We start from the raw sequence: 42,032 nt of genomic DNA, 5'->3' as shown, positions 1-42,032 counted from the left end.
ATCGTGTTTCGAACTATGCTTTTTCATGGTCTCGCCCTCGCTGCCGTTGGCTTCTTCGAACACCACCGTGGCACTGTGATGCCTCGGCGGGGGCGAGTCCATCGATTACACAGATTGGTGGTGGACACACATCGGTGGTTGGACACAGGCCGCCGTTTATCCGCGAAAGGGCCGGGCCTGCTGGCCAATTTTCACCCGCCGTTCACTGTTGCCGCCGCTACCGTATTCGCGGGTAAACCCGCTCCTACGCAGATTGGTGGTGGACACACATCGGTGGTTGGACACAGGCCGCCGTGTAGGAGCGGGTTCACCCGCGAAGAGGCCGGTGCAGCCTGCAAAGAATCAGGCCATGGACCGCAGTGCCCCCCCCTTCAAACTCTGTGCTTCCTCCCTAGCTGTGAGCATTCGGCAGCTGCTCGTCAAACGCCTGCCAGCCTCCACCCAGCGCCTTGTACAGCCCCACCAGCGCCTGCGACACCGCCGCCGAGCTGTCGATCCATTGCTCCTCGCTGGCCAGCAGCGCGCCTTGCACCGTCAGTACATTGAGAAAGTCCACCGCCCCTTCCACATACTGGCGCTGGGCGGTTTCCAGGGCGATACGGTTTTGCCGCACGGCCTCGGCAAGGTGATCACGGCGCAACTGACTGGCGTTGTACAGGCGTAGCACATCGTCAATTTCATGCCAGGCCCCCAGCACCACCTTGCGATAGTTCAGCGCGGCTTCCTGCTGTTGCGCCTCGCGCAGTTCCAGGGTGCCCTTGAGCCGGCCGCCTTCGAAGATTGGCAGCGACAACTGCGGACCGAAGGCAAACCGGCGCGAATCCCAGCCACCGAAATCCGACAGCTGCATGGCCTGGAAGCCGACACTGCCCGACAGGCGGATGCTCGGGTAGAAATCCGCCTTGGCCACGCCAATGCTGGCGGTGGCGGCATGCAGGCGGGCCTCGGCCTGGCGGATGTCCGGGCGGCGCTCGGCCAGTTCGGACGGCAAGCCGATGGCAAATTTCTGCTGCGGCACGGGCAACTCGCCGCCTTGCAGCAATTCGGCCTGGAGGCTGCGCGGCCGCTCGGCAGCGAGCAGGCTGAGGGCATTGATCAAGTCATCACGCCGCGCTTCCAGGCTCGGCAGGCGCGACTCGATAGACGCGACCTGGGCGCTGGCCTGGGCCACATCCAGGCGCGTGGCAACACCTTCGGCCTGGCGGTCCTGGGACAGCTTCAGGCTGTGCCGGGCGACCCTGAGGTTATCCTGCGTCACATCGAGGGTGTGCTGCACGGCACGCAGCTGGATGTAATTGCCGGCGGTTTCCGAAAGCAGCGCCAGCAGCACGCTGCGGCGGTCATTCTCGGCCACTTCAACCGTGGCATCGGCAGCCTCGACCTGACGCCGCACACGGCCCCACAGGTCCAATTCCCAACCGGCCACCAGGTCACCCTGCCAGAGGTTGAAGGCTTCTTTCCCGGCCTTGCCGGACGGATCGCTCAAGCCATCGGCGCTGTTGCGCGCGCGGCTGTAACCGGCGTTCACGTCCACCGACGGTACTTCATCGGCAGCCAAGGTGCTGCGCAGGGCACGGCTTTGCAGCAGCCGCGCGCTGGCCATCTGCAAGTTGAGGTTGCGCTCGGCAACGCGTTGGATCAAGGCACTAAGCTTTGCATCGTGGAAGGTTTCCCACCAGCGCAGTTCCAGCGGTTCGGCCTGCGGCTGGCTGGCTGCCGCCTCGCCTTGCAGCGGCGCCCACTGCTGCGGGGACTGGCTATCTGGACGCATGAAATCCGGGCCCTGGGTGCAGCCGGCCAGCAGCACGGCCAGCAGCAACGGGCTCAAGCGCAATCCCGTTTTCATCGCGCACTTACCTCTTTGCCGTCCAGCTTGTCGCCACGGGTGTCGATGGTGGCTTCTACCGACATGCCCACACGCAGGCGGGTGAGCAGTGGCTGGCCATCATCGAAAACGATCTTTACCGGAATGCGTTGCACCACCTTGGTGAAGTTGCCGGTGGCGTTGTCTGGCTTGACCGCGGCGAAGGTTACGCCGGTAGCCGGGGCAATGCTTTGCACATGGCCTTGCAGGGTTTCGCCGGAGAAGGTGTCGACGCTGATGCGCACCGGCTGGCCCGGCTGTACGTGGGTCAGCTGGGTTTCCTGGAAGTTGCCGACCACATAAGCCTGCTGCAACGGCACCACCGACAGCAGGCGGGCACCCGGGTTGACGTAGGCCCCCACGCGCAGGGCGCGTTCGCCGACCATCCCGTCCACCGGCGCTGTGATGCGGGTGTAAGACAGATCGAGCCGGGCCTTTTCCAGGCCTGCTTCGGCGCGCTTGAGCTGGCCATCGGCGCTGGCCACTTGAGCCGTGAGGATGTCCACCTGCTTGCGCGCCGCCACCCGCGCCGCTTGAGCGTTGGCCAGGCGAGCACGGGCTTGATCGACCGCGCTGCGCGCCTGCTGGGCGTTCTGCACGGTACCTGCGCCCTGCTCGGCAAGGCGGCTGTAGCGGTTGACTTCATGGTCGGCGAACGCCACCTCAGCCTGGGCCGCCTTCACTGCCGCTTCGGCCTGGGCAATCAGCGCATCCTGGCGTTCAAGCGTGGCGCGGGCATCGGCGCTCTGTGCCTGGGCTACCAGCAACTGCGCCTGCGCAGCATCCAGCGCGGCCTGGTAGTCACGCGCATCGATGGTCGCCAGCAACTGGCCAGCCGTGACCTGCTGATTGTCTTCCACCAGCACTTGCTTGATGAAGCCGGCGACTTTGGGCGCGACCACGGTGTAGTCAGCGGTCACATAGGCGTCATTGGTACTCTGGCGGTGGTCGCTGCCTAAGATCCAAGGGCCGACGATGCCGGCCAGGACGGCCACGGCCAGCACCGAGCCGATGAGAAGGGTTTTGCGGTTGTTGGTCATTTCAATAGTTCTCGACATCGTCCAGGGTTCAAGCCACCGCACGCGGCGGATAGACCCGGGTAGGCACGAAAGGAATCAGGCAGATCAGGGCCACGGCGATACAGGCCAGCACCAGATAGAGGTCAGCCGAGGTCAATACCTGCGCCTGGTCGTGAATGCGCTTGGCCAGGCCGGCGGCGTTGCCGTCGACCAGCGGGGCGTTACCCAAGCTGTCCACCAGGTGATTGGAATGGAAATGCCGGCGCAGGGTGCCAAGCACATCCAGCAGGCCACCGGCGATGACGGCGGCCAGGCCCTTGACGGTGTTGAACCAGCTGGAGGCGAACGGGCCTTCCTGCGGGGTCATGCCATTGGTTGACAGCATCAGCAACGGCAGCACGGCCATCGGCTGGCCGAACACCTGCAGCAGGTAGAACGGGTAGAAGTCGCCACGGATCCACTCGCTGGTCAGCAGGCTGCTGCCAACACAGGACGCCGCAAGCATCGCCAGGCCAATGCCCAGCACCCAGCGGCAGTCCACTGCGCGGATGTTGCACAGTGCCGCTGTCAGCGGCAGGGCGATCAGTTGCGGCATGGCCACCAGCATCATCAACGGGCTGGTCTGCGCTGGGCGATAGCCCTGGATCTGCGCAAGGTAGGCCGACGGGATGCTGCCCACACCCGAGAGCACGACCAGTACACCGGCCAGGGTCACCAGGGCGAAACTCAGGTTGCGCCGCTGCAACAAGCGCAACTGGAAGAACGGCAACGGCTCGGACCACTCGTTGTACATGAACAACACCAGCAACAGCAGGCCACCGCCCAGCAGCCAGCAGATCAACGGCGAGTCGAACCAACCCCAGCGGTCGCCCAGCGACAGGCCAAGTACGGTACAACTGATTGCAGGCAGCCCCAGCAGTACGCCTCGCCAGTCGAACTGTTTGAAACGCTCCAGGCGCAGCGGGTCCTGCGGCAGCCCCCAGCCTACGCAGAAAATGGCCAGCAGCGAGGGCAGGATGATCTGCCAGAACGCCCATTGCCAACCGACGTATTCGGTCCACAGCCCCGCCAGCGGCGTGCCGAGGTTGGGGCCAAAGGTGGCGGTCAGGGCGTAGCAGGCCAGGCCATAGACCTTGATACCTGGCGGCAGAAAGCGCAGGGCCACGCTCATCAGCATCGGCGGCAAGGCGCCAGCGGCAAAGCCCTGCAGTACGCGCAGCAACATCAAACTGTGCAGATTGGGGGCGAACGGTTGCAGCAGGCCAAGCACGGCGAACAGACCAATTGCGCTCATGGTGAAGCGCCGCAGCGAGAAGGTCGTGGCCAGCCACGGCGCAAAGGCCATGGCTGAGACCGAAGCGGCGCTGTATACCGCCAGCAACCAGGCCCCTTCGTCGGCACCAATGCCCATGGCGCCGCGGATATCGGCCAGGGAAATCTTGGTTACCGACTCGTTGAGGCCGGCGCACAGCACAGCCAGCAACACACCGAACAGCCCGACCACCACCTGCAGGCCAAACGCCGTCTGCGCAGGCGCGGCCGGCGCGGGGGCGGCGGCCAGCGCCGCAGAGGGCGCCGTCAGGGAAGTCATGAGAATACATCTCCAGCAACAATTTCAGGGCTGGGGCAAGTTTAAGAAGGTCGAATGCTGACGAAAACTGACTTGTCGGTAGTTTTATATTGCGTCAGACGCAATCCATGCCTGAATCACGGATCGATGCGGCCACACGCTTTCAACGTCTGGCGCAACCAACGGTGCGCGGGGTCGTTGTCGAAGCGCGGGTGCCACGCCTGCATCACATTGACCTTCTCCAACGGCACCGGGATCTCGAACGAGCGCAATGGCAACTTCAACCGCTGCACACTGTTGAGGATATTGGCGGGTATCGGCAGGATCAGGTCCGAATCCGGCAGCGAGAACATCGCCGAGTGGAAGCTGGTGGTGATCAGGGCCACGCGCCGCTCCACCTTGTGGTTGGCCAACGCCACATCGATCGGCCCGTTGGCACGGCCGCGTCGAGACACGCTGATCTGCGGGTAGGCGGCAAAACGCTCAGGGGTGATCGGGGCATCGAAGATAGGGTGGCCCACACGCGCCAGGCCTACAAAGTAAGTATTGAACAGGCTCTGCACCTTGATTTCCGGGCCCAGTTCAATGGCCGAGCTGATGATCAGGTCGATATGCCCGTTGCGCAGCACTGCATCATCGTCACCACTGCCCTCCGGGACAAACCGCAACACCGTACGCGGCGCCTGGGCCAGCATCATGCGCAGCAGCTGGGCGCCGTAAAGGGCAATGAACAAATCATTGGTGCGGATGTTGAAGGCACGGTCCAGGTTGACCAGGTCGACATCGTCACGGCTGCGGAACACCTGCCCGGCCTGCTCCACCAGGCCATGCACCTGCTCGCGCAGGGCCAACGCACGGGGCGTAGGCACCAGGCCACGGCCGGCGCGCACCAGGATCGGGTCACCCAAGGCATCGCGGATACGCCCCAATGTCCGGCTCATGGCCGCCGGGCTCAGGTTCATGCGCTGCGCTGCGCCCACCACGCTGCCCTCGTCGAGCAAGGCATCGAGGGCGACGAGCAGGTTCATGTCCGGGAGTTGCATGGCCGTTTTCCGTTACAGCTGCGGGAAACGCGATGGTAGCAGGTTGGTGGATTGCATCAGACGCAATGCGCTCTTGCGTGGTGGGGCATTTATTCACTGGGCGTATTCGGCCTTAAATGAAGCATTGGCAGGTCTGGCCTTTTCGCGGGCGCGCCCGCTCCCACAGGCCCCCCACAATTCCCGAATGTTGTGCGACACACCTGTGGGAGCGGGCATGCCCGCGAAAGGGCCGATCCTGCAGACCCACAAGCCAGCCTCTGCCAAGGATTCCAATGCCCAGCCCCGTCCTGATCGCCATCGACGCCTCCCCCGCCTCCAGCACCCTGCTCACCCTCGCCCGCCGCTACTGCCGCCCCGGCGAACACGAACTGCACGTGCTGCTGGCCATCGACTCCACCTTCGCCGTGCATGAGCAACCTGCGCCCTACACCGCCGAGGAACTGGAAGAATACCCCGCCGCCTGCGAGGAACAGCAGCATGCCGACCACGCCGTAGCCGAGGCCGTGCGCGAGCTGCAGCAAGCCGGCTTCACCAGCCTGGGCTGCATGGCGGCCGGCCAGCCGGTTGAAGCGATTGTGGCCAAAGCGCAGGAATTGAACTGCGAACTGATCATCATGGGCCACCGCCACCTGTCGCGGTTGGGGCGGTTGCTGGACCCGTCAATCAGCGCGAAGGTGATTGACCGGGTAGACATGCCAGTGTTGGTGGGCTCTGCCTGACCGCTCATCACCGTGGTAATGCACCTGCATTGACGAGGCAATGCAATCGCATTACCTTGGGCCGTATCGCTGTCACCCACAGGACATTACTCATGGCTGCCACCTTCGACGTCGAGTCCACGCTGACCGATCGCTATCAAACCACTGTTCCCGAAACGGTGCGGCGCGCCTTGGGCTTGAAAAAACGTGACAAGATCCATTACTCGATTCGCCCCGACGGTGGGGTGATACTCACCCGCGCAGAGGCAACCGAGGACGATCCGGTACTGGGCAAATTTCTGGATTTCCTGGCACACGATATCGCTACCAACCCTCAACGGCTGCAGGTTGTCGATGCTGGCCTCATCGCGCGCCTCGACAAGCTTGTCGGCGACGCGGAGGTCGACCTGGATCAACCTCTGTCGGCGGACGATGAATGAGTGATGCGAGCAGGAAGCCTCTGGTTATTCATGGATGGACTGTAATTGCCCACCCGCTGTTCCTGGCCAAACTGGACGCGCTAAGCGCTCAAGTCGAGGCTCAACGGGACAAAGACCCAACGGGTTATACGAAAAGAAATACCTTTAAAAGGCTGGCCGCCATCCGGCGGTTGGCGTTCGATGTAATCCCTCAAGACCCGACCAAACCCGAATACCGGCAAGGGGCAACACTTGGCGGTGACCACAAGCACTGGTTCAGAGCAAAGTTCTTCCAGCAGTACCGGTTGTTCTTCCGCTACCACACCCCCAGCAGGATCATCGTACTGGCCTGGGTCAATGACGAGTCGAGCAAGCGGGCCTATGAAAGTAGCGACGATTCTTACAAGGTCTTTCAAAAGATGTTGCATAGCGGCCACCCACCGGACGATTGGGACCAGTTGCTGCAAGAGGCTGCCGCAGATTGAGCCGACTGGCTAATACGCATGCATCAGCAGGGCTCCCACAGATGATGCGGGAGGCCGGGATGGTCGCGAAGGTCAACCTTCGCCAGGCTTGACTACCACCGTACACGTCGTCCCCGCCGCCAGCAAAAACCCTTCCGGCACTTCATCGATGTGAATACGTACCGGCACCCGCTGCGCCAGGCGCACCCAGTTGAAGGTGGGGTTCACGTCGGCGATCAGCTCGCGGCTTTGCGGGTTGTCGCGGTCGTAGATACCGCGGGCGATGCTCTCCACATGCCCTTTGATGCGCTCGCCGCTCATCATCTGCAACTCGGCCTGGTCACCCACCTTCACGTGGGGCAGCTTGGTTTCCTCGAAGAACCCGTAGACCCAGAACGAATTTTCGTCGACCACCGCCATCACCGCCTCACCCGTGCGCGCATAGTCGCCCTTGTGGATATTCAGGTTGGTCACGTAGCCGTCCACCGTGGCCACGATGTGGGTGCGCTTTAGGTTCAGCTCAGCCGCAGCCAGTTCGGCCAGGGCCTGCTGGTAGTCAGCCTGGGCGGAGTTGGCGATGTTGCTGGCGTCTTCACGGTTCTCCTTGGAGATCACCAGGTTGTCCATGTCGGCACGGCGCTTGGCATTGACCTTGCGCATTTCCCAGGTGGCCTTGCGCGAAGCGACCAGCGCCTTTGCCTGGTCGACCGCCAGTTGGTAGTGCTCGGGGTCGATCTGGATCAGCAGGTCGCCCTTCTTCACCCGCTGGTTGTCCTTGACCGGTACAGCCACCACGTAGCCGGGCACGTCGGCAGCGACGTTGATGATGTCGGCCCGCACACGGCCATCACGGGTCCAGGGCGTGGTCATGTAGTGCAGCCACAACTGGCGACCGATGGCCACGGCAGCGACCAGCACCAGCAGGGTGGCGATCAGGCTGAAGAACTTTTTCATCGAAGGATTCTCACCAGTAGACAGTCAGCGCCATGGCGCCGAACAAGCAGACGAACAGGCTCAGGCGCAGCAGCGCCGGGTGCCAGAAGAAGCGGTAGCCATCATGGCTGGCAATGAACCGGTCCAGGCCCCAGGCCAGGCCCAGGGCAAACAGGAACATCAAGGTCATGGTGGGCATGTACACACCATGGAAGGCGATTTCACGAGGCATGGTGCAGTCCTTTCGCCGGTGCCAGTGGCGACTGTGGGTCCAGCAGGGAAGAACGGATGAAGTGCAGGTAGCTTTGCACGCGGCGCAGCACAGAGGTATCGAAGTGCCGGGCGAACGGCTCGTCGGTGGCCTGCACGCGGGCGATGGCGTGGTCCACTGCCACCAGTGCGCGTTCATGGTTGCTGGCGCTAGGCTGCAGGAACAGCCGGGCCAGAGCGCGGCCCATGACACGGATTGCCTGGCGCCACGGCTGCGACTCGGCATAGGCCGGGTGCACCGGCGCGCGGGCTTGCTCCTTACGCAGCTCAATGACGGCGTGGCCGATCTCCAGCACGGTGAACATCCAGCCCATCAGTTGGCTCTGCACCTGCGGCTTGCCGGCCGCCAGGCCATAGGCCTGGTGCAGCAGGTCGCGGGTGCGGCTTTCGAAGGCCGAGCCCAGGCCGCGCAGGCGGCCGCTGATGGCGAACAGCACCTGCTCGCGCAACGCCTGCTCCAGGCGGCTCCACAGCCAGCGGCTGTTGGGCGGCAGGATGATCGCCCCGGCGGCGGCACAGACGAACATGCCGATCACCATACCGATGTAGTCGTTGATGAAGGTGTACGGGTCATAAACGGTGAGGTTGTTCGGCACCGAGCCAATCGCGAAGAACACCAGCAGGCCGATGCCATAACCGGCGTAGGCAGGGCGCGACGAAAGAAACGCGCCCAGCATGAACACAGGCGCCAGCACCATGCACAGCAGCGGAAAACCGTCGATCCAGGGGAACACGAAGAAGGTTTCGAAGAAGCCGACAAAAGCGCCGATGGCCGTGCCGCACGCCATCTGGAACGACATGCGCTTGGGGTTGGGTGACGCCGCCGAAAGGCATACGGTGACCGTGGCGATCAGGGTCATCATGGCGCCGCTGGGCCAATCGCTGAGCAGCCAGTAACTGCCCAGCAGCAACAGCACTGCCGAGGCCCGCACACCCGCCGCCAGCGATACCAGCCAGCTGGTCTGCGCCACGTAGGGCTCGTCCCACTGCTCGCGCTCGTGCTTGTGCGCGGCCAGTGAGGCATGGGTTTCGGCGTAGCTCAACATTTCGTCGACGAAGCGGTACAGCAGCTCGAACGCGGTATGAAAATCGAGCAGGTCGGACTCGCTGGGGTCCGTTGCCAGGTACTCAGCCCGCAGCCCTCGCACCTGGGCCTGCAGGCCTTCCTTGTAGGCGGCCAGCTCCAGGGTCAGGCGCAGCGCATCGGCGTCAGTCAACGCCCGGCCCACATAGGGCTGCAGCAACTCCATCAGGGTGTTCAGGCCAGGTTCGATGGCACTGACGATCTGCAGCGGGCCACGGGCGCGCAGGCGCTCCAGCAAGCGGTGCAAGGCATTGAAACGCGTGGTGACGGCCATGAACTCGCTGTTCATGCGCACCAGCCGACCACTGCGACGGCGCATGTGCGGGTCTTCGAAAGCGGTGACGTTGCGCAGGCTCTCAAGGCCCACTGCCTCTGCCACGAAGCGCACGTTGCTGCTCTCGAAGCGGTCCTTTTGGCTATCGCCATGCAGGGCCTCGACCACCACCCCGGCAAACACGCCAAAGCGCTGGTACAGGGCGTTGCGCATCGCGGCACTGGCCGACTGCGGCAGGATCGCGGCACTGACGAAGGTCGACACCAGAATACCCAGGGCAATTTCCAGCGCCCGCCATACCGCTGCCATGAACGCCTGGTCGGGGTGTTGCAGCACCGGCAGGCCGATCATCGCTGCGGTGTAGCCGGCCAGCACGAAACCATAGGCGCGGAAGGTGCGGTAGCGCATGGCACCGGCCGAGCACAGGCCCACCCACAGGGCCAGGCTGGGCAGAAACAGCTCGGTGTTCTGCGGAAAGATGGCGATCAGCGCCACCATCATCGCCGAACCCGCCAAAGTACCGAGCACCCGGTAGAAGCTTTTCGCGAACACATGCCCGCTTTGCGGCTGCATGACGATGAAAACAGTGATCATCGCTGTACGCGGTTGCGGCAGCTCCAGGCGCATGGCCAGCCACAAGGTGATGAACGCAGCGGCCAGCACCTTGAAGATGTACACCCAGGTCACGCCGTCGGTGCGCGCCCAGGCAAAGAAGCCCCGATGCCATTCCAGGCTTTGCAGCCAGCGCACGGGCAAACTGGAAGTGCTCATTCGGCGTTATCCGGCTTCTTGTCGAAAATGGCCAAGGTGGCCGGGGTTTTCGGTGCAGCCTGGCGTTCCTCTTTCGGCGCATCCTGACCGGCCTGCAGGCCACCACCCAGGGCGGTGACCAGCTCGGCATGGGCAATCAGGCGGGCGGCTTGTACCTGCTGCTGCACCTGCTGCTGGCGGAACAGCAAGGTCTGCGCGTTGAGCACGTTCAGGTAGTCGGTGAGGCCGCGCTGGAACGCGACCATGGCGATGTCGTAGGTTTTCTGCGCAGCGGCGACCGACTCTGCCGCGAAGTGCGACTGCTCTTTCATCGACTCGCGGCGGATCAACTGGTCGGAGATGTTCTTCAGTGCACCGACCACCGTCTGGTTGTAGCGCGCCACGGCTACGTCGTAGCCGGCAGAGGCCACCCCCAACTGCGAGCGCAGGCGGCCACCATCGAAGATCGGCAGGCTGATGGCCGGGCCGACGTTGTAGTTGAACTTGCGCCCGGTGAGAAACTCCAGCGGGCCACCACCGGTCGCCATGAAGCCCAGGCTGCCGACCAGGTCGACATTGGGGAAGAAGCCGGCGTGGGCAACGTCGATGCCGCGCGCCTGCGCGGCCACTTGCCAGCGGCTGGCGACCACGTCAGGGCGCTGGCCGACCAGTTCGGCGGGCAGGTTCGAGGGCAGTTTCAATGGCGCGGCCAAGACCAGGGCCGGGCGCTGCAACTGCGCGCCGTCCCCCGGGCCCTTGCCGGCCAGCGCCGCCAGTTGGTTGCGGGTCAGGGCAATTTCTTCGTCGAGGCTGTCGAGCTGGCGGTGGGTTTCCGGCAGCGGCGCTTCGGCCTGGCTGACTTCGAAATGGGTGCCGATACCAGCATCCAGGCGACGCTTGGCCAGGGCCAGGATCTGCTCCTGCTGTTCCAGTTCGGCCTTGACGATATCGCGCTGGGCAAAATGCAGGCTCAGCTGGATGTAGGCACGCACCACATTGTTCTGCAACTCCAGCTGCGCCTGGCGGGCTTCGGCCACGCTCATGTGCGCCTGGTCCACGGCCTGCTCGCTGGCATTGCGTTCACGGCCCCACAAGTCGAGGGCGTAGCTAAAGCCGATGGCAGCGTTGTTGTCCCAGGTGTTGGCACCGGACAGCGCGCCAGGGCCATAGAACTGGTCTTCCGGCCAGTTGTGGCGCTTGAGCGTAGCCTGGCCGTTGGCCTGGAGCTTTTCCGCCGACTCGACCACACCGGCCATGGCCTTGGCTTCGCGCACTCGCGCTGCGGCCATGGCCAGGCTCGGGCTACCGGCCACGGCCAGGGCAACCCAGCGGTCCAGCTGCGGGTCGCCATAGGCGCGCCACCACTGCTGGTTGGGCCAGTGAGCGTCGGTCGCGGCTTCGCGAATGGCCGCGTCGGTGGTCAAGGTATTGGCTTGCAGCGTCTTGCTTTGCGGGGCGATGCCCCAGGTTCCGATACAACCACTCAAGGCGAGGGCAAGGGCACAGGCACTGAACGCCTTGAGCGTTCTGATGATGCGACGCGGCACAGCTGCGATTTCCCGAGGAAGAAGTGAAGAGGCCGAGCAATTCTAGGGGGCGGCAGCACTGGCGATAAGCGCAGATTCCTGCGAATCTTTGTTACCAAAACAGCGATAATCCGCCTTTGGTCGAAGGCAACTTTTTCTCTTTTCTAGGTTACTTCGTGACACAATTTTGTCCTCTACCTCGAGAGTGACCCATGGACACCCTGCAAAACATGCGTGCTTTCAGTTGCGTAGCCCAATTAGGCAGCTTTACTGCCGCGGCGGCGCAACTGGATACGACCACCGCGAACGTGTCGCGGGCGGTCTCCAACCTGGAAGCCCATCTGCAAACAAGGCTGCTCAACCGAACCACCCGCCGCATTGCGCTGACCGAAGCCGGCAAGCGCTACCTGATGCGTTGCGAACAGATTCTTACCTACGTCGAAGAAGCCGAGGCCGAAGCCAGCGACGCCCATGCGCGCCCGGCCGGGCAGTTGAAGGTGCATTCGATGACCGGGGTCGGCCAGCACTTCGTGGTCGATGCCATCGCCCGCTACCGCGAAACGCACCCGGACGTGACCTTCGATTTGACCATGGCCAACCGCGTGCCTGACCTGCTCGACGAGGGTTATGACGTCTCCATCGTGCTGGCCACCGAACTGCCCGACTCGGGGTTCGTTTCACAGCGCCTGGGCATCACCTACAGCATCGTCTGTGCCTCGCCCGCCTACATCGCCAAGCATGGTGTAGCGCACAAGCCTGCCGACCTGCTCAGGCACGCCTGCCTGCGCATGGTCAGCCCGGTCATACCGCTGGAGAAATGGCTGTTCGATGGCCCGGAAGGCCAAGAGATGGTCAACATCACCAGTTCGCCGTTCATGGTGAATACCGCCGATGCCATGAAGACTGCGATCCGCAGCGGCATGGGCGTCGGCGTGTTGCCGATCTATTCGGCTATCGAGGGCCTGCGGGACGGTAGCCTGGTACGGGTGCTGCCCGAGTATCGCCTGCAGGAGCTGAACCTGTATGCCATCTATCCATCGCGGCAGTATCTGGATGCCAAGATCAAGACCTGGGTCGAGTACCTGCGCAACTCGCTGCCAGAGATTCTTGCCGCACATGAGGCAGACCTGAAAACCCATCAGGTGCTGATCGCCAACTAAAAAGCTGCTGCATTGCGGGGGCGGACAATGGTAGGTTGCTAACCATTGATTTCGCCTGTTCCGGCCCTTCGCGGGCAAGCCCGTTCCTACAAGGCACCGCGCCTCTGTAGGAGCGGGCTTGCCCGCGAAAAGGCCAGCACAGCCCCACCCCGCCTTGCAGAGAAGTTGCCCGATGAAAAAGACCGTCCTGGCCTTCAGCCGAATCACCCCGGCCATGGCCGAACGCCTGCAGCAAGACTTCAACGTGATCCTGCCCAACCCCAAGCTCGGCGACATCAGCGCCCAGTTCAACGAAGCCCTGCCAGAAGCCCATGGCCTGATCGGCGTTGGCCGCAAGCTCGGCCGCGTCCAGCTTGAGGGTGCGGCCAGGCTGGAGGTGGTGTCCAGCGTGTCGGTCGGCTATGACAACTACGACCTCGACTACTTCAACGAGCGCGGCATCGCACTGACCAACACCCCTGACGTGCTGACCGAAAGCACCGCCGACCTGGGCTTCTCACTGATCATGGGCTGCGCCCGCCGCACTGCCGAACTGGATGCCTGGACCAAAGCCGGCAACTGGCAGGCCACCGTGGGCCCGGCCCACTTCGGCAGCGATGTGCATGGCAAGACCCTGGGTATCGTCGGCATGGGCAACATTGGTGCAGCAGTGGCGCGCCGTGGCCGCTTCGGCTTCAACATGCCGATCCTGTACAGCGGCAACAGCCGCAAGACCGCGCTGGAGCAGGAACTGGGCGCGCAGTTCCGCAGCCTGGACCAGTTGCTGGCCGAGGCCGACTTCGTGGTGATCGTGGTGCCATTGTCCGATGCCACCCGCAAGCTGATCAGCAGCCGCGAGCTGAAGCTGATGAAGCCGAGTGCGTTCCTGATCAACATTGCCCGTGGGCCGGTGGTGGATGAAGCGGCGTTGATCGAGGCGCTGCAGAACGGCACCATCCGCGGCGCAGGCCTGGACGTGTACGAGAAAGAACCGCTGAGCGATTCGCCGCTGTTCAAGCTGCCCAATGCGCTGACCTTGCCGCACATTGGCTCGGCCACAGCCGAAACCCGCGAGGCCATGGCCAACCGGGCGATCGACAACCTGCGTGCGGCGCTGCTGGGCGAGCGGCCGCGGGACCTGGTGAACCCGCAGGTGTGGAAGGGCTGACCGTTTTGGAGTGCCTGTGCTGGCCTCTTCGCGGGTAAACCCGCTCCTACAATTTGGAGTGCCTGTGCTGGCCCCTTCGCGGGTAAACCCGCTCCTACAATTTGGAGTGCCTGTGCTGGCCCCTTCGCGGGTAAACCCGCTCCTACAATTTGGAGTGCCTGTGCTGGACTCTTCGCGGGTAAACCCCCTCCTACAACGGGTGTGCACTGCCCTGTAGGAGCGGGTTTACCCGCGAAAGGGCCGGCCCAGGCAACCATCATCTATTTGGCGACCACAACACCCTCAGCCCCCCTGGCCCGGGGCTTGCGAAACACCAGCACATTCCCCGCCATCACTGCCACCAAACCGAGCAAGGCCGGCGCCGTCCACTGATAACCCTCGGCCACCGCCGACACATTCAACGCCACCAACGGGAACAGCACCGTGCAGTAAGCTGCCCGCTCCGGCCCCATGCGCCCGACCAAGGTCAGGTAGGCAGTGAAGGCAATCACCGACCCCGGCACCACCAGGTACAGCAGCGAACCGATGTAGCGCGCATTCCACTCCATGCTGAACGGTACGCCGCTGACCACACAGAACACCGCCAGCATCACCGCCCCATAGACCATGCCCCAGGCATTGGTCGTCATCGGCTTGAGGCCGGCCTTCTGCTGCATGCTCGACAGCATGTTGCCGGCCGAGAAGCACAGCGTGCCCAACAGGGCCAAGCCAAGGCCGTACAGGGTTTCGCGGCTGGCTGCGTGATGCGACAGCTCCGGCCAGAACAGCAGGCCCAGGCCAAGCAGGCCCAAGGCACCACCGCCAAGCACATTGGTGGCGATCTTCTGGCCGAAGAAAATTCGGGCGTTAAGCGCGTTCCACAGTGTGGCAGTTGAGAACACCACCGCGATCAGGCCGCTGGCGATCCACTGGCTGGCGCAGAGGAAGCAGATGAAGTTGACGCAGAACAGGCACAGGCCCTGGGCCAGGCAGATCTGGTGGCCACGGCGGTTCATGGGTTGCAACTGGCGGGTAATCAACAGGAAAGCAAACAGGATCAGGCCGGCCAGGGCGAAGCGGTAGACGATCGACACCGGGATCGCGACCACGCCTAGCTGGAGTTTCAGGGCGATCCAGGTGGTGCCCCAGATCAGGACGGTGAGCAGATAGAGTGACAGGTTCATGGCGGCAGTTCCTTGGGCCTTTGGAAATCGGTGCCCGGCGCTTGGCGGGTAAACCCGCCCCCACAGGGATGACCAGTGTTCTTTCGATCGGCCTCTGTCAGCTTGCATAAACTTGCGCTTTTCTTGCGCCGGTAGATGTCACTCGATCCAGTGCACAGTAGGATGGCTGGCAAGAGGACCCGCCAATGACGCCACTCAACCAGTTGCAAGTGTTCAACGCCATGCATGCCTCGCCCCACGCAAGGCTGGAGCTGAGCGCGCACCTGGGCGACGGCCTGGCGGCGGCGTTGTGGAGCAACCGTGACGATGCCCGCGACTACCAGGCACCCAGCCATCACACCCTGTCGTGCTACATCGCCGACGGCACCGGCACTTTCCGCCGCCAGCGCCCGGCCGACAAAGGTGCACCCGACAAGCTGTGCGTGATGCCGGCCGGGCAGGAATCGAACTGGGTCGTCAATGGCGCGATCCGCCTGGCGCACCTGTATGTCAGCGAGGCGCAGTTCGCCTTGGGCTGTGTGCGTCTGCTCGACCGGGAACCGCGCGAGCTGCAACTGCAGGAAGCAACCTTTCTGGACGACCCGCAGCAGGCTGCACGCTTTCGTCAATTGATCCAGTTGGACTGGGACGAGCCTAGTGAGCGCCTGCTGGCCAGCAGCCTCGCGCACGAGATCGTTGACCATGCGCTGCTCAGCCAGGTCGGGTTGCGCCAAGGCCTGCGCCTGAAAGGCGGGCTGGCGCCAAACCTGCGCCGACAACTGGCAGACTACATCGAGGCACACCTGGACCAGCCCATCACCCTGGGCGAGCTGGCGCTGCGCTGCAACCTGTCCGAATACCACTTTGCGCGCATGTTCCGCGCCAGTTTCGGGCTCCCGCCGCACCAGTATCTGCTGGCCCGGCGGCTGCACCGGGCGTGCCAGCTGTTGCGCCTGGGCGTGTTACCGCTGGGGGAGATTGCCTTGTTGTGCGGGTTTGCCAGTGCCAGCCATTTCAGCAACCGATTTCGACAGGCCCTGGGTGCCACACCTGGCGAATACCGCAGCGCCTTTGTCATCTGAAACCGGGGCCGCTCTGCAGCCCCCGATGACCTAGAACTCGAAGGTGCTCGACAAACTTACCTGCCGCGCATCGCCTACCGCCACAAAGTACTGGTTCACCGCCGAGCTGTAATAAACCTTGTCGAACAGGTTCTTCACGTTCAGCTGCAGGCGCACGTTGTGTTCGTCGAGTTTGGTTTCATAAGTGGCAAACGCATCGGCAACGGTATAGCTCGGCAGGTCGAAGGTGTTGGTCGAGTTACCAGAACGTTCGCCTACATAACGGGCGCCGGCACCGAAGCGCAGCCGGTCCCCCCCGAACAGGCTGCCAAAGTCATACACCGCCGACAGCGAGCCGCTGTGCCGGGCCACGTTCTGCAGGCGGTTGCCCTGAAGATCAGGGTCCTTGGTTACCTTGGCATCGGTCAGTGCATAACTGCCGATCAGGCTCCAGCGCTCGCTGAGCTGGCCGGTCACATCGAGCTCCACACCGCGTGAACTGACCTCACCCGCATTGCTGTAGACCGTCTCGCGTGTGATGGCGTCAATGTTCGAGACCAGTACATTGCGTTTGGTGATATCGAACAACGCCAGGGTGCCCGTGATGCGGCCCGGCATGTCGAGCTTGGCGCCCAGCTCCCACGACTTGCCCTCCTCAGGTGCCACCGAGGCGTCGAGCACAACATTGCCGGTCAGCGGCGCGATGGTCGAGTTGGGCTTGAACGACTCGCTGTAGCTGCCATAGAACGAGAGCTGGTCGTCCACTTTGTAGACGATACCGGCGTGGGGGACCCAGGCCTGGCCACTGATGTCGGTATTGGCCTTGAACGGGCGACCGCGGCCAGCGTACTGGTCGTACTGCTGAAAACGCGCACCAGCTACAAGGATCCAGTGCTCATCGAGGTGCAGCGCATCCTGCACGAACAGCGCATCGGTGCGCAGCTTGTCGGTCTGGTCGCTGTCGCTGGCGCGTACGTTGGTGCCCTCCACTTCCTGTCCGTAGACCGGGTCCAGATAACTGAACGTGGACTGCGGTGTCTGGCGGATCAGGTCACCGCGAAAGATCTTGCGGTCTTCATGGTCGATGCCAAACAGCAGGTCATGCTGCATCCCCGCCAGCTCGACATTGCCATTGAGGCTCAGGGTCACGAACTGGTCACGACTCATGGCATTGTGAGTGCCGTCGATGCTGCGTGTCAGCGTGCCTTGGGTTTCATTGACGCCGGTCACGCGAACCTGGCTGGCATCGTAGGTCTCACGATTGAAGCTGTAGCCAACGTGCAGCTTCCAGTCATCAGCCAGCTGATGATCGACTTCCAGGCGATACAGGTCGGAACGCCCTTCCATGTCGTTGAACGGCTCATCCAGGCGGCGCGTGGCGGGGATGTTCAGCGGGTGGCCGTTGTTGCCGAACGCGGTGCCACGGTCGAAGGGGTAGAGAAACTCACGGTGCTCGTAGGCCAGCACCACCTGGGTGTCTTCGCCCAGCCAGGCCAGCGACGGCGCCACCAGCGATTCGCGGTGCACGCCATAATTGCGCCAGTAGTCCTCGTCTTCGTGGTCGACGATCAGGCGGTAGGCGAAGTTGCTGTCACCCAGTGCGCCCGTGCTGTCGAGCCCGCCACCGCTGCCGTTCTTGCCGCTGCCATAGGTCGAGCCGCGCACAGTCAGGGCGTTGTACTGCTGCAACTGCGGACGCTTGCTGACCACGTTGATGACCCCACCCGGGTCCTGGATACCGTACAGCAACGAGGCAGGCCCCTTGAGCACTTCGACCCGTTCGGTGCTGGCGTTGAGGTTGCGACCCTGCACCACGGGCATGCCATCGCGCATGATCGAGCCGTCGCGGTTGTCGCCGAAGCCACGCTTCATCACCGTATCGGACGTGCCGCCGAAGTTGTTGCCCTGGGTAATGCCGCTGACGTTGGTCAGGGCGTCATCGAGGTTGCGCGGGGCCTGGTCGCGGATGACCTGTGCCGGTACCACGTTGATTGCCTGGGGGATGTCCTGGTTCGGCCCCTGCCCGCGCATGATCGAAGCGCTGGCCGGGGGCTGGTAACTGTAGTCGTCCAGCTGCGAGGTCACGGTGGTGGCCTGTAGGTTGAGGGCGGCGGAAGTGTCTACAGGTTCGAGGGTCAGGGTACGTGCGTCGACGCGGCGCCAGGCCAGCCCAACGTTGCCCAGCAGTTGTTGCAGCGCCTGCTCGGCGCTGAACCGACCATTCAGCGCTGGCGCTTGCACGCCCGGCAGTTCGAGGGTGTAGACCACGCTCTGGCCGGTGGTGCGGCTGAAGGCATTCAGGGCCTGGGCCAAGGGTTGGGCCGGCTGGGCGAAGGTATAGGCCTGCAGTTGCTCGGCCGCGCTCACCAGGGGGGCGACAGCGAAGGCCGGGAGCGCAACAAGGCCGAACCAGAGAGGGACGCAACGCGGGGAGAACTTCATGGACGCTGACCTGTGGAAGGGTGATTACTGCGAATCAATCGCACTTTCACTCATTACACGGATGCCACGTGCTGTTACCTCACCTGTGCCTGGAAATATTTTTGCTGTGCCGGCCTCTTCGCGGGTGAACCCGCTCCTACAGGGGGGGACGCTGTAGGAGCGGGTTCACCCGCGAAGAGGCCGGCACAGGCAACTACCGAATCAGGGTCAAACGCCCCAACACGGTCTGCCGTGAAAAACCCATCACCTTGCCCAGCGAATCCAGCGCCAGCAGCGGCTCGGCCACCGGGAAGCTGCCGCTGACCTTGCGCTGCCCCAGGTCACCATCGAGCAACAGGATGCGCCCTGGGTAATAACGCCCAAGGTCTTCGATCACCTGCGCCAACGGAACCTGATAATAGTTCAGCCAACCTTGGCGCCAGGCCAGGCGGTTGTCACTGTCCACCGCCAGGGTGTCGCTTACCCTGCCCGCGCTGTAGGTAGCCTGCTGGTTGGCAGTCAGTTCTCGCGCCAAAGTGCCCTGCGCGGGGCTGACGCCCACACGCCCGCTGCGTACCGTCACCTGGGCACCCTCGCCTTGCTCACGCACCTCGAACTGGGTGCCGAGCACCCGCACTTCGCCGCCGGCAGCTTCCACCAGGAACGGCTCACCGGTATGGGTAACCTCGAAGAACGCCGCGCCATGCAGCAACCGCACACGGCGCTCACCCTGGGCGAAATCGACCGCAATGGCGCTACCGGCATCAAGCGTCACCTGCGACTGGTCGGCCAAGGTCACCTGGCGAATCTGCCCGGCACTGCTGTAGTCCGCCTGCAGGTCCTGCAACCAGTACCCCGGGTGCCAACCACCAGCGACGCCCACGGCCAGCACCAGGCAGGCTGCCAACGCCAACCCTGCCACCCGCCGCCAGCCGCCACGCGCCGGTGGTCTGGCCATGGCATCGAGGTAGCGCTGCAGGGCGTCCTGCTCTTCGTCCGCCAGCCGCGCCGCCGGGGCGGCGCTTTTCTGCCACAGCACCTGGGCCTGTTCGTAGGCTGCGCGGTGCGCGGGGTCGGCCAGCAACCAGCGCTTGAATGCCGCCCCTTCGGCTTGCCCGGGTTGCCCGTTGATCCGGTTGAACCATTGCAGGGCAGCCTGAAACTGCGCCTCGGTGATCGGCGGTAAACGGCTCATCGACGGGCGCTCCCTGGCCGGCGTGGGGTGGACGCGGGCTCGGCAACACTCGCCTTGCACGCTTCAAGGGCGCGCATCATATGCTTTTCCACGGCGCTCTGTGACAGCTGCATGGCTTTGGCGATCTCGCTGTACTTGCAGCCGTGAATGCGGTTGAGCAGGAAGATCTGCCGGGTGCGCTCGGGCAAGGCACGCAAGGTGGCCTCGATACGCTGCAAGTCATGGTCGACCTCCACGGCCTGCTCAGGGGCCTGGGCCAGGCTCGCCTCGTTCACCGGCACAGCGGCTTCGGCCACGCGTTCGCGGCTACTTTCGCTGCGCAGGTGGTCTATGGCCAGGTTGCCCGCACAACGCAACAGGTAAGTGTCCAGCGCCTCGACCTTGACCTCGGGGCGACGCCAGAAACGCAGGAACAACTCCTGGACCAGGTCCGAAGCGGTGGCGCGGCAGCCGACCCGACGGCTTACCAGCGCCTCCATACGCGCACGCTGGGCCTGGAACACCTGAACGAAACGTGCACGTGCGCCTGCGCTGTCAGCGTGAGGCTCGATGATATCCCCTGGCTCGCTCACGGGGGTCACACGGCAAACACGGCGAGCATCGGGCCCAGCACCACGCTGACGGCAGCCAGGCCCAGCAGCAGACGAGGCTGGTACGGCAGGCCGAACACCCACAGTGTTACCCCGGCCATCATCACCGCGGTCCACTCCACCAGGCCGAGGGCCCAGCCACGCTGGTGCACGCTGAGCACCAGCGACAGTATCAGCAGCAGCCAACCTGCGACACGCAACAGGTGCAAGTGGCGCGGGCGCGGCTTGCGCCCGAGCAAGTCGCTGAAGTGCTTTTCCATCGCCAGGCACAGGGCAACGAAGCCTGCAAAGGCGATCAGTGCGTTACCCAGCATCAGCTCGCCCCCACCGTTTCAATGCTCGGCTTTTTTGTCGCACGCGCGGCGCGCTTGGCTACGGGCGTGGGGCTGGCCAGCATCTTGCGGGCCAGCCAGGCCAGAAACAGGCCGGTCCCCAGGGCTGTCAGATCGAAGCCGGCCATGGCCCAGTCGCCCTCCAGTACCGAATGGTTCAAGCCCCGGTCAGTCGTCAGGCCATTGAGCAACGGCAGCAGGGCGAAGGCCAGCGCACCCAGCGCCAGTTGCTCGCCCCAGGCCTTGCGCCCGCTACGCAGCACGGCGTGCACCAGCGACAAGCCCCAGACGATGAAGAAAGCATTCACTTCCCAGTCAGCCCGGCCTTCGACAGCCAAGGGCACCAGGCGGTTGGCCCAGAAGAAGCCCGCCACCGCCAGCAACAAGCCACTCATGCTGGCAATATTGAGCACCTCGACCAAACGCAGCTCACCTGGCATATGCCCGTTCCTGGCGTGCTTGAGCTGGCGCTTGCCCAGCCACATCACCAACCCGGTACCAATCACTGCAGTACCGGCCACGCCAAAGAAGAAATACAGCCAGCGCAGCCAAGGCCCGGCGAAGTTACCCATGTGCAGCCCGGCGAAACTGAAGGCGGTCATCATTACTCCGCTCTCTGGCTTGCCCTGGCTCAACAGCGCACCACTGGCCCCATCGAATGTCCAGTTGGCACTACGCCGATAGGCCACGTGGTCGGCTGCCGATTGGGTGAAGGTGACGCGGGCATTGCTGTCGCCCGGGTTCTGCACCTGGATGTTGCCGACACGCGCCCCCGGCTGCAGCTCCTGCACCTTGGCGTACAGGCTCGGCAGCGCTACCAGCGGCGTGGCCACCTGGGCCGCCTTGGGCGCATCGTTGCGGCCAAACAGGTCGTTGAAGTACTTGTCGGTGTCATTGCCGTAGCTGGCCATGATGCCCGCCGGCATCACCATGTACATGAACAGCACCAGGCTGCTGTAGCTGATCATCAGGTGGAACGGCAGCACCAGCACGCCGATGGCGTTGTGCCCGTCCAGCCAGGAACGCTGCCCCTTGCCAGGGCGGAAGGTGAAAAACTCCTTGAAGATCTTCTTGTGGGTAATGATGCCGGTGACCAACCCCAGCAGCATGATGAAAGCGCAGAACGTCGAGAGCCAACGGCCAACCGGGTAAGGCATCTGAAGCTGGAAGTGAAAGCGGTAGAAGAACTCACCACCGCGGCTGTCACGTGCTGCCACCGGCTGGCCGGTCTGGGTATCGAGGGTTTTTCTGACAAAGCCACGTGGGCCGCCGCTGGGGTCGCGGTAGCCCACACTCAAGGCGGCCTCCCGTTCGTTCGGCAGGCGAATGAACCAGGTACGCGAATGCCCTGCATTGTCCTGCAGGTAACGTTGAGCGACAGCCAGGCTATTGATCGGGTCCAAAGCATGGCTGCGTACTTCAGGCTGTGACCAATGAGTGATTTCTTCCTTGAAGTACGACAGCGTGCCGGTCAGGAAGATGGCGAACAACAGCCAGCCGAAGATCAGGCCAGTCCAGGTGTGCAGCCAGGCCATGGCCGGGCGGAAGCCTTCTTTCATGCGTTTTTCATCCAGTAGGCAACGCCGCTGATCACGCTCAGCAGCAGGCTTGGCGCCAATACGCCCAACCAGGCGCGAAAGGCGCTGCGGCAGGCAAAACACCAGATGAACGCCAGCAGGTAGAAGACGAACGACAGCAGCAGGCCGATGAGCGTGGCATCGACCTTTGGCAGTGGGGCCAGCAAGGCAATACAGACGCTCGCGAGGGACGCCAGCAGGTAGCCACCCAGCAACGCGGCAAGGCTACGGGAGGTCACGGCCAGGCGATAGCTGAGGGGAAGGCCGGCGGTTTTGCGCGTCATGGCGGGGTCCGGGCGTTTTAAAGGCTGCAATAATAATGATTTCAATTCTCATAAGCAAAGCCCAGAATCCTCTCCCCGTTTGGCCACGATAACGGCACGTCGCAGCCCGCCAATCTGCAACAAGAAATTTATTTTCCAAAAGGGCTTGAATTCGTCTCGCGCTTGCCTGACCTTAGAGTCAAGAGGCGCAGAAATTCCAAGGGTCTCAAGGACCTGAGCGCGTCTCCATGCGAGCAAGCTGAATAAGGATTGAATCATGCAAATCCAGGTCAACAGCAGCAACGATTTCGACGGTAACGCCCGGCTCGACCAGTGGGTCCGCAGCACACTGCAGAACTCGCTGGAACGTTACGAAGAAGACCTCACCCGCATTGAGGTTCACCTGCGCGACGAGAACGGCGTCAAGCCCGGACCGCATGACAAACGCTGCCAGATGGAGGCTCGCCCGAAAGGCCACCAACCGATTTCCGTGACCCACACCGCCACTTCGCTGGACCAGGCAGTCGACGGTGCCGCCACCAAGCTCAATCACGCGCTGGAACACTTCTACGGCAAGCTGCGCAGCAAGCGCGGCGTCTTGGAACTGAGTGACCCGGACGCCTGATCGCACCAATGAAAACGCCCGGCCAAGTGCCGGGCGTTTTCATTCAAGGCCTCCCTCAATTCACTATCCTCAGCTTTGGTACGGGGAACAGGTTCTCCAGTGTATTCAGCAAGCGCGCGTGATAAAGCGGCTTGCGGAAAAAATCCACCACCTGCAAGTGCAGTAATTCGCTGACGTCATCCAGCTCAGCCTGCCCGGACACGACAATCACTGGCAGGTGCTGGCGGGCCGTATGGTCGCGCATGCGCCTGATCAAACCGATACCACTTTCCTCCGGCATACGCAGGTCGGTGATGACCAGAGCAACGTCCGGATGACGGGTAAGTTGTTGCAAGGCAGCTTTTGCCGATGTCGCGGTCAAGCAAGCGAAGCCTTCGTTCTCGAGAAGTTCGGTCAGCTCCAGCAAAGCGTCCTGCTCGTCATCCACCAAGAGGATCTGCTGGCGCGGGAAAGCGTTCGAGTTCGACATGGCGTTGGCTCCTGCTCACCGGTCAAAGGGCATCTTTGATCGTGGTGAAGGTGGTGTTGACGGCCGTGGAGATGTCCCCGACGAAGGCGGCAAGCACCACTGCGACCATCGTCGCGATGACCGCATATTCGATACCGGACGCACCGTCCTTGCGATGCAGGAAGTTCATGCAGTGCAGAATGAACAGTTTCATGTCTCAGCTCCTTGCGGCACATGCCGGCGATTGCGATATCAAAGTGACACCCATTTGCCATCAAAGAATTGCCAAGCTGAGGCGGACTGCAAATGTATTAAAGGATTAATTACAAAGTATTATCTCAAGAGGATTAACACCCGCAAAATTGCTAACTGTCTGTATTGCCTCGACTTAATCACACGCCCCCCAAAAAAAACCTCTCACGCATGGCAAATGGCGATGACTGCGCTACCGTTCTATAGCGAAATGATGACTTTTTGACATCAGTCGATGCGTGCAGGGAGGCCGAGATGAGCAGTCGCTTGACCCTATGCCTGGCTGCGTTCTTCCTGCTGGCAGCACTGTTGGCAGGCTACTGGGGTGTGGTGCTGAGCCGCCCTGCGACTGCGCCCGCACCGGCTACCCCTACGGCCCAACAACCGATTGCAGCCATCGCCCCACCGCCCACCACCCCACCGGAGCCACCGCGTACTGCCGTTGTCGTACTGCGCAAGGCTTTGCCAGCCAATACGCCGGTCACTCAAGACGATGTGCTGATCGAACGCCTGCAGGTTGCCCCCGCAGGGGCCTACCAGCAAACCGCGCAGGTAATCGGGCGCACCAGCGCCAGGCCGCTTGCAGCAGGCACCTGGCTGGATGAGTTCAGCTTCCAACCCGGCGGGCCGCTGGCGCGGATGATCCGCACCAGCGAGCGGGCCGTGGCAGTCGGAGTGGACGAAGTGGTCGGCGCCGCCGGCCAACTGCGCCCGGGCGACTACGTAGACGTATTGCTGTTCCTGCGTGAAGAGCCGAACAACCCGCAATCCTCCGCCCAGGTGGTGCTGCCGGCCTTGCGCGTACTCAGTGTTGGCGAGCAGACGGGCCTGGCCAACGACGGCCGCCCGGCGCAGACCGCCGAAGAGCAAAAGGCCCGGCGCGAACAAGCCAGCCTGAGCCATGGCATGGGGACGCGCACCGTGGCGCTGGCAGTGCCCGAGGCCTTGGTCAGCCGTTTGATGCTGGCTGCCCAGGCCGGTACGTTGCGCCTGGCCGTGCGCAGTGCCGATGAACAACGCCTGGCGCGGTACTGGAACGAACCCGATGCCAAACCGCAGGTCGACGCCGCCAACCGCGAACTCTACCGTTTCAGCCAGCTATCCCAGTCGCCGGTGGCCAACGCTGCCAGCCTGGCGACCAGTAAACCCAAACCCGCCATGCACATCATCCGTGGCGCACAGGCTGACGATACGAATAAAAACCCCTGACCTGGCAAGGATGCAGCGATGCGTAGTTCCTTTTTGAGACAAGCATGTTGTACCGGGCTGCTGGCCGTGCTGTTGCCCCAGGCCCAGGCATCCGGCAAAGGCTGCGAGGCGTTCAATCAACTGCCCTCGGTCATCGAGATAGACCAGGGCCTGCAGCAGGAACTGCGCCTGCCACTGGCGATCAGCCGGGTTGCCGTAGGCGAACCCAAGGTGGCTGATGTGCAGGCCAGCGGAGAGCGCGGCGTGGTGATTACCGCGGTGGGCCAGGGCAATACCACCCTGATGCTGTGGACAGCATGCGCCCCGTCACCGCACCGGGCCATGGTGTTCGTCAAAGGCCGGGCCAGTGCCGACATGGCGCAAGACAGCTTTTTGCCGTCGCAGGATGCGCAACTGATCAGCCAGGTGCAGGCCGACATCCGTTTCGTGGAAGTACGCCGCACCAAATACAAGGAGGCCGGTGCACGGCTGTTCTTCAAGGGGTCGAACAACAGCCTGATCGGCTCGCCGGGTACCGTACCCGGCACTTCCGTCACCCCCGGTTCGGTCCCGATCGCAACCCCATCTATCCCCCTCGACGACACCGTCTTCAACATCGTCTGGGGCGGCGGCAGCAGCCGCTTCCTGGCCATGATCAACGCTCTGGAAAACAGCGGCTTCGCTTATACCCTGGCGCGCCCGAGCCTGACCGTGCTCAGCGGCCAGACAGCAAGCTTCCTGGCAGGCGGTGAAATTCCGATCCCGGTGCCCAGCGCAGGCAGCGACAACGTATCGATCGAATACAAAGAGTTCGGCGTACGTCTGGCGCTGACACCAACCATCATTAGCCCAGGCAGGATCACACTCAAGGTGGCGCCAGAGGTCAGCGAACTGGACTACAACAACGTGGTAACCATCGCCGGCACACAGGTGCCGGGTTTGACGGTAAGGCGCACCGACACCAGCATTGCCCTGGCCGATGGCGAAAGTTTCATCATCAGCGGCCTGGTCAGCAACAACACGCGTTCCGCAGTAGACCGGCTACCCGGCCTGGGCAGCCTGCCGATACTGGGTGCGTTCTTCCGCAACTCGGCCATGCGCCGCGAAGAAACCGAACTGCTGATGATCGTCACTCCACACCTGGTCCAGCCCCTGGCGGCCAACGCACGGCTGCCAGAACTGCCGGGCGAGAACCTGCGCAACTACGACCCCAGCTGGGGGCGCCTGTTTTTCCTCGAAAACGGCAACTTCGATGGCAAGGGCGGATTATCCCAATGAACGAGAGCCTGAACCCCACCTTCCTCGCCATCACCCGCAACGAAGAGGACCTCCACTGGCTACAGGGCGCACTGGCGCCGCAAGGCCAGGTAATCGGGACCAGTGCCGGCAGCCTCGACGAGTTGCTGGCACTGGTCAATGCCACCTACAGCAACCTGATGTTCATCGGCCTGGACCGCGAACAGCTGGTCAGCCAGTGCGCCTTGATCGAGGGGGTGCTGGAGGCCAGGCCGATGTTGGCAATCGTCGCCCTCGGCGATGGCATGGACAACCAACTGGTGCTGCATGCCATGCGCGCAGGCGCCCGCGACTTCGTCGCCTATGGCTCACGCGCCAGCGAGGTGGCCGGGCTGGTGCGGCGCCTGGGCAAGCGCATGCCGACGGTGGCCAGCAACCCCAGCCTTGGCGGGCTTACGGTGCTGTTCGGCATACAAGCCAATGCGGACGGGGCATTGCTCACCACCCACCTGGCCCGCGTGGTGCAGGAAAGCGGCCAGCAAACCCTGCTGCTGGACCTGGGCCTGCCGCGTGGCGACAGCCTGGCGCTACTCGGCCTGGAGGCTTCGTTCTTCTTCGGCGACGCCCTGCGCCACTTGCGCCGCCTCGACACCACACTGATCGACAGCGCATTCACGCGTGACAAGAAGGGCTTGCGCCTGCTGACCTACGCCGAGGCCGATGAACCGCTGCAACAAACCAGCGCCGCCGAGCTGTACATGCTGCTGAGCGCTTTGCGCCAGCACTTCCAGCACATTGTCGTGAACCTGACCGGGCATGCCGACAGCGAAGCCCTGCGCACGTTGGTGAGCCATTGCGACAAACTGATTGTCTACACCGACCAGAATATCCTCGACTGCCGGCGCAACCTTGAAGTGCTCGACCTGTGGCGTGACAACGGCATGAAGCTGGAACACGCCAGCTTGCTGGTCGACCGCTACCTGGGCAACGTTGCCCCCGACGCCGACACCCTGGCCAAACGTTACGGGCTGCCCTTGCTCAAGGCCATCCCTTGTAGCCCCGAAGTACGCCTGAACGTGAAAAACCAGGGCCTGAGCCTGTTCGAACTGGCCCCGCGTGAAAGCCTCACTCAAGCCCTGCGCAGCCTGGGTGAGCGCCTGGCACGGCGCTCGGAAAACCTCGCACCACCAGGCTTCACCTGGCTGCGTCGGCTTTGGGGCAACAAATGAGCAATGACCAACCCTTTGGTGGCCAGCAACACGCCTCGGGCGACCCCTACGCGCTAAAGCGTGCCCTGCACCGCTTTGCCATCGACGCCATCGAGGACAGCGGCCGCAACCTGCTGGAAGGCGCGCGGCCAGCGCTGACCCAGTTCGTGCTGGAGCAGGTGGGCGATTACGTCGCGCGCCTGCACCTGGCCATGTCGCGCTACGAAATGGAGCGCCTGGCCGAGGAGCTGGTGGATGAGCTGACCGGTTTCGGCCCGCTGGAAGTGTTGCTGCGTGACCCCACCGTCACGGAAATCCTGGTCAACGGCCCCCACCGGGTGTTCGTGGAGCGGGCGGGCCTGCTGCAACAGACCGACCTGCGCTTTATCGACGCTCACCATGTGGAACGGGTGATGCAGCGCATCCTCGCACCGCTCGGCCGACGCCTGGACGAATCCTCGCCAATGGTCGACGCGCGCATGCCCGACGGCAGCCGGGTGAATGCGATCATCCCACCTGTGGCATTGGACGGCCCGTGCCTGTCGATCCGCAAGTTCCGCCAGGACATGCTCAAGAGTGCCGACCTGCTGGCCACCCGCGCCATCGACCAGGCCATCTTCGACTTCTTCGAGCGCGCCGTGGGCAAACGTTGCAACATCCTGGTCAGTGGCGGTACCGGCACCGGCAAGACCACCCTGCTGAACATCCTCAGCCAGATGATCGCGCCCCGCGAACGCCTGGTGACCATCGAAGACGTCGCCGAACTGCAACTGCACCACCCCCATGTGGTGCGCCTGGAAACTCGCCCGCCGAATGCCGAAGGGCATGGCGAAATCAAGGCCAGCGAACTGATCCGCAACGCCCTGCGCATGCGCCCCGACCGCATCATTCTGGGCGAGATCCGCGGCAGCGAAGTGCTCGACGTGCTCACGGCGATGAACACCGGCCACGATGGTTCGATGAGCACGGTGCACGCCAACTCCGCGCAGGATGCGCTGCTGCGCCTGGAAACCCTGGTCGGCCTGAGCGGTCGGCAGATTGCCGAAAAGACCTTGCGGCAAATGGTCTGCGCGGCGCTGGATGTGGTGATCCAGCTGACCCGCCTGCCCGATGGTCGACGTTGCGTCAGCGAGGTGCTGGAAGTGATCGGCGTGCGCGATGAGGTGTACGTGACCAACACCCTGTTCCGCCTCGATCGGCGCGGCGGCGATACCTTTCTGCGCGAAGCACCTAACCCGGCGGGCAGCAAGCTGCGCGCAGAGGGCGTGCTGTGACCGGCCCCCTGCTGCTGGCGCTGTCCCCGCTGTTGATGGGCGTCGCCCTGCTGCTGTTGCGCCGCGGCCTGTACAAGCGGCAAGAAGAGCGCATCCTGCAACGCCTGGGGCGGGCGTTCAGCATCGTGCGCAATGGCACCGCACGGCGCGAATGGCTCGACGCGCTGCTGCAGCGCGCTGGCTTGGGGGCTGGCGACATCGAGCCACAGCGCTGGTTGCTGGCGTGGCTGGGCGTGGTGGTGCTGGCGCTGATCACCGCCGGCTGGGTGGCCGCCTTGATGCTGCTGGTCGGCCTGCCAACCCTTGCGTACCTGATCCTGAGCTGGCAAAGCCGCCGGCAGATGCGGCAAATCGTCGACCAGTTGCCTAGCCTGCTGGACTACAGCGTGCGCAGCCTCAAGGCCGGCCGCACGCTCAATGATGCAGTGCTGGGCGGTATCGACAGTAGCCGCGATCCCCTGCGCTCAGCCATGGCGCGTGTGCGTCGCAACGTACAGTTGGGCGTGACGCTGGAGGATGCTGTGAGCGAGCTGGCCGAACTGCACAAACAGGACGAACTGCGGCTGTTCGCCCTCGGCTTGCGCATCAACCAGCGCTACGGCGGCAATGCCAGCGAGCTGATGGAAAACCTGATCAAACTGATCCGCGAGCGGGAACAAGGGGCGCGTCAGCTCAAGGCGATGACCGGCGAAACCCGCATCACCGCAATCATTCTCGGCTCGTTGCCGCTGGCGATGGTCGGTTACTTCCTGATGGCCAACCCGCATTACCTGCTGACCATGTGGCAGGACAGCAGCGGCCAGATGATGCTGTTGCTGGCCTTTGCCCTGCAGGTGCTCGGCTGCCTGGTGCTGTGGCGAATGATGAGGAGCCTGTGACCATGGCCTTGCTGATCTGCACTTTGTGCCTGTTCATCGCTGCCTGCCTGTTTGGCCTGCAGGCTGTTCGCCAATGGCGCGCACGAGTACTGGTGGCCCGACGGCTGCAAGGGCGGCTGACCCGCGACGAGCGCCTGGGGGACTGGTTGCACTGGCTGGGCAGCAGCCCGTGGGGGCAGCGCCTACAGAGATTCGACGGCGAAAGCCAGGCCCTGCTCGAACGTATCGGCTGGCGCCGCAGCCGCCAGCGTGCTCTGTTTGCCGCTGTTCAGCTGGGCCTGCCGCTGCTGGCCGTGGCAATGACGCTGCTGCTGCAACAGGTGTTCAAGGGCAGCGCCGCAGCCGGCTGGTTGGTCTGGCCATCGTGCGCGCTGGGCGTAGGTTACCTGCTGCCCAAGCGACTGCTGGCCGTGGCTGCGGCACGTCGCCAGCAGCGCATTGCAGAAGAAGTCAGCCTGCTGATCCCCTTGCTGCGGATTTTATTCGAGACCGGCCTGGCCGTTGAACAGGCACTGCGCGTGCTGAGCCAGGAAGGCCGGACGCTGATCCCGCACACCAGCGCAGAGTTGCGCCAAGTGCTGCAGCGGGTGGACTCAGGCATGGCGCTGGGCCCGGAGCTGGAAAAGGTCGCCCAGTTGCTGGCTGTGGATGAGTTCACCGATACCTGCGTGATCCTGCGCCAGTTGCTGACACAGGGCAGTGGCGCGATGAAGTCGTTGCAGGCACTGAAGGCGCTGCTCGACGACCGTCGCCTGACCCGCCTGCAAGAACGGGTGTCGATGATGTCGGCAAAGATGTCGGCAGTGATGATGGTGTTCCTGTTCCCGGCCTTGCTCATTGTCCTTGCCGGCCCGGGTTTCTCTGCATTGGCGCGGGCGTTAAGCCCATGAGGACTGATTGATGAAGACAATCCTGTTGTGCGCAAGCCTGGTGTTGTTGACCGGATGCGCCGGGCAGCAGCCGGAAGGCCTGCGCCAGTTGTTCGCTACCGCCAGTTGCAGCAAGCCAGACGCCGACCAGCAACTGTCACTGAACCTGGCAGACGAAATGCTCAACGACGGGCGCCCGCACGCCAGCCTTGCCCACTTGCAGCAACTGCCGGACACCTTCGAACAGGTTCGCCTGCGCAAGGCCAAAGTGTCACGGCTGCTTGGCCTCGGCGAAGCCGAGCCCTTGTACCGCAGCCTGCTTGGCGGTTGCCTGGCCGCCGAAGGCGAACATGGCCTGGGCCAATTGACCTCAGCCCGGGGCGACGACGTCCAGGCCCTGCAGCACCTGCAACGCGCAGTACGGCTTGCGCCTACCGACGAACGGGTGCGCAACGACCTAGGCGTGGTCTTGATGAACATGGGGCGCTATGAGCAAGCTCGCTTCGAGTTGCTGACGGCCATTGAACTGAAGGACGACAACACGCTGCCTGCTGTCAACCTGGTGACCTTGGCGCTGGTGCAGGACAACTGGCAACAGGCCACCGACCTGGTATACCGGCTGCAGCTCAAAGCTGGGCAGTTTGCCGAAGCCCAGGCGCGGGCCAGCAAGATCAAGGCCGGCGGCCGAGGCCCGATCGCGTCGACCAGGGCCCAGGACATGATGGTCAATTGATACGCGGAGGTGATCATGATCAGGTATGTGATGGTACTGGCCTGCTGCGTTGGCAGCGCGACGTTACTGGCCGAGGAAAACCCGCACCATCCCCCTCTGGACGAGACGGCGACCGAACGGCTGCTGCGCTTGCAGTCCAGCGGTGAGCAGGCATCCAGGCACCTGCAGGTGCAAACCGCGCGGGAGCGTGACCAGTCCATGCAGCGCTGGCTGGATACCTACAAGTACGAAATCCCCGACTTCTACCGCTGGACAAAGATGGCAGAGCGAAACAACTGACTCGCTGACTTAGCGGGGGCTCTGTGGGCTGGGCAATCGCCTACAGATTCTTTGCATACCTTGAAGATGTTTAGCCAACCCAGGCCAGCGAAACGGCAAAGCCTGCCAGCAAGCAAGGCGCAAACGGCCTTTTCTCCCCTGGCTGGCGTGACCTGCGCCGTACCATTTGCCATACAACCATTGCCACACCAGCGCCAATGAACGTGCCGAGTACGTGGTCCAGGCTGGTGCCCAGGGCAAGCGCGCCGAGCAGCTTGACGTCGCCAGCCCCGAACTGGCCGAGCATGTAGCCGGGCAGCGTCAGTAGCAGGACGATGACGAAAGCAAGCGCTGCATCGCTGCCCTGAGCACCTAGCCAACTGTGCCCGGTGGCCAGCAACCAGGCCAGCGCACAGGCAGCAGCCCCCAGCGTCAGGACATTGGAAATCTGCCGCTCCCAGGCATCCTGCCCAGCGCACAACACCAGCCAGACAAGCACTGCAAGGCTATGCATAGGCAAATGGCCATCCCTGTTCGACGATCGGTTCTATGCTGTTACTCAGGATTCATGGTCAGGGTAGACGCAATCATGAAAGCAGGCCCGGCAAAACGGCAAAAAGGCGCAGCGGCCATTGAGTTCGCGGCCGTATTCATGATCTTTTTCGCGGTGTTCTACGGCCTGGTCAGCTACACCCTGCCCATGCTGATGCTGCAGTCATTCAACCAGGCCAGTGCCGAAGCCGTGCGCCGCTGCGTGGCCCTGGACCCGGACAGCGCCAGCTACAGCGCCGATGTGCAGACCCTGGCCCACCAGGTCATCAGCCAACAGTTGCAGTGGATACCCGCCGCGTTCGACTTCCAGCCCGCCAGTGATACCCAGGTGACCCTGGGCGCCGACAAATTGCTGACCGTGACCATCAACTACCCCAAAACGAAACTGAACAACGTGCTGCCTATGCTGGTACTGCCGCTGATCGGTGAGGTGCCGCGCCTGCCCGATCGCCTAAGGGCCGAAGCGAGCTTGCAGCTATGAGCGGCTTGTTCGATCGCTGGCTGGGCGACCAGGCCACCGCGCAGGTAGCGCCCACCCCGCAAGCGGTGGGGCTGCAACTCTGGCTGGATGACCTTGGGCATGTGTTGCGCCTGGCCGGTCCCCTGCGCACGGTGCTGCCTGCGAGTTCGCACAGTGCCCCCCGTGTGCATGACTACCTGCAACGGCACAGCTGGCTGGTACTTGAAGGCCCCCCTGCCGACTGGCAGGGGCAACCGCTGGACCTTGACTTCACGACCGTGCACGGCCGTCCCCTGCACACCCGCGGCTGGCTCCAGCGGCAGGCAGACGGCTGGCTGCTGCAATTGTTCGATATCGGTGATCTGCTGGGGGAACTCGAGCAACAAGACCACCGCCTGACGCAACAGGCGCTGGCAGTGGCGCTTGGCCGCGCCCTGCGTGACTGCGACGAAGAACGCCTGATACTGACGGCCTCCGAACAACTGAAGCACCTGGCCGAGCACTGGCATGCCGGCTCCCTGCGCCTGATGCTGGCGGGCGATTGCGGCTGGTACACCTACACTTGCAGCGACAACGACTGGCCCTGGGCCGATGACGAGCGCTTGCGACCCTGGCTGCAAACGCTACCGCCACGGGGTCGAGAAGTGGCTGCTGGAAACTCGCTGTTGCAGCCATCATGTGCCGGCTTGCCATTGCTGGCCGTGCCCTACCTGCACGGCCATACCGTGCAGGCCTGGTTGCTGTGCGCAGGCGCGCAACGGCCACCGGCGAGCGAAACGGTCGCAGCCCTGCTGCAAGCGCTGATCGAACCCCTGCTCAGTCGCCTGCGCCAGCACCAGTTGCGGGAACGTTCACGCCACCTGGATGAACTGCAACAGCAACTGGGGGCAGGCTGGTGGTCATGGCCTCTGCAAGGGCCGCTGCAGTTCGACCCGGCGCTGGCCTTGCGCCTGGGCATACCGACTGAGGCCACCGCCGAGCAATGGTTGGGCCGGGTGCACCCGGCCGATCGTGAAGCCGCACGCATGGCGTTGGAACAACTGCGCGCAGGCATTGCTTTGAACCTGAACCTGCGCCTGCTGCCAGCCAACAGCCTGGCAAGCCCGCGCTGGCTACAGTGGGCAGGCCAGTTGCAAGGCCATCAGGTTCAGGGGTTTGTGCTCGATATCAGCGCGTTGAAGGACCAGGAACTGCAGGCCGGAGCCGCGCGCGCCCGGCTCGAAAACCTGATCGCCAGCTCGCCCGCGGTGATTTACATCCAGCGCTATGCCGAAGGTGCACTGCACAGTGAATTTTTCAGCGCCAGCCTGATGCCATTGCTGGGCTGGCCCAGAGACAGTGACCTGGCGCGCCACCCTGCTCAGGCAGTGCATCCCGACGACCACCCGACGTGGCTCGAACGCACCCGCACCCTGCTGCGCGATGGCCAGGTGCGCAGCCGCTACCGCCTGCGCGATCACCTTGGCGCCTACCACTGGATACTGGACGAGGCCCGCCTGCTGCGTGACGACCTGGGCCAGCCTGTGGAGGCTGTGGGGCTGTGGCTGGACGTCAGCGAATTGACCGAAACGGCCGAGCGGGTGCGCCAAAGCGAAGAGCGCTACCGGGTGCTGGTAGAAGACTCGCCGGCCATGATCTGTCGCTATCGCCCAGACCTTGAGCTGCTGTTTGGCAACCACCCGCTTGCCGAACAGCTGGAATGCACGCCGCAACAATTGACGGGCATGAACCTCGGTCAGTGGCTGTCCGACAGCCAGCGTGCGGCCTTCCTCCAACGCCTCTCGATGTTGACGCCGACCCAGCCGTTGGCCAGTGCTGAAATCTGCCTGCAATTGCCCGGGCGCCGAACATCCTGGTGGGTGTGGGCCGAGCGTGGCCTGTTCGATGAGCACGGGCAGTTGCAGGAAGTGCAGGCGGTGGGACGCGACAACACAGCAGTACGCCACAGCCAGCAACAACTGCTACAAGGGGCCAAGATGGCCACGCTGGGCGAATTGGCTACGGGCTTCGTGCATGAAATCAACCAGCCGTTGACTACCATGCGCCTTGCGCTGGTCAATACCCTCAAGCGCCTGGAAAGTGGCGTGGTCGATGCCGAGTATGTGGCGGGCAAACTGCAGCGGATCGATGCCCAGGTCGATCGTATTGCGCGCTTGGTCGAGCATCTGCGCACCTATGGGCGCCGGTCCGAGGTCGAACAGCAAGTGTTCGCCGCCTGGGTGGCGGTGCAAGGTGCGCTGGGGTTGCTGGCTGAGGGGTTGGGCAGCAAAGGTGTAGCCTTGCATATCGAAGAGCCAGAACTGTGTCCGGAAGTACTGGGCCATGAGGACCAGCTCGAACAGGTCCTGATCAACCTGCTGGTCAATGCCCGTGACGCGCTGCTCGAACGGCGGGTTGCCAGGCCGCGGATCAGCGTGAGCCAGCGCGTCGAGGAAGGGCACCTGTGCCTGGTGGTGGAAGACAACGGCGGCGGCATCGAGCCACGCCTGCTCGAACGCATCTTCGAACCATTCTTTACCACCAAGGCCGCCGGAGCGGGCACCGGCTTAGGCTTGTCGGTAAGCCACAGTATCGTCGAGGCCATGGGCGGCAGGCTGGAAGCACACAACAGCAACGAAGGTGCGTGCTTCCAGGTTTGGTTGCCCGTCTACAGCGCCAACTGAGCACGGCCGCCGGAGCAACTGAGGTTGGCCCCGACCTCGGCATTGACCAGGTCTATGCCGAGGACCTTGAGTAACACATTGACCAAGGGGTCGAGCAACGGGCTGAGCAGATTTTTGATCAGGGGTTCGACGATGCCTTTGACGCCGCCAAGGACGTTGCCGACGATTACCAGTACTTCGCCGAGGCCACTGTTGGCGGTGGGCTTGTAGGCTTCCAGCTGTATTCCCAGCAGCGTGTCGGTGAGGCTGCCGACAACGTTGTTGTTGGCGGGTTGCATGCTCTGGTAAGCCGAGGGAAGGCCGATGTTCGGTGGCGTGCTGTTGGGGGCCTGGAACACCAGCGGGCGTTCGACCGCTCCGCTGCCCAGCAGCTTGCTGTTGACGCGCAGGCCTAGACCGCCTGCGGCAAAAGGTATACGAGCCAGGCAAGTGCCGATACCCAAGATCTGGCTACAACGCTTGGTACCGATATCTACCAGCGGCAGCGGTTTGACCACAGTAGTGCCACCAGTGAAGAACGCATCCACCGACTCAAAACGCCCAACCGCCACCTTGGCGGCTGAACTCTGAGTCTGTGTCGTCAAACGCTTGGGTGAGCAACTGAAGGTTTCTGGCGATAACGGGTTGAGCCTCGTCGTCGCTTCTGCCACCTCAAGACCGATGTCCAGCGACAACCTATCCGGGACCAGGATTATATCGGTGACAGTACATGGCACGCCGACCAGGCATAGCACCGATTGCAATGTACTGGCGAGGTTCAGGCTGAGCAGATTGTTAAGCACACTGGTTATCGGCCCGACGAGGTCCAACACTGCATTGAGCAACCCAAGCACCGAGTTGAGCAAAGGCAAGTCCAACGAGATCATCGCCCGCACCTGAGCGGTATGCACCCGCAACTCATCTGTACGCGGGTCTCCCACCGCAGAAATCTGCTGGGGTTCGATCACCTTCAGCCGCACCCGACCATTGACCAGCCCCAGCACGTTGATTGGCAAGTCCACCGTTGCTGCACTTTCGCTGACCGCCAGCTGGATTACCCCCTGCACCAGTTGCAGCAACTGAATACTGGCATCCAGCCCGGCCTGCGCCGTGCCGTTCTGAATATCGAGCAAGTCCCCAAGTTGCAGCAGCGTACTGTTGCTGGCGCCCAGTGCCACCTTGCCCAGATTGGTTACCACATCTGCCGCCGCACCGCTCTGCTGCAGTACCTTTACCGCTGCTTGCAGCAACTGCGTAGCAGTGGCGTCGGCAGTGAGCAGTTGCTGATAGTCGCCTGCCTTGAGGTCAAGTTCGACGGCCAGTTGGTCAAGGTAGCTGAGCAGATTCAGCTGAGTACTGGCGATGCCTTGCCAGCCGGCCACATCAAGCTGAACCGCACCGCCCAGTGCGCCGAGCAGTGCATTTAGCAGAACCGACTGCCGCGAGTCGACGGTCGCCAGCGTGGTACGAATACTCAACATAGCCTGCGGCGGCAGGGGCGACGATGCCACCGCATGTGCCTGCAAGGTTGTGGTCAACGGCAATCCACTGCCCTGCGCCAACGTGTAGACCCCCGCAGCAACACTGGTGGGCACCGTGTTGCTCACATCCACCCGGATGGCTTCATTGCGATCGTTGTCACTGGTGAAGGTACGCAAGCTGTTGGCGCCGGTCTGCAGGTACCCGCAACTGGCCGTGAGCGGGTTGCTGGCCGCATGGCCGTTGCGTGTGGCGGCAGTCCGGGCAATCACGGTGGCTTGGGGGCCGCTGCCGGTACACACGGCAAACTGGCCTGCCGCCTCCAGCGCCGACATGTCGGCAATGCGCTGCAGCTTGCGCTGCTCAAGAAAAAGCCGGCCGCTGTCGATCACCACCAGCATGAACAACAAGGCAAGGCCCAAGGTAACCACCGCCATGAGGCCGATTGCGCCACGCTGGCGGGCTGCAGATGAGGGAACCACGGGCACTCCTTTGCCGGCCATTGGCCATGCGTCGCGGCTGCGATTCCAGGAGTGTAGTTGCGATAATGGCCAATTGCCTGCCAGGAACCAACCTGATGGTGGCCGGTCAACTTCAGCAGATACCTTTTTACAGGCACCCAGCCATGAACAACCCTTTCGACCGAATCAGTGCTGCATTCGCCCCCGAATACCGGGTCAACCTGAGCATTACCAACCTTGACGGCAGCATCATGCTAACCCTGTCCGACGACGCCGGCGTGGTCGCCAAGCGCCTCATCACCCAGGCCCAACGCAACGACCCGGTGCGCCTGCAACGGGTGATCGACAGCATCCGCCTGGGCCTTGCGATCGAACTCGGCCAGAACCCCATGCAAGTGCTGGCCGCGCTGACCCGTGACGTCCGTCACGAGCCGCGCCATTCCGTTGCCAACTGAGGGCTACTTGCCCTCCTCCACTGCCTTGCCGTTGGCGTCCAGCACCTTGGTCGAGGGGTAGCGGTACGAGGCGTAGCGCACCACCAGGATCGAGAACGCCAGCAGCAGGATGCCGCCGCACAGGTACAGCAGCCCTTCGTCCGGTGCCTTGTGGTGCGAAACATCGCCGATCAGCAGGCGAGTGAGCGCGGTGATTGCCACGTACAGCAGGAAGCGGATCGGCATGTGGTTGGTCTTGAAGTAGATCCCCACCATCGCCCCCAGCTCCAGGTAGATGAACAACAGCAGGATGTCATCGACACTGATCCCGCCCTTGCCCAGCATGTCCAGGAACGTCACCACCGCCGCGTAGGCGGTGATCGCGCCAATGCCGAACAGCGCCAGGTAATGGAACGCCTCGACGCACAGGTTGCCCAGCGAGTCGGCCGAGCCGTGCAGGCCCTTGCGCAGTTTTTCTGCCCATTTGATGTTCACGATGTTCCATTCCCCGATACGTCTTTAAGGATGATGCGTCGCTGATGTGACGCTTGTGCCATGCAGTTAAAGGGCCAAGCCCCTGTCTTGGAAGGCGACCGATTGCCGCAAGGCACCTTGAGGCATGGCGCATTGCAGAAATGCACGGCCGTGCTTGGGGAAAAATCAGATTTAGCCCCTTCCTTGTAGGGCATTTCCCAAAGATACTCTGGCCGCCTGTTTTCCATTGCGGCCGTTTTGGCAGCGATCTAGTCTCGGCGGGTCGCTGCATATCAGCGATCGGCTTTGACAGGCCGCGATGAGATACTTTGCATAGCTTTTCCCTTTATGGTGGCTGTGCATGGGGCACGTTCGCGTGCGCCGGTTCTGGTATCCGCCGGTCTGTCAACCTGTGCACAGCTGCCACCTACCTGTTTGACAGCAAGTGGGGAGCGGCCCCAAAAATGGATACCAGAGCATGCTGAAAATAGTTCCCGATCCACCCCACACCCCCCATTCCCTCGAAGACACCCTGATCCAGGCCACCGACTACGCGTTGTGCGCAGCTACCGTGGTGCATCAGGCGTTGCTGCTTCAGCCCAAGTCACCGGTTTCGATCCTGATGATGACCTCGATGCATGAGCTGGAGGCGCTGCGGGCTCTGCTTGAGTCGGCACTGGTTCAGGTGCAGATGCCCGCTGAGCCCAGGACTTCGCACTAAGGCTGGTTAATGCGCCGGGGGGCCGGCCTCTTCGCGGGCTCGCCCGCTCCCACAGGATCACCACAGCCTCAAGACTTGCACAGTACCTGTGGGAGCCTGTGGGAGCGGGCATGCCCGCGAAAGGGTCGGCCAGGCACTAGAGAAACTTCAGGGGATTGAACAATGACAACAGAAGACACCCAATTCACCGTCGGCAAGACCACTTTCTATCAAGGCGAAAACAGCACCCATCCACTGTTCCGCATCGAGCCCGGCATCCCCTGCAGGGACGCCCGCGAGCAGTCGTCGGAATTGATGGGCTATGTGCGGGAGTTGACCATCACTGGCCTGATGGAGGAGAAACCCATGATGATCTGGGCCGCCCATTATCTGAGTGCCATGGCCAAGGCGCTGATGGATGATGCCGAGTTGGGTATGAAGCCGTGAGGATTTCGCTTCAGGTTGGATGAAGGCCTCTATGTGTTTGCCGCAGCAGTTTCAGCGCCTGTGAGATCGAGCGCCGCGCGGGCGGCGCTCGATCTACGCAACACCGCAAAAACCAAGGCAGGCGCCTTGCCGCCCTGACACAATCGGCCGTAGACCCCCTCAGAAAAGCTTGACCGCCAACAGAGCATCTACATCTACAGCGCATGTCTTGAGCCAGGCTGCTTTCCTTGCGATCACGTGCCTGACGCAAAATCCAGCCGTTAACGCCCCCGTAGGAGCGGGTTCACCCGCGAATAGGCCGGACCTGCCGGCCAATATCCCCCCGACCATTCACCGTCGCAACCGCCACCGCATTCGCCCGGTCTATGCCACGCTACAATTTCTGCTTGCGAACCAACCAGCATTGCCATTACTGTATATAGATACAGTAAACCGCAACACAACCAGCAAAAAGGCATAGAGGTGATGAATGGCCGTCGAAGTGGTGTACCGCAGCAGCCGCGACCCGGAGCGCTTGTTCATGGATAAGGCCGAAGCAGACCGTCACGACAAAATGCTCGAACTGGCCGAGCGCCTGGCCGAGGTGCTGCACAAGGCGGTGCCGTCGCTGACCGAGCAGCAGGTCGAGGAAGCCGGTATCTACATGGCGAAGAACCGCGATGTGTTCGCCCGGGCGTTCAAAAGCCAGCCGGATGCGTTGTCCGAGTTGCTTGAGGATGCTGCTGCCGAGTGATCTGGAGGTGTGGGAGCAGGTTTACCCGCGAAGTGGCCCACAACGCCATCATCACCTTCAGCCATACAACAACCGTTCCGCCAACATCTGCGCCACCCTTGCCGGCGAACGCTTCTCCGCCTGCGCATGGCCAAACACTTCGGTCAACCGTGAAGGGATACGCGCCAGGTGCGCAGTAATGGTGCCCTGGTCTTCGCCACGGTGGGTGAGTGCCACATAGATCAGCCCACCGGCATTGATGACGTAGTCAGGTGCATACAATATGCCGCGCGACTCCAGCTGGTCTGCCACCTGCAAGGTAGTCAGCTGGTTGTTGGCCGCCCCCGCCACTGCCGCACAACGCAGTTGCATCACGCTCTGCCCGTTCAGTACCGGGCCCACGCCGCAGGGGGCAAAGATGTCGCAAGGGGTACTGATCAACGCATCGTTGGTCACCGGTTTGGCATCGAACTGCTCCATCGCCAGCCGCACCCGCCCCGGGTCCAGGTCGCTGACCAGCAGCTCTGCCCCCACCGCATGCAATTGCTCCGCCAGTGCATAACCGACATTGCCCAACCCCTGCACCGCTACCCGCAAGCCTCTCAGGTCATCGCTGCCCAGCCGGAACGAGGTAGTGGCACGTATGCCCGCGAACACCCCCATCGCCGCATGGGGCGATGGGTCGCCCGAGGCAGTGGTGCTGGTTACATGGGGTGTGCTGTGGGCAATGCAGTCCATGTCCAACGTCGAGGTGCCACTGTCCACGGCAATGATGAAGCGCCCATGCAAGGTATCGATGAAGCGGCCAAAGGCCTCGAACAGCGCGGCGCGGTTTTCCACATGCGGGTTGCGCATGATCACCGCTTTGCCACCCCCCATCGGCAAGCCGGCCAGTGCTGCCTTGTAGCTCATGCCCTGGGCCAGGCGAATAGCATCGGTCATGGCGCTTTCGTCATCGGCGTAAGGCAGGTAACGACACCCACCCATGGCAGGGCCCAACTGCTCACTGTGGATTGCCACAACGGCTTTCAGGCCCGTAGACGGGTCATTGAACAGGTGCAGTGACTGGGTACGGGTGCTTTGCATCAGCGCGAACATCGACCGGCTCCCCTACGAGGTGCTCCTTCCAGTATAGGCACGGCCTCGGCGTTGACGCCGCCGCCGGACCACTGGACGAAACCACGCGCCACGGCTAATACTCAAATGTGTGTGGAGATGCCCCATGAAGCCACGTCAAGCCTGCCTGGCCTGCCTGGAACGCGAGCCTGTCGACCTGCTGGAAGCCGCATTGTGGATTGCCGCCGAGCACGACCCTGGTGTCGAGCCCGCGGCCAGCCTTGCTGCGCTGCACGACCTGCAGCGCGAGATAAGCGCCAACCTGCCGATGCTGCCGCTGTGCGAACTGGCCCAGCCACTGCTGCGCCAGCTTAATGCGCTGGGCTTTCAGCAGGATGAATACCACCCCTTGCGCCCGCATGCAGCGATGATGGACAAGGTATTGCAGCGCCGCCGCGGCCAACCACTGACCCTGGCCATCCTCGCTTTGGAACTGGCCAGGCGCCTGTCCATACCGCTGGAGGGTGTGGGCTTCCCTGGCCATTTCCTGCTGCGCGTGCCGGGTGCCGACCACCTGCTCGATCCCTGCGGCGGCCGGCGCCTGTACCCCAGCGACTGCCGCGAGTTGCTGGCGCGCCAGTTCGGCCCGCACCAGGCGCTGACAGCAGAGCACCTGCGCAGCGCCAGCCCGATGCAGATGCTGCAACGCCTGTCACGCAACCTGCGCCAACTGCACATCAGTAATGACAACCACCTGGCGGCGTTGATCGATGCAGAGCGGATCATGCAGTTGGGCCCGGTACAGGTGAGCGACTATATGACCCGCGCCTCGCTCTACCATCAT

43 protein-coding genes (1 of these 43 cut by a window edge) are annotated in these 42,032 nt (G+C 63.0%); 22 read left to right on the top strand and 21 right to left on the bottom strand.

The window, feature by feature from the left end; translation table 11 throughout:
• Window positions 1-391: 391 nt before the first annotated feature.
• From ACYCCG_RS22080 to ACYCCG_RS22065, 4 genes are all read right to left on the bottom strand, one after another.
• A complete protein-coding gene (locus tag ACYCCG_RS22080) occupies window positions 392-1,846 on the bottom strand; it encodes an efflux transporter outer membrane subunit (RefSeq protein WP_339444080.1) in 1,455 nt (484 codons plus the stop codon).
• Window positions 1,843-2,904: an HlyD family secretion protein gene (locus ACYCCG_RS22075; RefSeq protein WP_176682577.1), complete on the bottom strand. Its 1,062-nt coding sequence runs from the start codon at window positions 2,902-2,904 to the stop codon at window positions 1,843-1,845. The genes ACYCCG_RS22080 and ACYCCG_RS22075 overlap by 4 nt, the downstream gene beginning before the upstream one ends.
• A 28-nt stretch (window positions 2,905-2,932) precedes the next feature.
• Complete coding sequence (locus ACYCCG_RS22070) at window positions 2,933-4,474, bottom strand: MFS transporter (protein WP_176682576.1); 1,542 nt, start codon at window positions 4,472-4,474, stop codon at window positions 2,933-2,935.
• A 116-nt stretch (window positions 4,475-4,590) separates the two neighbouring features.
• Complete coding sequence (locus ACYCCG_RS22065) at window positions 4,591-5,496, bottom strand: LysR family transcriptional regulator (RefSeq protein WP_016497993.1); 906 nt, start codon at window positions 5,494-5,496, stop codon at window positions 4,591-4,593.
• A 272-nt stretch (window positions 5,497-5,768) separates the two neighbouring features.
• Between ACYCCG_RS22065 and ACYCCG_RS22060 the strand changes: the two genes are divergently transcribed.
• The 3 genes from ACYCCG_RS22060 to ACYCCG_RS22050 all read left to right on the top strand — a co-directional run bounded on the left by ACYCCG_RS22060 (window position 5,769) and on the right by ACYCCG_RS22050 (window position 7,098).
• Window positions 5,769-6,215, top strand: a complete 447-nt coding sequence (locus ACYCCG_RS22060) for a universal stress protein (protein ID WP_209963584.1) — start codon at window positions 5,769-5,771, stop codon at window positions 6,213-6,215.
• Between the two features lie 92 nt (window positions 6,216-6,307).
• A complete protein-coding gene (locus ACYCCG_RS22055; protein WP_014859917.1) occupies window positions 6,308-6,634 on the top strand; it encodes a type II toxin-antitoxin system PrlF family antitoxin in 327 nt (108 codons plus the stop codon).
• Complete coding sequence (locus ACYCCG_RS22050) at window positions 6,631-7,098, top strand: type II toxin-antitoxin system YhaV family toxin (RefSeq protein ID WP_459671770.1); 468 nt, start codon at window positions 6,631-6,633, stop codon at window positions 7,096-7,098. Before ACYCCG_RS22055 ends, ACYCCG_RS22050 begins: the two co-directional genes overlap by 4 nt.
• Before the next feature lie 72 nt (window positions 7,099-7,170).
• On the opposite strand, the gene ACYCCG_RS22045 is transcribed toward ACYCCG_RS22050, so the two are convergent.
• From ACYCCG_RS22045 to ACYCCG_RS22030, 4 genes are read right to left on the bottom strand one after another with little or no spacing between them, the layout of a single operon-like run.
• The gene (locus tag ACYCCG_RS22045; protein WP_209963581.1) at window positions 7,171-8,031 is read right to left on the bottom strand and encodes an efflux RND transporter periplasmic adaptor subunit; all 861 of its coding nucleotides are present in this window, start codon (window positions 8,029-8,031) and stop codon (window positions 7,171-7,173) included.
• Between the two features lie 10 nt (window positions 8,032-8,041).
• Complete coding sequence (locus ACYCCG_RS22040) at window positions 8,042-8,242, bottom strand: DUF1656 domain-containing protein (protein WP_009685040.1); 201 nt, start codon at window positions 8,240-8,242, stop codon at window positions 8,042-8,044.
• Window positions 8,232-10,409, bottom strand: coding sequence for an FUSC family protein (locus tag ACYCCG_RS22035; RefSeq protein WP_459671768.1), 2,178 nt, complete (start codon window positions 10,407-10,409; stop codon window positions 8,232-8,234). The genes ACYCCG_RS22040 and ACYCCG_RS22035 overlap by 11 nt, the downstream gene beginning before the upstream one ends.
• Window positions 10,406-11,935: an efflux transporter outer membrane subunit gene (locus tag ACYCCG_RS22030; RefSeq protein WP_339444077.1), complete on the bottom strand. Its 1,530-nt coding sequence runs from the start codon at window positions 11,933-11,935 to the stop codon at window positions 10,406-10,408. The genes ACYCCG_RS22035 and ACYCCG_RS22030 overlap by 4 nt, the downstream gene beginning before the upstream one ends.
• Window positions 11,936-12,126: 191 nt before the next feature.
• Here ACYCCG_RS22030 and ACYCCG_RS22025 point away from each other — a divergent pair, with 191 nt between their 5' ends.
• The gene (locus tag ACYCCG_RS22025) at window positions 12,127-13,074 is read left to right on the top strand and encodes a LysR family transcriptional regulator (RefSeq protein WP_392513827.1); all 948 of its coding nucleotides are present in this window, start codon (window positions 12,127-12,129) and stop codon (window positions 13,072-13,074) included.
• 172 nt (window positions 13,075-13,246) lie between these two features.
• Window positions 13,247-14,221 carry a 2-hydroxyacid dehydrogenase gene (locus tag ACYCCG_RS22020; protein ID WP_209963568.1) on the top strand — a complete coding sequence of 325 codons (975 nt, stop codon included), beginning with the start codon at window positions 13,247-13,249 and terminating at the stop codon, window positions 14,219-14,221.
• Window positions 14,222-14,481: 260 nt separating this feature from the next.
• On the opposite strand, the gene ACYCCG_RS22015 is transcribed toward ACYCCG_RS22020, so the two are convergent.
• Window positions 14,482-15,384, bottom strand: coding sequence for a DMT family transporter (locus ACYCCG_RS22015; RefSeq protein WP_459671765.1), 903 nt, complete (start codon window positions 15,382-15,384; stop codon window positions 14,482-14,484).
• A gap of 185 nt (window positions 15,385-15,569) precedes the next feature.
• Between ACYCCG_RS22015 and ACYCCG_RS22010 the strand changes: the two genes are divergently transcribed.
• A complete protein-coding gene (locus ACYCCG_RS22010; RefSeq protein ID WP_339444076.1) occupies window positions 15,570-16,445 on the top strand; it encodes an AraC family transcriptional regulator in 876 nt (291 codons plus the stop codon).
• A gap of 30 nt (window positions 16,446-16,475) precedes the next feature.
• On the opposite strand, the gene ACYCCG_RS22005 is transcribed toward ACYCCG_RS22010, so the two are convergent.
• The 6 genes from ACYCCG_RS22005 to ACYCCG_RS21980 all read right to left on the bottom strand — a co-directional run bounded on the left by ACYCCG_RS22005 (window position 16,476) and on the right by ACYCCG_RS21980 (window position 22,823).
• Window positions 16,476-18,866: a TonB-dependent siderophore receptor gene (locus ACYCCG_RS22005; protein WP_459671764.1), complete on the bottom strand. Its 2,391-nt coding sequence runs from the start codon at window positions 18,864-18,866 to the stop codon at window positions 16,476-16,478.
• Between the two features lie 193 nt (window positions 18,867-19,059).
• A complete protein-coding gene (locus tag ACYCCG_RS22000; protein WP_176682566.1) occupies window positions 19,060-20,040 on the bottom strand; it encodes a FecR family protein in 981 nt (326 codons plus the stop codon).
• Window positions 20,037-20,612: an RNA polymerase sigma factor gene (locus ACYCCG_RS21995; RefSeq protein ID WP_108191314.1), complete on the bottom strand. Its 576-nt coding sequence runs from the start codon at window positions 20,610-20,612 to the stop codon at window positions 20,037-20,039. Before ACYCCG_RS21995 ends, ACYCCG_RS22000 begins: the two co-directional genes overlap by 4 nt.
• Before the next feature lie 5 nt (window positions 20,613-20,617).
• The gene (locus ACYCCG_RS21990; RefSeq protein WP_176682564.1) at window positions 20,618-20,944 is read right to left on the bottom strand and encodes a DUF3325 domain-containing protein; all 327 of its coding nucleotides are present in this window, start codon (window positions 20,942-20,944) and stop codon (window positions 20,618-20,620) included.
• On the bottom strand, window positions 20,944-22,521 hold the full coding sequence (locus tag ACYCCG_RS21985; RefSeq protein WP_459671761.1) for a PepSY-associated TM helix domain-containing protein: 1,578 nt from the start codon (window positions 22,519-22,521) through the stop codon (window positions 20,944-20,946). Before ACYCCG_RS21985 ends, ACYCCG_RS21990 begins: the two co-directional genes overlap by 1 nt.
• On the bottom strand, window positions 22,518-22,823 hold the full coding sequence (locus tag ACYCCG_RS21980; protein WP_459671759.1) for a DUF3649 domain-containing protein: 306 nt from the start codon (window positions 22,821-22,823) through the stop codon (window positions 22,518-22,520). The genes ACYCCG_RS21985 and ACYCCG_RS21980 overlap by 4 nt, the downstream gene beginning before the upstream one ends.
• 256 nt (window positions 22,824-23,079) lie before the next feature.
• On the opposite strand from ACYCCG_RS21980, the gene ACYCCG_RS21975 reads away from it, so the two are divergent.
• Window positions 23,080-23,427, top strand: a complete 348-nt coding sequence (locus ACYCCG_RS21975) for an HPF/RaiA family ribosome-associated protein (RefSeq protein WP_176682561.1) — start codon at window positions 23,080-23,082, stop codon at window positions 23,425-23,427.
• 55 nt (window positions 23,428-23,482) lie between these two features.
• Here the strand turns inward: ACYCCG_RS21975 and ACYCCG_RS21970 are convergent, their stop codons facing one another.
• Together ACYCCG_RS21970 and ACYCCG_RS21965 are read right to left on the bottom strand one after the other, a co-directional pair.
• On the bottom strand, window positions 23,483-23,896 hold the full coding sequence (locus ACYCCG_RS21970) for a response regulator (RefSeq protein ID WP_176682560.1): 414 nt from the start codon (window positions 23,894-23,896) through the stop codon (window positions 23,483-23,485).
• Between the two features lie 22 nt (window positions 23,897-23,918).
• A complete protein-coding gene (locus ACYCCG_RS21965; protein ID WP_176682559.1) occupies window positions 23,919-24,089 on the bottom strand; it encodes a Flp family type IVb pilin in 171 nt (56 codons plus the stop codon).
• Between the two features lie 293 nt (window positions 24,090-24,382).
• On the opposite strand from ACYCCG_RS21965, the gene cpaB reads away from it, so the two are divergent.
• The 8 genes from cpaB to ACYCCG_RS21925 are packed head-to-tail and all read left to right on the top strand — an operon-like array spanning window position 24,383 to window position 31,792.
• A complete protein-coding gene (cpaB, locus tag ACYCCG_RS21960) occupies window positions 24,383-25,336 on the top strand; it encodes a Flp pilus assembly protein CpaB (protein ID WP_176682558.1) in 954 nt (317 codons plus the stop codon).
• An 18-nt stretch (window positions 25,337-25,354) separates the two neighbouring features.
• Window positions 25,355-26,593 (top strand): type II and III secretion system protein family protein, encoded by a 1,239-nt coding sequence (locus ACYCCG_RS21955; RefSeq protein WP_209963553.1) that lies wholly within the window; start codon window positions 25,355-25,357, stop codon window positions 26,591-26,593.
• Window positions 26,590-27,780, top strand: coding sequence for a pilus assembly protein (locus ACYCCG_RS21950; RefSeq protein WP_209963551.1), 1,191 nt, complete (start codon window positions 26,590-26,592; stop codon window positions 27,778-27,780). The genes ACYCCG_RS21955 and ACYCCG_RS21950 overlap by 4 nt, the downstream gene beginning before the upstream one ends.
• Window positions 27,777-29,033 (top strand): CpaF family protein, encoded by a 1,257-nt coding sequence (locus ACYCCG_RS21945; protein WP_176682555.1) that lies wholly within the window; start codon window positions 27,777-27,779, stop codon window positions 29,031-29,033. The genes ACYCCG_RS21950 and ACYCCG_RS21945 overlap by 4 nt, the downstream gene beginning before the upstream one ends.
• On the top strand, window positions 29,030-29,911 hold the full coding sequence (locus ACYCCG_RS21940) for a type II secretion system F family protein (RefSeq protein ID WP_459671755.1): 882 nt from the start codon (window positions 29,030-29,032) through the stop codon (window positions 29,909-29,911). The genes ACYCCG_RS21945 and ACYCCG_RS21940 overlap by 4 nt, the downstream gene beginning before the upstream one ends.
• Before the next feature lie 2 nt (window positions 29,912-29,913).
• Complete coding sequence (locus ACYCCG_RS21935; RefSeq protein WP_176682553.1) at window positions 29,914-30,801, top strand: type II secretion system F family protein; 888 nt, start codon at window positions 29,914-29,916, stop codon at window positions 30,799-30,801.
• 10 nt (window positions 30,802-30,811) lie between these two features.
• Window positions 30,812-31,513, top strand: coding sequence for a tetratricopeptide repeat protein (locus ACYCCG_RS21930; protein ID WP_209963544.1), 702 nt, complete (start codon window positions 30,812-30,814; stop codon window positions 31,511-31,513).
• Between the two features lie 15 nt (window positions 31,514-31,528).
• Window positions 31,529-31,792, top strand: coding sequence for a DUF3613 domain-containing protein (locus tag ACYCCG_RS21925; protein ID WP_176682551.1), 264 nt, complete (start codon window positions 31,529-31,531; stop codon window positions 31,790-31,792).
• A gap of 70 nt (window positions 31,793-31,862) precedes the next feature.
• Here the strand turns inward: ACYCCG_RS21925 and ACYCCG_RS21920 are convergent, their stop codons facing one another.
• Window positions 31,863-32,285, bottom strand: a complete 423-nt coding sequence (locus tag ACYCCG_RS21920; RefSeq protein WP_209963542.1) for a prepilin peptidase — start codon at window positions 32,283-32,285, stop codon at window positions 31,863-31,865.
• 75 nt (window positions 32,286-32,360) lie between these two features.
• Between ACYCCG_RS21920 and ACYCCG_RS21915 the strand changes: the two genes are divergently transcribed.
• Both ACYCCG_RS21915 and ACYCCG_RS21910 read left to right on the top strand, forming a co-directional pair.
• Entirely contained in the window at window positions 32,361-32,804 is a 444-nt protein-coding gene (locus ACYCCG_RS21915; RefSeq protein ID WP_209963538.1) for a TadE/TadG family type IV pilus assembly protein, read from the top strand.
• Window positions 32,801-35,446, top strand: a complete 2,646-nt coding sequence (locus ACYCCG_RS21910) for a sensor histidine kinase (protein WP_209963536.1) — start codon at window positions 32,801-32,803, stop codon at window positions 35,444-35,446. The genes ACYCCG_RS21915 and ACYCCG_RS21910 overlap by 4 nt, the downstream gene beginning before the upstream one ends.
• Here ACYCCG_RS21910 and ACYCCG_RS21905 read toward each other — a convergent pair.
• Window positions 35,431-37,386: a TadG family pilus assembly protein gene (locus tag ACYCCG_RS21905; protein ID WP_459671753.1), complete on the bottom strand. Its 1,956-nt coding sequence runs from the start codon at window positions 37,384-37,386 to the stop codon at window positions 35,431-35,433. The genes ACYCCG_RS21910 and ACYCCG_RS21905 overlap by 16 nt on opposite strands.
• Window positions 37,387-37,529: 143 nt before the next feature.
• Between ACYCCG_RS21905 and ACYCCG_RS21900 the strand changes: the two genes are divergently transcribed.
• The gene (locus ACYCCG_RS21900; RefSeq protein ID WP_176682547.1) at window positions 37,530-37,820 is read left to right on the top strand and encodes a DUF3509 domain-containing protein; all 291 of its coding nucleotides are present in this window, start codon (window positions 37,530-37,532) and stop codon (window positions 37,818-37,820) included.
• Window positions 37,821-37,823: 3 nt separating this feature from the next.
• Here ACYCCG_RS21900 and ACYCCG_RS21895 read toward each other — a convergent pair whose 3' ends face one another.
• The gene (locus ACYCCG_RS21895; RefSeq protein ID WP_003251685.1) at window positions 37,824-38,294 is read right to left on the bottom strand and encodes a phosphate-starvation-inducible protein PsiE; all 471 of its coding nucleotides are present in this window, start codon (window positions 38,292-38,294) and stop codon (window positions 37,824-37,826) included.
• 457 nt (window positions 38,295-38,751) lie between these two features.
• Here ACYCCG_RS21895 and ACYCCG_RS21890 point away from each other — a divergent pair, with 457 nt between their 5' ends.
• The 3 genes from ACYCCG_RS21890 to ACYCCG_RS21880 all read left to right on the top strand — a co-directional run bounded on the left by ACYCCG_RS21890 (window position 38,752) and on the right by ACYCCG_RS21880 (window position 40,153).
• A complete protein-coding gene (locus ACYCCG_RS21890; RefSeq protein WP_020191460.1) occupies window positions 38,752-38,994 on the top strand; it encodes a hypothetical protein in 243 nt (80 codons plus the stop codon).
• A gap of 162 nt (window positions 38,995-39,156) precedes the next feature.
• Window positions 39,157-39,420, top strand: coding sequence for a DUF3077 domain-containing protein (locus tag ACYCCG_RS21885; protein WP_176682545.1), 264 nt, complete (start codon window positions 39,157-39,159; stop codon window positions 39,418-39,420).
• Window positions 39,421-39,889: 469 nt separating this feature from the next.
• Window positions 39,890-40,153 (top strand): YebG family protein, encoded by a 264-nt coding sequence (locus tag ACYCCG_RS21880; protein ID WP_176682544.1) that lies wholly within the window; start codon window positions 39,890-39,892, stop codon window positions 40,151-40,153.
• Window positions 40,154-40,210: 57 nt separating this feature from the next.
• Here ACYCCG_RS21880 and ACYCCG_RS21875 read toward each other — a convergent pair whose 3' ends face one another.
• The gene (locus ACYCCG_RS21875; RefSeq protein WP_209963531.1) at window positions 40,211-41,230 is read right to left on the bottom strand and encodes a Leu/Phe/Val dehydrogenase; all 1,020 of its coding nucleotides are present in this window, start codon (window positions 41,228-41,230) and stop codon (window positions 40,211-40,213) included.
• A gap of 124 nt (window positions 41,231-41,354) precedes the next feature.
• Between ACYCCG_RS21875 and ACYCCG_RS21870 the strand changes: the two genes are divergently transcribed.
• A protein-coding gene (locus tag ACYCCG_RS21870; protein ID WP_209963528.1) for a SirB1 family protein crosses the window boundary here: on the top strand, window positions 41,355-42,032 show its 5' portion. Its footprint extends 129 nt past the window's final position; 678 of the gene's 807 nt are visible here — the first part of the coding sequence; the start codon lies at window positions 41,355-41,357; its stop codon lies beyond the right edge, outside the window.

This window comes from Pseudomonas sp. VEM90, from assembly GCF_054611535.1.
The sequence above is the reverse complement of the archived record's forward strand: the minus strand, read 5'-3'. Positions and strand labels throughout refer to the sequence as shown.

Excerpts from the sequence above, each read along its gene's own strand:
- ACYCCG_RS21910 (WP_209963536.1), top strand. The coding sequence starts at position 32,801 with ATGAGCGGCTTGTTCGATCGCTGGCTGGGCGACCAGGCCACCGCGCAG.
- ACYCCG_RS22060 (WP_209963584.1), top strand. The coding sequence starts at position 5,769 with ATGCCCAGCCCCGTCCTGATCGCCATCGACGCCTCCCCCGCCTCCAGC.
- ACYCCG_RS22045 (WP_209963581.1), bottom strand. The coding sequence starts at position 8,031 with ATGAAAAAGTTCTTCAGCCTGATCGCCACCCTGCTGGTGCTGGTCGCT.
- ACYCCG_RS22070 (WP_176682576.1), bottom strand. The coding sequence starts at position 4,474 with ATGACTTCCCTGACGGCGCCCTCTGCGGCGCTGGCCGCCGCCCCCGCG.
- ACYCCG_RS22055 (WP_014859917.1), top strand. The coding sequence starts at position 6,308 with ATGGCTGCCACCTTCGACGTCGAGTCCACGCTGACCGATCGCTATCAA.
- ACYCCG_RS21935 (WP_176682553.1), top strand. The coding sequence starts at position 29,914 with ATGGCCTTGCTGATCTGCACTTTGTGCCTGTTCATCGCTGCCTGCCTG.
- ACYCCG_RS22020 (WP_209963568.1), top strand. The coding sequence starts at position 13,247 with ATGAAAAAGACCGTCCTGGCCTTCAGCCGAATCACCCCGGCCATGGCC.
- ACYCCG_RS21880 (WP_176682544.1), top strand. The coding sequence starts at position 39,890 with ATGGCCGTCGAAGTGGTGTACCGCAGCAGCCGCGACCCGGAGCGCTTG.
- ACYCCG_RS22005 (WP_459671764.1), bottom strand. The coding sequence starts at position 18,866 with ATGAAGTTCTCCCCGCGTTGCGTCCCTCTCTGGTTCGGCCTTGTTGCG.
- ACYCCG_RS22015 (WP_459671765.1), bottom strand. The coding sequence starts at position 15,384 with ATGAACCTGTCACTCTATCTGCTCACCGTCCTGATCTGGGGCACCACC.
- ACYCCG_RS21890 (WP_020191460.1), top strand. The coding sequence starts at position 38,752 with ATGCTGAAAATAGTTCCCGATCCACCCCACACCCCCCATTCCCTCGAA.
- ACYCCG_RS21955 (WP_209963553.1), top strand. The coding sequence starts at position 25,355 with ATGCGTAGTTCCTTTTTGAGACAAGCATGTTGTACCGGGCTGCTGGCC.
- ACYCCG_RS22080 (WP_339444080.1), bottom strand. The coding sequence starts at position 1,846 with ATGAAAACGGGATTGCGCTTGAGCCCGTTGCTGCTGGCCGTGCTGCTG.
- ACYCCG_RS21965 (WP_176682559.1), bottom strand. The coding sequence starts at position 24,089 with ATGAAACTGTTCATTCTGCACTGCATGAACTTCCTGCATCGCAAGGAC.
- ACYCCG_RS22075 (WP_176682577.1), bottom strand. The coding sequence starts at position 2,904 with ATGACCAACAACCGCAAAACCCTTCTCATCGGCTCGGTGCTGGCCGTG.
- ACYCCG_RS21970 (WP_176682560.1), bottom strand. The coding sequence starts at position 23,896 with ATGTCGAACTCGAACGCTTTCCCGCGCCAGCAGATCCTCTTGGTGGAT.
- ACYCCG_RS21915 (WP_209963538.1), top strand. The coding sequence starts at position 32,361 with ATGAAAGCAGGCCCGGCAAAACGGCAAAAAGGCGCAGCGGCCATTGAG.
- ACYCCG_RS22040 (WP_009685040.1), bottom strand. The coding sequence starts at position 8,242 with ATGCCTCGTGAAATCGCCTTCCATGGTGTGTACATGCCCACCATGACC.
- ACYCCG_RS21900 (WP_176682547.1), top strand. The coding sequence starts at position 37,530 with ATGAACAACCCTTTCGACCGAATCAGTGCTGCATTCGCCCCCGAATAC.
- ACYCCG_RS21875 (WP_209963531.1), bottom strand. The coding sequence starts at position 41,230 with ATGTTCGCGCTGATGCAAAGCACCCGTACCCAGTCACTGCACCTGTTC.
- ACYCCG_RS21985 (WP_459671761.1), bottom strand. The coding sequence starts at position 22,521 with ATGAAAGAAGGCTTCCGCCCGGCCATGGCCTGGCTGCACACCTGGACT.
- ACYCCG_RS21945 (WP_176682555.1), top strand. The coding sequence starts at position 27,777 with ATGAGCAATGACCAACCCTTTGGTGGCCAGCAACACGCCTCGGGCGAC.
- ACYCCG_RS22035 (WP_459671768.1), bottom strand. The coding sequence starts at position 10,409 with ATGAGCACTTCCAGTTTGCCCGTGCGCTGGCTGCAAAGCCTGGAATGG.
- ACYCCG_RS22065 (WP_016497993.1), bottom strand. The coding sequence starts at position 5,496 with ATGCAACTCCCGGACATGAACCTGCTCGTCGCCCTCGATGCCTTGCTC.
- ACYCCG_RS21930 (WP_209963544.1), top strand. The coding sequence starts at position 30,812 with ATGAAGACAATCCTGTTGTGCGCAAGCCTGGTGTTGTTGACCGGATGC.
- ACYCCG_RS21975 (WP_176682561.1), top strand. The coding sequence starts at position 23,080 with ATGCAAATCCAGGTCAACAGCAGCAACGATTTCGACGGTAACGCCCGG.
- ACYCCG_RS21950 (WP_209963551.1), top strand. The coding sequence starts at position 26,590 with ATGAACGAGAGCCTGAACCCCACCTTCCTCGCCATCACCCGCAACGAA.
- ACYCCG_RS22050 (WP_459671770.1), top strand. The coding sequence starts at position 6,631 with ATGAGTGATGCGAGCAGGAAGCCTCTGGTTATTCATGGATGGACTGTA.
- ACYCCG_RS22025 (WP_392513827.1), top strand. The coding sequence starts at position 12,127 with ATGGACACCCTGCAAAACATGCGTGCTTTCAGTTGCGTAGCCCAATTA.
- ACYCCG_RS22010 (WP_339444076.1), top strand. The coding sequence starts at position 15,570 with ATGACGCCACTCAACCAGTTGCAAGTGTTCAACGCCATGCATGCCTCG.
- ACYCCG_RS21925 (WP_176682551.1), top strand. The coding sequence starts at position 31,529 with ATGATCAGGTATGTGATGGTACTGGCCTGCTGCGTTGGCAGCGCGACG.
- cpaB (WP_176682558.1), top strand. The coding sequence starts at position 24,383 with ATGAGCAGTCGCTTGACCCTATGCCTGGCTGCGTTCTTCCTGCTGGCA.
- ACYCCG_RS21990 (WP_176682564.1), bottom strand. The coding sequence starts at position 20,944 with ATGCTGGGTAACGCACTGATCGCCTTTGCAGGCTTCGTTGCCCTGTGC.
- ACYCCG_RS21885 (WP_176682545.1), top strand. The coding sequence starts at position 39,157 with ATGACAACAGAAGACACCCAATTCACCGTCGGCAAGACCACTTTCTAT.
- ACYCCG_RS22000 (WP_176682566.1), bottom strand. The coding sequence starts at position 20,040 with ATGAGCCGTTTACCGCCGATCACCGAGGCGCAGTTTCAGGCTGCCCTG.
- ACYCCG_RS21980 (WP_459671759.1), bottom strand. The coding sequence starts at position 22,823 with ATGACGCGCAAAACCGCCGGCCTTCCCCTCAGCTATCGCCTGGCCGTG.
- ACYCCG_RS21920 (WP_209963542.1), bottom strand. The coding sequence starts at position 32,285 with ATGCATAGCCTTGCAGTGCTTGTCTGGCTGGTGTTGTGCGCTGGGCAG.